The sequence below is a fragment of the Wolbachia endosymbiont of Nasonia oneida genome (genome assembly GCF_009012935.1).
Lineage (GTDB): Bacteria > Pseudomonadota > Alphaproteobacteria > Rickettsiales > Anaplasmataceae > Wolbachia > Wolbachia pipientis.
The window spans coordinates 20,326-77,996 of the sequence record NZ_QESS01000003.1 but is presented as its reverse complement, the minus strand read 5'-3'; the positions used below and the strand labels follow the sequence as shown (position 1 = coordinate 77,996).

At 35.0% G+C, this 57,671-nt stretch carries 47 protein-coding genes, 2 rRNA genes and 7 pseudogenes (1 of these 56 running past the window's edge); 22 read left to right on the top strand and 34 right to left on the bottom strand.

Annotated elements, in window-relative coordinates; translation table 11 throughout:
- Window positions 1-370: the 3' portion of a TerC family protein gene (locus DEF52_RS02285; RefSeq protein ID WP_151807742.1), read on the top strand. It extends 344 nt beyond the left edge of the window; the window shows 370 of its 714 coding nt (coding positions 345-714); its start codon lies off the left edge, out of view; its stop codon occupies window positions 368-370.
- A 192-nt stretch (window positions 371-562) separates the two neighbouring features.
- Here DEF52_RS02285 and guaA read toward each other — a convergent pair whose 3' ends face one another.
- The 3 genes from guaA to DEF52_RS02270 form a co-directional block, all read right to left on the bottom strand.
- Window positions 563-2,125: a glutamine-hydrolyzing GMP synthase gene (gene guaA, locus DEF52_RS02280; RefSeq protein WP_151807741.1), complete on the bottom strand. Its 1,563-nt coding sequence runs from the start codon at window positions 2,123-2,125 to the stop codon at window positions 563-565.
- A gap of 882 nt (window positions 2,126-3,007) precedes the next feature.
- Window positions 3,008-4,792: a ribonucleoside-diphosphate reductase subunit alpha gene (locus tag DEF52_RS02275; RefSeq protein ID WP_006280151.1), complete on the bottom strand. Its 1,785-nt coding sequence runs from the start codon at window positions 4,790-4,792 to the stop codon at window positions 3,008-3,010.
- A gap of 58 nt (window positions 4,793-4,850) precedes the next feature.
- Window positions 4,851-5,927, bottom strand: coding sequence for a methyltransferase domain-containing protein (locus DEF52_RS02270; protein WP_012673083.1), 1,077 nt, complete (start codon window positions 5,925-5,927; stop codon window positions 4,851-4,853).
- A 335-nt stretch (window positions 5,928-6,262) separates the two neighbouring features.
- On the opposite strand from DEF52_RS02270, the gene DEF52_RS02265 reads away from it, so the two are divergent.
- Both DEF52_RS02265 and rrf read left to right on the top strand, forming a co-directional pair.
- Window positions 6,263-9,028, top strand: a 23S ribosomal RNA gene (locus DEF52_RS02265).
- Between the two features lie 66 nt (window positions 9,029-9,094).
- A 5S ribosomal RNA gene (rrf, locus tag DEF52_RS02260) occupies window positions 9,095-9,201 on the top strand.
- 85 nt (window positions 9,202-9,286) lie between these two features.
- Here rrf and DEF52_RS02255 read toward each other — a convergent pair.
- The 3 genes and pseudogenes from DEF52_RS02255 to rpmH form a co-directional block, all read right to left on the bottom strand.
- The gene (locus tag DEF52_RS02255; RefSeq protein WP_077188558.1) at window positions 9,287-9,550 is read right to left on the bottom strand and encodes a hypothetical protein; all 264 of its coding nucleotides are present in this window, start codon (window positions 9,548-9,550) and stop codon (window positions 9,287-9,289) included.
- An 86-nt stretch (window positions 9,551-9,636) separates the two neighbouring features.
- Window positions 9,637-9,912, bottom strand: a pseudogene (gene rnpA / locus DEF52_RS06515) (ribonuclease P protein component); the annotation flags it as partial.
- Between the two features lie 67 nt (window positions 9,913-9,979).
- The gene (gene rpmH, locus DEF52_RS02245; RefSeq protein WP_006279898.1) at window positions 9,980-10,114 is read right to left on the bottom strand and encodes a 50S ribosomal protein L34; all 135 of its coding nucleotides are present in this window, start codon (window positions 10,112-10,114) and stop codon (window positions 9,980-9,982) included.
- A gap of 107 nt (window positions 10,115-10,221) precedes the next feature.
- Here rpmH and pstC point away from each other — a divergent pair, with 107 nt between their 5' ends.
- The 4 genes from pstC (at window position 10,222) to DEF52_RS02225 (ending at window position 13,802) form a co-directional block, all read left to right on the top strand.
- Window positions 10,222-11,310, top strand: coding sequence for a phosphate ABC transporter permease subunit PstC (gene pstC / locus DEF52_RS02240; protein WP_038199744.1), 1,089 nt, complete (start codon window positions 10,222-10,224; stop codon window positions 11,308-11,310).
- A gap of 101 nt (window positions 11,311-11,411) precedes the next feature.
- Window positions 11,412-12,839, top strand: coding sequence for a F0F1 ATP synthase subunit beta (gene atpD / locus DEF52_RS02235; protein WP_010962432.1), 1,428 nt, complete (start codon window positions 11,412-11,414; stop codon window positions 12,837-12,839).
- A gap of 12 nt (window positions 12,840-12,851) precedes the next feature.
- The gene (locus DEF52_RS02230) at window positions 12,852-13,196 is read left to right on the top strand and encodes a F0F1 ATP synthase subunit epsilon (RefSeq protein WP_006279902.1); all 345 of its coding nucleotides are present in this window, start codon (window positions 12,852-12,854) and stop codon (window positions 13,194-13,196) included.
- Window positions 13,197-13,583: 387 nt separating this feature from the next.
- Window positions 13,584-13,802, top strand: a complete 219-nt coding sequence (locus tag DEF52_RS02225; protein WP_010962434.1) for an ankyrin repeat domain-containing protein — start codon at window positions 13,584-13,586, stop codon at window positions 13,800-13,802.
- A 93-nt stretch (window positions 13,803-13,895) separates the two neighbouring features.
- Here the strand turns inward: DEF52_RS02225 and DEF52_RS07000 are convergent.
- A pseudogene (locus tag DEF52_RS07000) lies at window positions 13,896-14,891 on the bottom strand (IS3 family transposase).
- 105 nt (window positions 14,892-14,996) lie between these two features.
- Window positions 14,997-15,707 carry a class II aldolase/adducin family protein gene (locus tag DEF52_RS02210; protein ID WP_151807739.1) on the bottom strand — a complete coding sequence of 237 codons (711 nt, stop codon included), beginning with the start codon at window positions 15,705-15,707 and terminating at the stop codon, window positions 14,997-14,999.
- A 280-nt stretch (window positions 15,708-15,987) separates the two neighbouring features.
- Between DEF52_RS02210 and DEF52_RS02205 the strand changes: the two genes are divergently transcribed.
- Window positions 15,988-16,611 carry a DEAD/DEAH box helicase family protein gene (locus DEF52_RS02205; RefSeq protein WP_151807738.1) on the top strand — a complete coding sequence of 208 codons (624 nt, stop codon included), beginning with the start codon at window positions 15,988-15,990 and terminating at the stop codon, window positions 16,609-16,611.
- On the opposite strand, the gene tsaB is transcribed toward DEF52_RS02205, so the two are convergent.
- From tsaB to DEF52_RS02190, 3 genes are all read right to left on the bottom strand, one after another.
- Window positions 16,606-17,190 carry a tRNA (adenosine(37)-N6)-threonylcarbamoyltransferase complex dimerization subunit type 1 TsaB gene (tsaB, locus tag DEF52_RS02200; RefSeq protein WP_151807737.1) on the bottom strand — a complete coding sequence of 195 codons (585 nt, stop codon included), beginning with the start codon at window positions 17,188-17,190 and terminating at the stop codon, window positions 16,606-16,608. The two genes, DEF52_RS02205 and tsaB, sit on opposite strands and share 6 nt — an antisense overlap.
- Window positions 17,190-18,320 (bottom strand): cation:dicarboxylate symporter family transporter, encoded by a 1,131-nt coding sequence (locus tag DEF52_RS02195; protein WP_151807736.1) that lies wholly within the window; start codon window positions 18,318-18,320, stop codon window positions 17,190-17,192. The genes tsaB and DEF52_RS02195 overlap by 1 nt, the downstream gene beginning before the upstream one ends.
- A gap of 138 nt (window positions 18,321-18,458) precedes the next feature.
- Window positions 18,459-19,448: a ribonucleotide-diphosphate reductase subunit beta gene (locus DEF52_RS02190; RefSeq protein ID WP_006280119.1), complete on the bottom strand. Its 990-nt coding sequence runs from the start codon at window positions 19,446-19,448 to the stop codon at window positions 18,459-18,461.
- A 131-nt stretch (window positions 19,449-19,579) separates the two neighbouring features.
- Between DEF52_RS02190 and DEF52_RS02185 the strand changes: the two genes are divergently transcribed.
- Entirely contained in the window at window positions 19,580-19,918 is a 339-nt protein-coding gene (locus DEF52_RS02185) for an outer membrane protein assembly factor BamE (RefSeq protein ID WP_006279908.1), read from the top strand.
- Between the two features lie 131 nt (window positions 19,919-20,049).
- On the opposite strand, the gene DEF52_RS06505 is transcribed toward DEF52_RS02185, so the two are convergent.
- Both DEF52_RS06505 and DEF52_RS02175 read right to left on the bottom strand, forming a co-directional pair.
- Entirely contained in the window at window positions 20,050-20,202 is a 153-nt protein-coding gene (locus tag DEF52_RS06505; protein ID WP_237357331.1) for a hypothetical protein, read from the bottom strand.
- A 78-nt stretch (window positions 20,203-20,280) separates the two neighbouring features.
- The gene (locus DEF52_RS02175) at window positions 20,281-20,901 is read right to left on the bottom strand and encodes a hypothetical protein (RefSeq protein ID WP_006280120.1); all 621 of its coding nucleotides are present in this window, start codon (window positions 20,899-20,901) and stop codon (window positions 20,281-20,283) included.
- Window positions 20,902-21,073: 172 nt separating this feature from the next.
- Here DEF52_RS02175 and DEF52_RS06855 point away from each other — a divergent pair.
- The 3 genes and pseudogenes from DEF52_RS06855 to recO all read left to right on the top strand — a co-directional run bounded on the left by DEF52_RS06855 (window position 21,074) and on the right by recO (window position 23,026).
- Window positions 21,074-22,097 (top strand): annotated as a pseudogene (locus tag DEF52_RS06855) (PDDEXK nuclease domain-containing protein).
- Window positions 22,098-22,173: 76 nt separating this feature from the next.
- Window positions 22,174-22,320, top strand: a complete 147-nt coding sequence (locus DEF52_RS06235; protein WP_007548499.1) for a hypothetical protein — start codon at window positions 22,174-22,176, stop codon at window positions 22,318-22,320.
- Window positions 22,304-23,026 (top strand): DNA repair protein RecO, encoded by a 723-nt coding sequence (gene recO, locus DEF52_RS02165; protein ID WP_065094880.1) that lies wholly within the window; start codon window positions 22,304-22,306, stop codon window positions 23,024-23,026. Before DEF52_RS06235 ends, recO begins: the two co-directional genes overlap by 17 nt.
- Window positions 23,027-23,141: 115 nt before the next feature.
- Here the strand turns inward: recO and DEF52_RS02160 are convergent.
- The 14 genes and pseudogenes from DEF52_RS02160 to DEF52_RS06490 all read right to left on the bottom strand — a co-directional run bounded on the left by DEF52_RS02160 (window position 23,142) and on the right by DEF52_RS06490 (window position 42,591).
- Window positions 23,142-23,968 (bottom strand): IS5 family transposase gene (locus DEF52_RS02160; RefSeq protein WP_151807586.1). Its coding sequence is split into 2 segments (ribosomal slippage): window positions 23,142-23,581 and window positions 23,581-23,968, totalling 828 coding nucleotides; the frame shifts between segments, so codons are not numbered across the junction.
- Window positions 23,969-24,002: 34 nt separating this feature from the next.
- The gene (locus tag DEF52_RS02155) at window positions 24,003-24,266 is read right to left on the bottom strand and encodes a hypothetical protein (protein ID WP_151807735.1); all 264 of its coding nucleotides are present in this window, start codon (window positions 24,264-24,266) and stop codon (window positions 24,003-24,005) included.
- Between the two features lie 52 nt (window positions 24,267-24,318).
- On the bottom strand, window positions 24,319-25,701 hold the full coding sequence (locus DEF52_RS02150; RefSeq protein ID WP_151807734.1) for a PleD family two-component system response regulator: 1,383 nt from the start codon (window positions 25,699-25,701) through the stop codon (window positions 24,319-24,321).
- Window positions 25,673-25,969 carry a Sec-independent protein translocase subunit TatB gene (gene tatB / locus DEF52_RS02145; protein WP_151807733.1) on the bottom strand — a complete coding sequence of 99 codons (297 nt, stop codon included), beginning with the start codon at window positions 25,967-25,969 and terminating at the stop codon, window positions 25,673-25,675. The genes DEF52_RS02150 and tatB overlap by 29 nt, the downstream gene beginning before the upstream one ends.
- Before the next feature lie 4 nt (window positions 25,970-25,973).
- On the bottom strand, window positions 25,974-30,707 hold the full coding sequence (locus DEF52_RS02140) for an NAD-glutamate dehydrogenase (protein WP_151807732.1): 4,734 nt from the start codon (window positions 30,705-30,707) through the stop codon (window positions 25,974-25,976).
- Window positions 30,708-30,734: 27 nt separating this feature from the next.
- A complete protein-coding gene (clpB, locus tag DEF52_RS02135) occupies window positions 30,735-33,296 on the bottom strand; it encodes an ATP-dependent chaperone ClpB (protein WP_151807731.1) in 2,562 nt (853 codons plus the stop codon).
- Between the two features lie 969 nt (window positions 33,297-34,265).
- A pseudogene (locus tag DEF52_RS06805) lies at window positions 34,266-34,511 on the bottom strand (PD-(D/E)XK nuclease family transposase); the annotation flags it as partial.
- A gap of 62 nt (window positions 34,512-34,573) precedes the next feature.
- On the bottom strand, window positions 34,574-36,403 hold the full coding sequence (gene typA / locus DEF52_RS02120) for a translational GTPase TypA (RefSeq protein ID WP_151807730.1): 1,830 nt from the start codon (window positions 36,401-36,403) through the stop codon (window positions 34,574-34,576).
- A 97-nt stretch (window positions 36,404-36,500) separates the two neighbouring features.
- Window positions 36,501-37,097 carry an orotate phosphoribosyltransferase gene (gene pyrE, locus DEF52_RS02115; RefSeq protein ID WP_151807729.1) on the bottom strand — a complete coding sequence of 199 codons (597 nt, stop codon included), beginning with the start codon at window positions 37,095-37,097 and terminating at the stop codon, window positions 36,501-36,503.
- A 3-nt stretch (window positions 37,098-37,100) separates the two neighbouring features.
- Window positions 37,101-38,285: a dicarboxylate/amino acid:cation symporter gene (locus DEF52_RS02110; RefSeq protein WP_151807728.1), complete on the bottom strand. Its 1,185-nt coding sequence runs from the start codon at window positions 38,283-38,285 to the stop codon at window positions 37,101-37,103.
- A 198-nt stretch (window positions 38,286-38,483) separates the two neighbouring features.
- Window positions 38,484-39,809 (bottom strand): dihydroorotase, encoded by a 1,326-nt coding sequence (locus tag DEF52_RS02105; RefSeq protein ID WP_151807727.1) that lies wholly within the window; start codon window positions 39,807-39,809, stop codon window positions 38,484-38,486.
- Between the two features lie 129 nt (window positions 39,810-39,938).
- Entirely contained in the window at window positions 39,939-40,889 is a 951-nt protein-coding gene (locus DEF52_RS02100) for an IS481 family transposase (protein ID WP_151807726.1), read from the bottom strand.
- Window positions 40,811-42,178: a hypothetical protein gene (locus tag DEF52_RS02095; protein ID WP_237357329.1), complete on the bottom strand. Its 1,368-nt coding sequence runs from the start codon at window positions 42,176-42,178 to the stop codon at window positions 40,811-40,813. The genes DEF52_RS02100 and DEF52_RS02095 overlap by 79 nt, the downstream gene beginning before the upstream one ends.
- A 233-nt stretch (window positions 42,179-42,411) precedes the next feature.
- Window positions 42,412-42,591, bottom strand: a complete 180-nt coding sequence (locus DEF52_RS06490; protein WP_237357328.1) for a hypothetical protein — start codon at window positions 42,589-42,591, stop codon at window positions 42,412-42,414.
- On the opposite strand from DEF52_RS06490, the gene DEF52_RS02090 reads away from it, so the two are divergent.
- Window positions 42,512-44,572, top strand: coding sequence for a cytochrome c-type biogenesis CcmF C-terminal domain-containing protein (locus tag DEF52_RS02090; RefSeq protein ID WP_458695304.1), 2,061 nt, complete (start codon window positions 42,512-42,514; stop codon window positions 44,570-44,572). The genes DEF52_RS06490 and DEF52_RS02090 overlap by 80 nt on opposite strands.
- A 50-nt stretch (window positions 44,573-44,622) precedes the next feature.
- The gene (gene secF / locus DEF52_RS02085; protein ID WP_151807724.1) at window positions 44,623-45,498 is read left to right on the top strand and encodes a protein translocase subunit SecF; all 876 of its coding nucleotides are present in this window, start codon (window positions 44,623-44,625) and stop codon (window positions 45,496-45,498) included.
- 6 nt (window positions 45,499-45,504) lie between these two features.
- Here the strand turns inward: secF and DEF52_RS02080 are convergent, their stop codons facing one another.
- Window positions 45,505-46,020: a TIGR02281 family clan AA aspartic protease gene (locus DEF52_RS02080; RefSeq protein WP_006279648.1), complete on the bottom strand. Its 516-nt coding sequence runs from the start codon at window positions 46,018-46,020 to the stop codon at window positions 45,505-45,507.
- A gap of 134 nt (window positions 46,021-46,154) precedes the next feature.
- Here DEF52_RS02080 and yidC point away from each other — a divergent pair, with 134 nt between their 5' ends.
- From yidC to nusB, 3 genes are read left to right on the top strand one after another with little or no spacing between them, the layout of a single operon-like run.
- Window positions 46,155-47,864 (top strand): membrane protein insertase YidC, encoded by a 1,710-nt coding sequence (gene yidC / locus DEF52_RS02075; protein ID WP_151807723.1) that lies wholly within the window; start codon window positions 46,155-46,157, stop codon window positions 47,862-47,864.
- Entirely contained in the window at window positions 47,842-48,270 is a 429-nt protein-coding gene (locus tag DEF52_RS02070; protein WP_006279647.1) for a 6,7-dimethyl-8-ribityllumazine synthase, read from the top strand. Before yidC ends, DEF52_RS02070 begins: the two co-directional genes overlap by 23 nt.
- Window positions 48,270-48,752 (top strand): transcription antitermination factor NusB, encoded by a 483-nt coding sequence (nusB, locus tag DEF52_RS02065; protein WP_007549265.1) that lies wholly within the window; start codon window positions 48,270-48,272, stop codon window positions 48,750-48,752. The genes DEF52_RS02070 and nusB overlap by 1 nt, the downstream gene beginning before the upstream one ends.
- A gap of 56 nt (window positions 48,753-48,808) precedes the next feature.
- Here nusB and DEF52_RS06060 read toward each other — a convergent pair whose 3' ends face one another.
- Complete coding sequence (locus tag DEF52_RS06060; protein WP_153296794.1) at window positions 48,809-48,949, bottom strand: hypothetical protein; 141 nt, start codon at window positions 48,947-48,949, stop codon at window positions 48,809-48,811.
- A 33-nt stretch (window positions 48,950-48,982) separates the two neighbouring features.
- Here DEF52_RS06060 and DEF52_RS06995 point away from each other — a divergent pair.
- Window positions 48,983-49,931 (top strand): annotated as a pseudogene (locus DEF52_RS06995) (IS5 family transposase).
- Between the two features lie 229 nt (window positions 49,932-50,160).
- Here DEF52_RS06995 and DEF52_RS02050 read toward each other — a convergent pair.
- The 4 genes from DEF52_RS02050 to yihA all read right to left on the bottom strand — a co-directional run bounded on the left by DEF52_RS02050 (window position 50,161) and on the right by yihA (window position 53,242).
- Window positions 50,161-50,778: a hypothetical protein gene (locus DEF52_RS02050; RefSeq protein WP_237357325.1), complete on the bottom strand. Its 618-nt coding sequence runs from the start codon at window positions 50,776-50,778 to the stop codon at window positions 50,161-50,163.
- Window positions 50,779-50,856: 78 nt separating this feature from the next.
- Window positions 50,857-51,318 (bottom strand): dUTP diphosphatase, encoded by a 462-nt coding sequence (dut, locus tag DEF52_RS02045; RefSeq protein WP_006279458.1) that lies wholly within the window; start codon window positions 51,316-51,318, stop codon window positions 50,857-50,859.
- A gap of 414 nt (window positions 51,319-51,732) precedes the next feature.
- Window positions 51,733-52,644 (bottom strand): acetylglutamate kinase, encoded by a 912-nt coding sequence (argB, locus tag DEF52_RS02040; RefSeq protein WP_151807782.1) that lies wholly within the window; start codon window positions 52,642-52,644, stop codon window positions 51,733-51,735.
- A 4-nt stretch (window positions 52,645-52,648) separates the two neighbouring features.
- Entirely contained in the window at window positions 52,649-53,242 is a 594-nt protein-coding gene (gene yihA / locus DEF52_RS02035; RefSeq protein WP_151807719.1) for a ribosome biogenesis GTP-binding protein YihA/YsxC, read from the bottom strand.
- Between the two features lie 98 nt (window positions 53,243-53,340).
- On the opposite strand from yihA, the gene prfA reads away from it, so the two are divergent.
- The gene (prfA, locus tag DEF52_RS02030; RefSeq protein WP_151807718.1) at window positions 53,341-54,420 is read left to right on the top strand and encodes a peptide chain release factor 1; all 1,080 of its coding nucleotides are present in this window, start codon (window positions 53,341-53,343) and stop codon (window positions 54,418-54,420) included.
- A gap of 27 nt (window positions 54,421-54,447) precedes the next feature.
- Here the strand turns inward: prfA and DEF52_RS02025 are convergent, their stop codons facing one another.
- Entirely contained in the window at window positions 54,448-55,611 is a 1,164-nt protein-coding gene (locus DEF52_RS02025) for a multidrug effflux MFS transporter (protein ID WP_151807717.1), read from the bottom strand.
- A 16-nt stretch (window positions 55,612-55,627) separates the two neighbouring features.
- Here DEF52_RS02025 and DEF52_RS06990 point away from each other — a divergent pair.
- From DEF52_RS06990 to DEF52_RS06985, 3 genes and pseudogenes are all read left to right on the top strand, one after another.
- A pseudogene (locus DEF52_RS06990) lies at window positions 55,628-55,770 on the top strand (N-acetyltransferase); the annotation flags it as partial.
- A gap of 304 nt (window positions 55,771-56,074) precedes the next feature.
- The gene (locus DEF52_RS02015; protein ID WP_151807716.1) at window positions 56,075-57,004 is read left to right on the top strand and encodes an AEC family transporter; all 930 of its coding nucleotides are present in this window, start codon (window positions 56,075-56,077) and stop codon (window positions 57,002-57,004) included.
- A gap of 209 nt (window positions 57,005-57,213) precedes the next feature.
- Window positions 57,214-57,625: pseudogene (locus DEF52_RS06985) on the top strand (transposase); the annotation flags it as partial.
- Between the last annotated feature and the right edge of the window lie 46 nt (window positions 57,626-57,671).

The window sequence follows — 57,671 nt, the reverse complement described above, 5'->3', positions numbered from 1 at the left end:
ATTTTTTTTAGTTGTGCTACAAATTATATTAATAGATTTAGTTTTTTCGGTTGATTCGATATTAACTGCTATAGCACTAACTTATAACATGGTAATAATTGCTACAGCATTTACATTTTCCATGCTAGCAATGCTGTTTTTATCAAGTTATACCGCCCAGTTAATCAAATCTAACCCAGGGTTAAAAATAATCGCCATTTTATTTGTTTTACTTGTCGGTGTGTACCTCATACTTCATGGATTTCATGTAGAATTACCAAAAGAATATTTGTATTCTTCATTTATGTTTGCACTGCTTGTGGAAGTTATAAGCAAAATAAAGAAAATTAACCGTCATACCGCGATTCATTCGCGGTATCTCAGCCGCTAACAAGCAGCGGGATGACGAGGTTATCGTCATGTTGCCGCGAACTGTCATACCGCGATTCATTCGCGGTATCTCTAGATCCCGCTAACACGTAGCGGGATGACGAGGTTATCGTCATGTTGCCGCGAACCGTCATACCGCGATTCATTCGCGGTATCTCTAGATCCAGCTAACAAGCAGCGGGATCTTTTTGATTTACTCCCACTCAATAGTTGCGGGTGGTTTAGAAGTGATATCATAAACAACTCTATTTACTCCGGGAACATTATTAACAATTATACTGCCGACATTGCGTAAAAAATCCCAAAATACTAGCAAGTGTTGATCCTTATCTTCAAATGGAAATGCATCGGCTGTCATACCATCAGATGATGTTACAGCCCTTAAAGCACAAACATATCCATACGTACGACCATCTCCCATAACGCCTACAGTTTTTATTGGTAATAATACAGCAAAAGCTTGCCATATCTTATCATATAGATCGTAATTTTTCATCGTATTAATATATATTTCATCTACTTCTTGCAATATTTGCACCTTTTCTTTATCGACTTCACTTATAATCCTCACTGCAAGTCCGGGTCCAGGAAATGGATGTTGAAATATTATCTCGTCTGAAAGCCCAATTTCTTTTCCAAGTAGCCTTACCTCATCTTTAAAGAGGTAACGTAAAGGCTCCACTAACTTCAGATTCATCTTTTCTGGCAACCCACCAACATTATGGTGAGACTTAATTGTACTAGTGTTGTCTGAGGCATGCCCTGACTCAACTACATCAGAGTAGATGGTACCTTGCATCAAAAAATCCACATCACCTATTTTTTTTGCTTCTTCTTCAAACACTTCAATAAAAGTGTTACCGATAATTTTTCGCTTTTCTTCTGGATCAGTTATTCCCTTCAACCTACTCAAAAATAAATTTGATTTATCAACGTAATTTATCGGAATCTCTTTCAACATAGCGATGGTTTGGTTCTTGCGTAACAACCCAGTATCGATAAAAATACAGTTCAATTGTTTTCCTATAGCTTTATGTGTGAGAGCCGCTGCAACGCTTGAATCAACCCCACCACTTACTGCAGCGATTACTTTTTTCTCTCCTACTACATTTTTGATTTTTTCCTTTTGCTCCTCAATAAACGACTTCATTGTCCAGTCTCTTTTGCAATTTGCAATATCCAAGAAGTTAGAGAGCAATTTACTGCCATTTGTTGTGGGCTTAACCTCAGGATGGAACTGAGTACAGTAAATCTTCCGCTGTTCGTTGACAATCATTGCAATTGTTTGATTTATCACACCTGATGCGATAACAGTAAATCCCTGTGGTATAGTATCAACACTGTCCGCATGGTTCATTAATACATCCACTTCAGAATTAACATCCCAGGTATCCTTTACAATGGGGGATTCTTTTAGTATCTTGATTTTAGTTCTACCAAACTCCTGTTTGAAACTCTCTTTTACTTTTGCTCCAAAATAATGACAAATGAGTTGCTGTCCATAGCATATTCCAAGTATAGGAACGTTTGTTGCCTCATTAAGTTTTATAATTTCATGTACTACTCTACTTGTTTCAGAACAATCATCATTTACAGATTGTGGTCCTCCAGAGAGAATAAACCCATTGAATTTTGATATTGTTTCAAAACTGATGTTGCTTGGAAATATCTCACAATAAACACCCATTCCTCTTACTTGTCTTGCGATAAGCTGTGTAAACTGTGAACCAAAATCAATAATGGCAATTGCTGACAATTTGCTCCTCCATATTATTTAAAATGATATCTGATAATAAAGAAAATAATGGAGTAAGTAAACCAAGACCTGTTTAAAAGCTTTAACGCGTGGTACAAGTTAGCTATATAGCTAATTTTCCTACACCATACCGCTGCGGCGCTAACTAGTAGCGGAATGACAGCAATCTACGTCATACCGCCGCAGTATCTCAGCCGCTAACAAGTAGCGGGATTATCTTCATGCTGCCACGAACCGTCATACCACCGCGAACCGTCATACCGCGATTCATTCGCGGTATCTCGGCAATAGATCCCGCTAACAAGTAGCGGGATGACGATTGTCGTTTAGCCATAAATATTTAAGAAATTTACCAAATGAAAAAAAAGGCAAAAGAAGCCCCGTAGTTGGCTAATTACTTACATTATACTTTCAAGTATGGCGTTTTTTTATTCTAAACGCTTAATAACCGCAACTCAGCTGCTTTTAAATGCAACTAACCTTAGCTATAAATGTTTAAGAAATTTACCAAACAGAAAAAAAGGCAAAAGAAACCCTAGGGTAGCTAGTTATTCACTATCCATTTTTTAAGTTGGCGTTTTTTTATGTTTTAAACGCTTTATAAGCGCGTTTCAGCTTATGTAGGTAGAAGTTTGATAAAGACATAAGGTGCACATAGTGCAAAAAATTAAACATGAGACGCCAGATACGTGAGTTTTTTTGTCATTTAATCTGTACAGAGAAGATAAATAAATAGCTTCAATTTTATGATAAGAGGGCTGGCGGAGTTTGTCAAGAAAGTTTTTTCGTTTCTATTCCCAATAAAAGTGCGTTATATGGTTATGCAAGAAGTCTATTTACCCATTTGCTTAACTTTCTCTCTACTTTTTCTGAGTAAGGCCGCTATTGGCATGACAGACATTCATCGTAGTCAATATCTGTTTTTTGTTGCAATATTTCACTTTTTTTGAATATGTCATGCGAGACCTTATCGGCTCTCTGCATTGATTGTGATCTGCAGTAATATAAGCTCTTCAATCCTTTTTTCCAAGCAAGCATGTGTATTTTGTGCAAGTAACGTTTATGTACGTTGGCAGGTAAGAACAGATTTACTGATTGAGATTGACAAATATACGAAGTTCTATCACTTGCATGTTCTATAATCCATCTTTGGTCAAGCTCGTACGCTGTTTTAAATGTCAATTTTTCATGCTCACTAAGAAAATCTAAATGCTGAACGGAACCCTCGTTTGTTGAAATTGAAGACCATATTTTATCATTGTCTTGATTTTTTTCTGCTAATAGTTTTTGCAAGAATTTATTTCGCACTACAAATGAGCCTGTAAGTGTCTTTTGTATGAATACGTTTGCTGCATATGGTTCTATTCCAGGAGAGGTATTACCTGCAATAATGGAGATCGAAGCAGTAGGAGCAATAGCGAGTTTGTGTGTAAACCTTTCCATTAGATCAACTTCTTTGGCATCAGAACATGCTCCCTTTTCTTCTGCTAATTTTTTAGAAACTATATCTGCTTGCTCGCGTAAATACTTAAATATTTTTTTATTCCATTGTTGTGCTGTTACTGATTCAAAAGGAACCATTTTGCTTTGTAAAAATGAGTGAAAGCCCATCACACCAAGACCAATACTGCGTTCTCTGGCTGCAGAATATTTTGCTCGCTGCATTTCATTCGGTGCTTTATTTATGAAATCTTCCAATACATTATCAAGAAAGCGCATTATATCTTCTATGAAGAGTTTATTGTCTTTCCATTCTTCGTAGTACTCAAGGTTTACAGATGATAGACAACACACAGCAGTGCGTGACTTATTCAGGTGATCATAACCTGTGGTTAAAGTTATTTCACTGCATAGATTTGACATCTTGATGTCTAAGTTGAGCTTTTTGTAAGATTCTGGCTTATTGTTATTTGTTGCATCAAGGAAAATAATGTAAGGTTCTCCAGTTTCAACTCTTGCTGTTAATATTTTGATCCATATATCCCGCGCTTTTACAGTTGAAATAACCTTATTGTTGTGAGGGCTTATTAAATTCCATTCTTGATCATTCTCAACAGCCTGCATAAATTTATCTGTTACTATTACAGCATGATGTATATTTAACGCTTTGCGATTTGGGTCACCGCCTGTTGGCTTGCGTAAATCTAGAAACTCTTCTATCTCCGGATGAGATACAGGAAGGTAGACTGCTGAACTTCCTCGCCTTAGGGATCCCTGACTAATTGCAAGCGTTAGAGCATTTTGCACTACAATAAATGGAACAATTCCTGATGTTTTGCCGCTACCCTTTACGCTTTCGCCTATTGAGCGTAAATTTCCCCAATAACTACCTATGCCTCCTCCACGTGCAGCAAGCCAAACATTTTCGTTCCATAGATCAACTATTCCCTGCAAGCTGTCTTCGGTTTCATTAAGAAAGCAAGAGATAGGTAACCCTCTCTTAGTGCCACCATTGCTGAGTATTGGTGTTGAAGGCATGAACCACAAGTTGCTCATGTAGTCATAAAGACGCTGCGCATGTTCTTTATTATCAGAATAGTAATTAGCAATACGTGCAAAGAGGTCTTGATAACTTTCATTTTCTATTAAATACCTGTCTGATAGAACTGCTTTTCCAAAGTCGGTTAATTTGCTGTCCTTTGCGTAATTAATGGTAATGTTATTCATAAAGTTCCTTTTATTCTTTTATTATATATAGATACTTAAAAGTCATTTTGAGCGATTTTTAAGTTAGGTTTTTCGGATTTTCTTGTTGATGCTGTAATGCAAACAAGATACCGTCAACCTGACTGCCATATATTTTACAGTAACTCATATAACTTATTTGCATATTTATTTCTTTTGCAACATGTTGAACATAACTTTCTGAGTGACGAAAATAGTCTCCTTTATTTACAAAGTCAATACCTTCACCTTCCTTTCTTCTTATTAAACATACAATAACCCCTTTTTTGCTCGTAGATCTTTTTGCTAATTCCAATTCTTCTTGAAAGTCATGTAGATAATGTAGCACTTCAGCAAAGATAATTACATCATACTGCTGGTTTTTCTCTTGTTTAAGAAACTCTTTCATTTCCATATGTATTAATTCATTGTAAACAGGCTTACCTTTTATAAAGCATCCTCTTGCGATATTTAGCATTCTACTTGAAATGTCAATTCCTGTTATATGGTTTCCAATACTATTTATTTTCAAGAAATGACCACATATTCCAGTTCCACAACCAAGGTCGAGTATATTGAGCTCAGAAGTGGAGTTGTTGAAGATTTTTGTAATTATCATGTGTACAAGTTCATGCCCTCTATATTGTTTGGCAATCAACCAATGCTCAACAAAATATTCACCTGTGTAATCAAAATATTGTCTTATGAGGTTTTTTGGCAATTCTGTAATAGGCGCTGAGTTTGTCATTTTTTTTATATAGTAAGACGCCTCTTCGTGGTCATTATCTAATTTTAGTGCCCTTGTTAAATAATTATAAGCTTTGTTAGTATTCCCTACCGCAAAATGACACCTTCCGATGTTATACCAGACTATAGGTAAATGGGGGTAAAATATGCTAATTAACCAAAATCGTAACTTTGCATCTGATATGCTACCTTTATAAAAGTGATATAAACCGATTTCAATGTTGGTGTTTAACAGGTTCTTAGATTTTTTAAGAAGCACTGTCATTTCTTTATGAAGAGTATTATATTTATTCACAATGAAGTGTTTTACTTTCTTAATATTTAATACGCCAATGAGCTTAGACATACAATTTAAAGCAACGTTTTTTATAAAAGAGAGATTACTTTTCATACGTTAGAAATACTCCGAATGTTTATTATCATTTTTAGGCAATTGATTTTAACACATTTTATCTTACAAAATATCTTTTTTATTAATTTTTACTGTATATATAAGTTTACCACATATTTCTCAGATTATACTGTTTAGGATTGCTAGTATATTGTTGTTGATAATATAAGTAAATGTTTTGTGCAAAAAGGCGTTGACATATTATTTATTAGGTTATAACATATAAAAGATTAATTTAGTTTTTAGATGTTTGACAAGTTTTATGGTAGAGATTAATTTAATCTCAATTCAATTTTAATAATATTTAACTCTGCATATTCTGCATATAGTCGGATAAATAAATTATTAAGAGCACTTGATGGATGCCTTGGCGTTAAGAGGCGATGAAGGACGTGGCAGGCTGCGATAAGCTGTGGGGAATTGTCAACAAATTTTGATCCGCAGATTTCCGAATGGGGAAACCCAACTAGTTTAGCTAGTTATTACGTACTAACTATGTAAAGCAAACTTGGTGAACTGAAATATCTAAGTAGCCAAAGGAAAAGAAATCAACCGAGATTCTGTTAGTAGTGACGAGCGAAAGCGGAAAAGGCTAGTGATTTAAGAATAAGAATTAGAATACTCTGGAAATAGTAACCATAGAAGGTGATAGTCCTGTATAAGTAGAAAGTTTTTAAATCCTTGAGTAGAGCGGGGCACGTGAAATCCTGTTTGAATATGGGGGGACCATCCTCCAAGCCTAAATACTCCTTAACGACCGATAGTGAACAAGTACCGTGAGGGAAAGGTGAAAAGAACCCCGGGAGGGGAGTGAAATAGAATCTAAAATCAAGTGCTTACAAACAGTTGGAGCTCTATATCAATTTATTGATATTTAGAGTGACAGCGTACCTTTTGCATAATGGGTCAGCGAGTTAATCTATGAAGCAAGCTTAAGCCGTTAGGTGTAGGCGTAGCGAAAGCAAGTCTGAATAGGGCGTTTTAGTTTTATGGATTAGACCCGAAACCAAGTGATCTAGTCATGACCAGATTGAAGGTGTGGTAAAACACACTGGAGGATCGAACCAGTTAATGTTGCAACATTATTGGATGAGTTGTGATTAGGGGTGAAAGGCCAATCAAACTTGGAAATAGCTGGTTCTCCGCGAAATCTATTTAGGTAGAGCGTTGTATGTATGTTGTTGGGGGTAGAGCACTGGATAGACTAGGGGGATTCACCGTCTTACCAAATCTAACTAAACTCCGAATACCAACAATTAATTATACAGCAGGCACACTACGGGTGCTAAGTCCGTGGTGAAGAGGGAAACAACCCAGATCACTATCTAAGGTCCCAAAATTACAGCTAAGTGGGGAAGGAAGTAGAAAAACCATTACAGCTAGGAGGTTGGCTTGGAAGCAGCCATCCTTTAAAGAAAGCGTAACAGCTCACTTGTCTAAATAAGTTTTTCTGCGCCGAAAATGTACCGGGGCTAAAGCTGTATACCGAAGATGTGAGTGCTTATTGATTTCGATCAATAGGCGCGGTAGCGGAGCGTTCCGTAAGTCTGTGAAGGTGGTTTGTGAAAACTGCTGGAGATATCGGAAGTGAGAATGCTGACATAAGTAGCGTAAAAGAGTGTGAAAAACACTCTCACCAAAAATCTAAGGGTTCCTACGTTAAGTTAATCTGCGTAGGGTTAGTCGGTTCCTAAGGCGAGTCCGTAAAGGAGTAGTCGATGGCAATTAGGTTAATATTCCTAAACCTCTTAAGTGTGACGGGTTTCGTATTTGTATAGATCTTATTGGATTGATCTATGCTTAAAAGAAGCTCCAGGAAATAGCACTTATATTTATGAGGCCGTACCGCAAACCGACACTGGTGGATGAGTAGAGTATACTAAGGTGTTGAAAGAATGATGTTGAAGGAACTCGGCAAATTATACCTGTAACTTCGGAAGAAGGGTAACCTGCTTTTAGGCAACTATGAGTAGGTGGCACAAAATAGGGAGTAGCGACTGTTTACTAAAAACACAGGACTCTGCAAACACGTAAGTGGAAGTATAGGGTCTGACGCCTGCCCGGTGCTGGAAGGTTAATAGGAAGGGTGCAAGCTCCGAATTGAAGCCCCAGTAAACGGCGGCCGTAACACTGACGGTCCTAAGGTAGCGAAATTCCTTGTCGGGTAAGTTCCGACCCGCACGAATGGCGTAACGATTTCTCCACTGTCTCCAACATCACTTCAGCGAAATTGAATTCCCCGTGCAGATGCGGGGTACCCGCGGTTAGACGAAGAGACCCCGTGCACCTTTACTATAGCTTTACATTGCTATTAAAAGTGTGATGTGCAGGATAGGTGGGAGACTTTGAAGTTATGGCGCTAGCTATAATGGAGTCAACCTTGAGATACCACCCTTTACACTTTTGATATCTAACTATGTTTCATTATCTGGAACTAGGACATTGTATGGTGGGTAGTTTGACTGGGGCGGTCGCCTCCTAAAAAGTAACGGAGGCGTGCGAAGGTAAGCTAGAGCTGGTCGGAAATCAGCTTGATAGTATAATGGCATAAGCTTGCCTGACTGCGAGGCTGACAAGCCAAGCAGAGACGAAAGTCGGTCATAGTGATCCGGTGATTCTGTATGGAAGGGTCATCGCTCAACGGATAAAAGGTACGCCGGGGATAACAGGCTGATGGTGTTTGAGCGTTCATAGCGACGACACCGTTTGGCACCTCGATGTCGACTCATCACATCCTGGGGCTGAAGAAGGTCCCAAGGGTTCGGCTGTTCGCCGATTAAAGTGATACGTGAGTTGGGTTTAGAACGTCGTGAGACAGTTCGGTTTCTATCTGCCGTGGGTGAAGGAAATTTGAGAAGGTCTGACTCTAGTACGAGAGGACCGAGATGGATATACCTCTGGTGTACCAGCTGTTATGCCAATAGCATCGCTGGGTGGCTATGTATAGATGGGATAATTGCTGAAAGCATATAAGCAAGAAACCCTCTTCAAAAAGATTTCCCAATTAAGGCCGTGGAAGACTACCACGTTGATAGGCTAGGTGTGGAAGCATGGTAACATGTGAAGCTAACTAGTACTAATAGCCTGATTGATTTATTTGCTTTCTATATGTGTGTATGCAGTGTTAAATATTAAGTTAAAATTGTTAAGTTAGAAATTTTTATTGACTTGGTGGCTATAGCAAAAATGAACCACCCGATCTCATCTCGAACTCGGAAGTGAAACTTTTTAGCGCTGATGGTACTTGAAAAGGGAGAGTAGGTCGCCGCCAAGTTTATAAAAATTTCTTTGTTAATTAGACAGTAGGTATACTTATATTTTAACTTTCTTGTTTTGTTACTATTCTTTAAGTTTTTACTTTAACTACGATATCTTTTTTTTCTTATATGTTCTTGGTCATTTTCTACATTATTTAGCATTGTTCCTACTTCCCCTAATTGATTCCCTTTTGAAGGAGAATTACTGATTTCTGGTAATATTACATTACCTCCCACTTTTTTAAATAATTCTTCTTGTTGGCGAAATGCTGACCTCCAATCTGTTCCTGTTCCTTTAGGAAGAAATAAGAATTGATACATCTGACCAAAGCCTGTGTTATTTACCTCTTTTATATGCTCTACCATTCACCACACCCATTAACTATTTTTAAAAATTTTACCTATATTATCATAAAAAATATAGTTGTAAATATCTTAATTGAGATTTTTTTTTATTTTATCTTTTTTAAGCAAATAGTTAGATCTTTTTGTAAATTTTTATAACTTGCTTGCATAATGTTTCTATGAGTTAGTATTATGTAGTAGTGCCCTATATTACTTATATTTAAAATGCTAATTTTAGCAAGCATTCGTAGTTGCCTTTTTATTTTATTTCTTTTTGCTGCTTTTCCGGTTTTTTTACTGATAGCCAGACCTACTCTAATAGTATGAATGTACTTTTCAGGTTCTCTTTCTTTTATAGCGTACAGTGATATATAAAGCCCACGATAAAAAAGACTGTTGAGTGCTAACTTATTTTTGAAAGCAGAAGAAAAATCTTTTTTTTTATACTTACTATGCGCATAATTTGTTACACCCTAATGAACGGCGCCTATTAAGGATTTTTCTTCCAGCTCTTGTTGCCATACGTGAACGAAATCCGTGTCTGCGCTTTCTTATCAAATTTTTTGGTTGAAATGTTCTCTTCATTGTTTTTATATTAATATAATTATTTATTTTAAATTGTTTTACTTTATTGTCAAATAATGGTGAACTTGTATGACATTTTCGTAGAATAAAATTTGATGCATGGAAGAATGAATTCGGTGATAGTCATACCTGTCTTACTAATCCTTTTATTTTGTTTTAGTAGGTTTCAAGAAGTAAATAAGGTTAAATCTTATCTATATCTTAGTTGTGTATGGATGCTAACTTGGTTGTTAGTATTCTATAATAATTGTTTTGTAACTTTTATTTCTATAGCGTTACTTTTTTTCATGCTTGCTTTTATCTTTAAAAATAAAAGAAATAAGATAATAAAACTTTCGTTATTTGTGGCTTTGGCCATATCATTTTTTATCACTTTATTTATAATGCTGTCTATTTTTATTCAATCCATTAGTTTTTTTAATAAAGTAGCTATTTCAGAATTCTTGTTTTGCTTGAAATGGGGCCACAATGTAGTCACTATCAATGAAGAGAAGATAGGATGTTTTGGTATAGCGCCGCTTTTAGTTGGTACATTACTTATAACTATTATAGCAATGTTAGTTGTCGTTCCGCTTGGTTTATTTTCTGCAATATATATTAGTGAATATGCGAGTGAGAAAGTGCGTTATATTGTTAATACAACTTTGCAAGTTTTGTCTGCTATTCCTACGGTTGTATATGGATATTTCGCGGTTGTGTTTTTGTCTTTCTTTATAAAGCAGGTAGCAAATTTTTTTGGTTTAAGTATACACTCAGAAAGTGCCTTAGTTGCCGGTTTATCGATTGGGATAATGATTCTTCCTTTTATTATTTCTTTACTCGAAGATGCCATAAGATCTGTTCCAAAAAGCTTGCGTTATGGCTTCATGGCACTTGGTGCAACTCCAGCGGAAACTATATGGCATATAACAATACCTTATGCAATGCCTACAATTTTAAGTGCAATTTTATTGTCAATTTCAAGAGTGATAGGTGAAACAATGATTGTGCTAATGGCTGTGGGAATCAACGCAAATTTGACTTTTAACCCTCTTAATTCAGTTACTACCATTACCGTGCAGATCGCTACATTACTTACCGGAGATCAGGATTTCAATAGTGTACAAACTCTTGCTGCTTATGCGCTTAGTTTAGTATTGTTTATTATTACTTGGCTATTAAATGCATTTGCATTGTTTGTAATGAAGCGTAACTAGTAAGCGTTTTAATGTTGCAAAATTTCTATTAATAATATAAAATTTATTTTCTTTAGAAGTTCTTTTATGGAATTATAGTGTTAGGTGATAAAAATAAAGAGATGAATATAGGTAGAGCGATTAAGGTAACTCAAGCAGTTGTTGATATAAAATTTGAAGGTGAATTGCCTAAAATATTTAATGCTTTAAAAAGCAAACTAAAATATAAGGATAAGGAGCTGGTTTTAGAAGTTTCGCAGCATATAGGTGACAATATAGTTCGTTGTATTGCTATGGATAGCACAGATGGCATGTCAAGGGGGGATGAATTTGTTGATACAGGTGCACCAATATCGGTGCCAATTGGGCGTTCAACTTTAGGAAGGATTTTTAATGTTGTTGGAGAGCTTATAGATGAGTGTGGTCCACTGAAGGGAAAGTATAACTTAGAGCCTATACACAGAGCACCTCCAAGTTTTACTGAACAGAGAATACAGGAAGAAGTTTTAGTTACGGGAATAAAAGTTATAGATCTTCTTGCACCTTATCTTAAAGGAGGAAAAATTGGCTTATTTGGTGGAGCCGGTGTTGGTAAAACAGTCCTAATAATGGAATTAATTAATAATATAGCAAAAGCTCATAAAGGATTTTCTGTGTTTGCCGGGGTAGGGGAGAGAACGCGTGAAGGTAACGATCTTTATCACGAGATGATCACTTCAAATGTAATAAATATAAATGAGCATGAAAAATCTCAAGCTGTTTTGGTTTATGGTCAGATGAATGAGCCTCCTGGAGCAAGGGCTAGAGTTGCTTTAACAGCACTTACTATGGCAGAGTATTTTCGTGACCGTGAAAACCAAGATGTTCTATTTTTTGTGGATAATATCTTTAGATTTACACAAGCTGGTTCTGAAATTTCTGCTTTACTTGGAAGAATACCGTCAGCTGTTGGTTATCAGCCAACCCTTGCAACTGATATGGGTGCAATGCAAGAAAGAATAGCTTCAACAACTTCTGGCTCTATTACTTCTGTGCAAGCTATATATGTTCCTGCGGACGATTTAACTGATCCAGCCCCAGCAACTACATTCTCTCACCTTGATGCAACCACAGTGTTGTCAAGGCAAATAGCTGAAATGGGAATATACCCTGCTGTTGATCCACTTGATTCAACTTCTCAGTCTTTATCTGCTGAAATCATTGGTGAAGAACATTATAATGTAGCTTCTGAGGTGAAACGTATATTGCAAACTTATAAATCACTGCAAGATATTATCGCAATACTTGGTATGGATGAGCTATCTGATGAAGATAAAATTATTGTTGATAGGGCTCGTAAGATTCAGAAATTTCTTTCTCAACCTTTTCACGTTGCAGAAATATTTACTGGCATGCCTGGTAAATTTGTTTCACTTTCTGATACTGTTTCCAGTTTTAAAGGGATTGTTGAAGGCAAATATGATCACTTACCAGAGGCTGCTTTTTATATGGTGGGGAATATAGATGAAGCAATAAAAAAGGCTGAATTAATACAAGCTGAAGCTAAATAAAAGTTAAAGATTATGAATACTTTTAAAGTGCAATTTTTCTCTCCTGATGATCAAATTTCATTCAGTGGAGTGGTTTCTCTTTCAGTAACTGGGCTCGAAGGGGAGCTTATGATTTTAGCTCACCATGCTCCTTACTTAATTTATTTATTGCCTGGTATGATTACTGTTAAAATGAGTAACCAAACAGAAAAGAAGGTTGTAATTGATAGTGGCGTATTAGAAGTTGCAAATAATAATTGTAGCATTATAACAAGTCAAATTCAGGTTTTTGATCGTGCAATTCATGATGAGAAATCGTTTAAAAATAAGAGAATTAGTATATATTTAAGTTATCTTGATGAGAAGTTTCTTTCTTAGTTATTTTAGGCAAAAAGTCAATTATCATTCAAGTGGCTATAAGATTTTTGCTCAGGGGGCTCTTTTTTGTCATTCCAGAAACCCCGGGGTGTCATCCCAGTGTCGGGGTACTTTAGGTGTATGATCCCAGAGTGTGATGGTATGGGACCATACACCTAATCAAATAAAAATTAAAGAAGGAGAGTTGGTTGTAACGGTTGGAGATAACGACTTTGTTTTACCTGGAATTTACGTTGGATAAACTACAAAAAATAACAGGTAAAAATCAACGTAAATTTAAGATAAATCGATTTTATTAGTATTATCAAATCAAAATCTGTTTTTAATTAATCAATAATACTTTTTTACATATTTTCATCCCCTTTCATGGATTTTTTAATTTTATAGATGATATCTAATATTATTAGAAGCATTGTAAAATATCTTATGAGAAAAGTTATAAAATATATTAGCATTATTGGTATTGCATGTTTAGTATTGTTATTTTTTATATCTAATGTGGAAACACGCGTAAAAACACAGGAAGAACAATTATTCCTAGCTGTAGAAGATGGTAATGCACAAGAAGTAAAACTATTACTCAAAAATGGTGCAGACCCAAATTGACCTTACCCAGAAAAAGTAGAGAGAAAGTTAAGACGTTTTTATCATGAGAATAAATTGTACAGGAATGCAATAGTTAATAGTAGAATGTCTACGTTATTTGTTACAAAAGATTTCTATGTATTCAAATATGGCAGTTCTGGTTTGTTGAGCGAGAAGTATCAATAAGCAGCTCCCTTTTAAGTGAACTTTTCTGCAACAGAGTTATCGTAACAACAGCCCTTATGGCTCATGCTGGAAATGATGTTTTTTGTATTCAATAGAAATTAGTAATTTTGAGAGGTATACTGTGACCCTTGATCGCTATGTAACAGCAGATTTTTATCGGGTTTGCGTTTATCAACGGCCATTAATAAAGAGTTCATAACCAATTGTTTATTTATTGCACTACTCATTAACTACCATACGTGAGAATTATTGCTGCCAAATATAGCCATCCCTCCTTGGTTTTGATGTAAGTAATCCCATACTTTATTTGGTTGATCAACAATAAAGTTTTGATCTAGTATATTGGGAGCTACAGCTCTATTATCTGTTTGTTGTTTTTTAATTTTAAACTTTCTTCTCAGTATAGCCCTGATGTCATTTTTCTGCATAATACTTTGCACCGTTTTCAAATTGCAACTTTTACCCAAAGCCTTCAATTCAGCATGAATTTTAGGAGCTCCATATCTGCATTTAGAAGCTTGATGTATTTTTTGAATATCTGCTAGAAGCCCTTCTTTTGCTAATTCTTTACTGCTTTTTTCCTTAGCAACCAATACCACCAGTACAAAACTCTACATAGTTCCTGTGTTTTATAGCAATTTCTATATAAAAGAATACTTTACTCTTTTTCTTTGCCCAGGGCTTTTTTTAAGATGTCTCTTTCTCTTGTTAGTTCTTTTTTTAAATCAAATCTTTCTTTGTTATAAGGAGCCTTTGCCTGGAAATGCGTATGCTCCAGACATTTTTCCATCATATTTTCTTACTTAACATACTGCCATCTATACCTAGATCTTTTGCTATTTTTGTACTTGCTTGACCTGTTTCTTTAACCAGCTTAACAGCTTCTAATTTGAATTCTGCTGTATATTCTCTTCTATTTGTCATATTTTGAAAAAACGTTTTATTTTACTCCAAAAACGTCTTAACTTTCTCTCTACTTTTTCTGGGTAAGGTCACTACTTGGATGACAGATAGTAGTGCGAAAGTCTCTTACAACTTACTTTTAATTAGTCTAACCCATGCGTGCCAATCCCTCTCACCAAGATTGCTTTCAAAAGATAGGAGATCCTTTACAGCTTTTGAGCAAATTTCTTCACTTGGAATTGATAACTCCTTATTCATTGCTAACGTTAAACATTGAGTTTTGCATGCTTGTTCTAAATGATACGAGTAAAACATTGCTTCTTGTATAGTCCGACCACACGTTATAGATCCATGATTACGCATTAACATGACAAAATTTTCTTTCAGATCAGCTATTAACCTCTTTCCTTCTGTATCGCTAAGTGCTAGGGAATTATAATTATGGTAAGAGATTTTATTGTAAAAGTGCAGTGCCCATTGACTTATAGGAAGCAGCCCATCTTTGAGAGAAGAAACCGCTACAATAGAAGGTGTATGCAAGTGAAAAATTGCTTGAATATCTTTCCTTGCTTGATAAACAAAACCATGAATTATATAGCCAGTTCTATTATATTGATATTCTTTGCCTTCAATTACATCTCCATCAAATGATACTTTCATTAACGAACGTTCATCTACTTCATCAAAACGCATACCAAACGGATAAATATAAAACGACTTTTGATCTTCAGAACGCACTGAAAGGTGAGTATATGTATGATCATCGAACTTAAGGTAGGACAAAATCTGATAGGCATAGACTAGATCCCTTTTTACTCTGCTCTTTATTAACAACACAATCCTCTGTTAGAATCTTCTGAAGGTTTATACGCGAAAAGAGACTTGTAGTAAACTAATAAGTCTATGCCACTCTGTCTTGCTTTCTGAATACCAAACACTTTTGTGTTGTAGCTTGCTTAAAAATAGTTATCGTTATTATAGAGTTTATATACAGAATTTATGTTTTTAAATTACATAATATCTTAACTACAAAAATAATTTTCTATATAATATTTCATATGTTTTAAAGCTTCATTTTTATGTTATTATAAATGTAAGTTTCAAGATTGAAAATAATATGGTAAATATTAACACAAAAAAACAGCCAGCAGGATTTTTCATATATCTCTCTGGTCTTTCGGGAAGTGGTAAACTTTCCACAGCAATAGAATTATCTAATATGATAAACGCATTAATTGTAAATAGTAAGTTCTATAACAATGTTCAAGCTTGCTCTATATACGATGGTGTCTTTGAACGTGATCAAATACCTAAAGAAGTTCAAGATAGAATATATGGCATTATGCAAATTATGCTTCAGGTAATAGAAAATTATCCGATTCACTCAAAAAATTACATATTTATTGATGAGTTGATGGAAAATAATGACCAGAACATGAGGATGTATGATTCAATAGTAAGGCTTAGTAAAAAAATGAACACAGAAATCCTTCCTGTGGTACTTAGGTGTGATCTACCGACATTACAAAAGCGTATTGCATTAAAAAGGCAAAGAAAAAATAGGAGGGTGATTAATGTAAATAGCGTTATAGAGAAATTGAGGACTAACGATTCATTTATACCACCGAGTACCATAGAGATAGAAAATTCAAATATGAGTATAAAAGAAGTAGCTCAAGAGATAGTAAACCAGATGCACAAGCTTAGCCAAATTGCGTGTATGCAAAAGAATAATCTATAGCAATTTCATATACTGAGGCTCATTTAAATATAGAGCTTCAACTTCATTTAATTTTTGCTTGTTCTTCAGTCTATAATGAACTAATAGTCCTGCATGGCTAGCATTTAAATTGCAATCCATATGTGTACTGCTTGTAGCGTGACCAGGGTCACATGCTGCAGTTGGGCCAGACAGCGGCAATAAATTGAAATCAAATAACTGCGTATAAAACCCTTGAGCATTTTTGATTATAGCTCTGATATTTTTTTTGCTATTTGTACAAAGCAAAGATATTGCATAGGCTTGAACTTCCAGCGCACTAACTCCATATAACGGCTTATTTGTAGCAAGATTTATACCTTGTGCTGCTGATATACCAACTCTAATTCCAGTGAAACTTCCTGGTCCAACTACTACCGCTAAATGGTCTATTTTATCGTAGTTATAATTGTGCTTATTAAATAAAGTATTTAAAGTTTTAAAAAATGATTCTGCATGACTATTGCTGGCGGAATTGCGCTCTACAAAACAATTACCATCATAATCAACTATTGCTATTGAACTACCAATACCTACAGTATCAATCGCTAAAATAGACATTACTTAAGCTTATCATAGAGTTTTGCAAACATCATAGTAAAGGCACCATTACCCATAACATTTGCTGAAGTGATTATTGGATCAAACACTATATACAATGCTGTAATTAACGAAAGCATTTCTGGAGAGAATTTGAGATATTTCTCAAGAATAGGTAGCATTACCATAATTCCTCCTGCCGGCACTGCCACGATAGCAAACTTAAATAACAAAAAATAGAGAAGAAAAGTTACATAATCTATTGTGAACAATGAATAACCGGAGGCAATTATCATTGATAATATTATGATGAAAAAGCAATCACCTACTAAATGAAAGCTAGCAGTTATTGGTACAACAGACGATGCTATGTCAGGTTGCTTTACATTTTTTTTGCTTCCTTCAAGAGTAAGCGGCATAGTTGCATTACTAGACATTGTGCTCATTGCAGTAATAAATGCCGGTATCATATTGCCTATACTAGCTATCCAGCTTGTAACCTTGAATGAATTTGCTGCTCCATATAAGAGGAAAACATAAAGGTAGGTTGCAGATGCTATAATAATGAAAATTATTGAGTAATCCTTAAATATTATAGATAAAACTTGATCATGCTGCATTTTTAAAGCAAGCCCAAGTACAAATATTGGAATAATCGGCGTCAAAAACGTTTTCAAAATAAAGAGAGTTAAATCTAACATTTTGTTCGAAAGCTCTTTGCTTTTCTTGGGTAGCAATGTGGACACTACTATGCTGGATACAAATCCACAAGCAAGGGCATAAAAATTAGAAAGGAGTAGCGGCAGCCTAAACGACCATAAAGGAACAATTGTTTCTTCATACGTTATATCTTGTATTGAATAAGTGTTTTGTATGATAAAATGCCCAACAGAATAAGCTATTAAACTTGAAGCCAGATTCGATAAGAAGATCATTATAATAAGTAATAATATAAACTTTATAGCTGACTGCTTAAGATTGTTAACACTGCTAAAGATTAACGCAAAAATAACAAAAGGCATTATAAATAGCAAAACCTCTTTTATACTAAGGCTCACTGAGTACAAGAAGGTTTTTATTTCCATTGGAACTAAATGACCAAAGAATGCAGCTGAAGTGATGACCGTGAGTAAGATTAGTAGTTGTAGCACGTTCTTATATACCAATGTTCTATGGACATATATATGGTAAGTTAGTTGTTAAGTAAAGCAAAACTGCCTAAACTGCACAGCAAATGGTGTAATGAAAGTAGCTGACACTGGAATGACAAAGAAGAGTGAAATTAGCACTCACTTATTATTCGTGTCGTTTTCAGTAAAAGCCTCCTCCCATGTGCCTTGAGTTGCTGCACGGCTATACTCTGTTACTCTATTTTCAAAGAAATTCGTATGTTCCACGCCATTTAGTATTTCATCAAGCCACGGAATAGGATTATCATTGACATCATATATGGACTCAAGACCTAATTGCATTAACCGTCTGTTTGCTACGTAGCGTATGTAATTGCGCACTTCTTCTGCGGATAGTCCTTCAACATCTCCTAAATCAAAGGCAAGCTTTATGAATTCGTCCTCAAGTTCAACGATGGTGCGACATGCAGAATATAATTCCTCTTTAAACTCGTTGTCCCAAATTTCATTATTCTCTTTAATAAATGTATTAAATAACATGATAATTGAATTGGTGTGCAAAGTTTCATCACGGGCTGACCAGGCGATTATCTGCCCCATTCCTTTCATTTTTCCAAAACGTTGGAAATTGAGCAAAATTGCAAATGATGCAAATAACTGCAACCCTTCAGTGAATGCACCAAACACTGCTAGAGTTTTAGCTACATGTTTTTTATCGTGTTTTTTGCTTTCCTCGAATTCCAACATATATTCATATTTCTTTCTCATAGCATCATACTTTAAAAATGCTTGATACTCACTTTCTGGCATGCCAATTGTGTCTAAAAGATAAGAATAAGCTGCAATGTGTATGGTTTCCATATTGGAAAAGCTTGCAAGCATCATGCATATTTCTGTTGGCTTAAATATATTTGAATAATGCCTCATGTAGCAGTTATTTACTTCAATGTCTGCCTGAGTAAAAAATCTAAAGATCTGGGTTAGTAGATTTTTTTCTACACTTGAAAGTTTAGTTTTCCAATCCTTCACGTCATCAGCGAGCGGAACTTCTTCAGGTATCCAATGGATTCTTTGTTGCTGCAGCCACGCATCATACGCCCAAGGGTAATTAAAAGGTTTGTATATTGGATCTGCTTCTAACAATGACATAAGACACCTATTATTTTCTAAAGTAAATATTATATTAAGTGATATTGAGAATCAGTCAATTTAACTTTTTTGAAATTTGACGGCAGATAATTTATTAGTGTATTATAGCTTCAAGTAATTTATCAACAGAAATGCGAGTATTAATATCTTTTATTTTATTATTTACAGTGAGCTGCACTCACACTATTCACAATCACGGAGCTCCTGGCATTAGTGTTGAATTGTGGAGCAAGATAAAAGTAGGTGACGATAAAGAAAAAGTGGTTCACACTTTAGGATCACCAACATTAGTATCAAAGTTCGATGACAATGTTTGGTACTATGTCTCATATAAAATTAAACAAGCCAATTTTTTAGGAAAAAGGAAGTATAGTAGTAAGTCTCTGCAAATTTCATTCGACCAGGACGGTAAAGTTGAAGATACAAAAGAAACTGACATCTTAGAGAGATCTTTGGCTGTTTCTGATTGAAAGTTTGCTCAGATCTTCCTACGTCATACCGCGGTTCATTCCATAACTGTACGAACATTGAGATTTGGGCCTACCAGAAGGGTGTCATGAAAGTAGCTGACACTAGTTCCTTTATGACGGCAGTGCCCAGACTACTTGGATCCAGGAAACTTAATTGCAAGTAATGCATTGGGTTTGGTAAGTATGGGTTTTGCGTTATAGAATGAAGCACTTTTGGTGAATTTGTAAAGAAAACTGGATCCCAGTGTCAAGCACTGGGATGACACCATTTGTTGTAAACTCACTTTTACTCTATGGTTATACTACCTTGCTGCTATCCTGAACGGATACAGTGGGCTTATTAAATTATAGAATTACTTTAGCTATAGAATAAAATCTAGTGTTACTTCACGCCAAATGTGGTGGTGCTGAGTAGGCAAGCCGGTCAATGGGCTACATTTATATACTGCACGCATTGCATTATCTGCTATCGACCTGAAAAGTGGATTATTTCGATAGGAATCACTGTCTGCTACATCCGCCATAATTATCTCGCCTTGACTGGATAACAATAAGTTAATTTTTATATTAAAATTTTCTTTGTAAGCTATGCTTTCAGGAATGCTCCAGCATTTTGTGAGCTTTTCTCTTATAGAGTTAATAATTTCTGTTACAACTAATTCATCCTTTTTGCTCTCAACGCTTTTTTCGTTTCCTATTTCATTTTTTGCCCCTCTAACATCCCTTCTTAGTTTTTTCTCTACACTTTTTTTTCTTTTTGGAATTGGAATGAATTCTTTACCCTCGTTAATAATGACTTCTTCTTGCATTTCGATAATTTGCCTCGGTTGTGCTACAACAGTGTGCTCAACTATTTCTTTTTTCCTTTGTGGTATAGGAACAGCTAACGTATCATTCGTTTGGGCTTTTGTTGAAGATAACGAAAAAAGCAAAAAACAACATAAAGACAAAAAAAGAATATAATTCGAATAGAAAAAACGCATATGTTAAGCAGCTTGTTTTACTGGTTTAAAGCTAATATTGCACGTAAAGTCAATATATTTTAGTTGATGGACGAGTTTGAAGTCAATAAGGAATCCCTTCAAAGCTGAAGGCAAGCGAAAGATTGTCTTCTCGACAGACAAAGGAATTGTATAATGGATTAAAAGGAACCGTATGACAAAAATTATAGCAAAAGAATATACAGAATTTTTAGAGCAATTGAAGGATCATATTGCAACAAACCGTTATAAAGCAGCACTTGCAGTAAATAGTAAGCTTATTTTGCTTTACCACCATATTGGTACAGAGGTCCTAAAACGCCAAAAAGAACATACCTGGGGAGCTAAGGTAATTGATCAATTAAGTAAGGATTTGAGAAGTACATTTCCAGAAATGAAAGGCTTTAGCATGAGAAATCTGAAGTATATGCGTAAGTTTGCCGAAGAATATCCTGATGTTGAATTTGTGCAGGAGCCTCTTGCACAATTAACTTGGTATCACAATATCACTCTTTTGGAAAAAATAGAAAGTCATGAAATAAGATTATTTTATGTAAAAAAAGCTATTGAACATACGTAACATTATGGTGATGCAGATAGAACTTGGCCTTCATAAACGGCAAGGTAAAGCAATTACAAATTTTAAAGAAAAACTGCCTTATCCAACATCAGATCTAGCAAATCAAACTCTTAAGGATCCGTATATTTTTGATTTTTTAAGTATAGGTAAGGATGCTCATGAAAGAGAAGTAGAAAAAGGACTCGTAGGGCATATGGAAAAATTTCTGTTAGAACTCGGTGAAGGATTTGCATTTGTTGGTAGACAATTTCATTTAGATGTTGGTAATAAAGACTTTTATATTGATTTATTATTCTATCATTTAAAGTTACGTTGCTTCGTAGTGATTGAACTAAAAGATAAGGATTTTAAGCCGGAATATGCTGGTAAAATGAATTTTTATCTTTCTGCAGTTGATGATTTACTGAAGCACTCGACAGATCAACCTTCTATAGGGTTAATCTTATGTAAATCTAAAGACGATGTACTTGCTAAATATACACTCCGAGACATGAACAAGCCAATAGGGCTAGCAGAATATCGAATAACTGAAAATCTACCAGAGAACATAAAAACAGCTTTACCGACGATAGAAGAATTAGAAGCTGAATTATCCAAAATTTCAGACGAGGAAAAGTAATGTTACTAAAATCATTCAAACAATTATTTAGCAAACCAAAAGCTCAGTATGAAATGCATCAGGCTCAGGAAGAAGAGTGGCAGCCAATAACTTACTCTCTCATAGCCTTGAAACTTTGGAAGCAAACAGTAACGGAGTAAGTGATTTTTATGGATTACACGCTCTAGGTGCACTATCCTATATATCATACGGTCAATACACTCTAAATGAGATGGAAAGATGAAGGCATCATTATAGCTGCTAAAAAATACGGCGATAAAAACTTAATTCTTTCTCTGTTTACAAAAAATCATGGAAAGCGCAGGGGATTAACTAAGCTAACAAACAATAGCAATTATAAGTTTCAGATAAGTAATCTATTACATGCAGAATGGAGTGCTAAGTTACCTGAAAATCTAGGTTTTTTTAAGTGCGAATTAATCGAATCTCCATTCCATCATTTCTTTCAAGATAGGTTAAAAAGCATTACTATTGTTTCTTTCTCCTCTATTTTAGAAAAAGTGCTTCCAGAAAGTGAACCCTGTGCCATGCTGTATGACAATTTTCGATATTTCATCGATGTAATTAAACACAACAATCAGTCTTGGCAAAGCCATTATCTTAACTTAGAGCTTCTGCTTCTTACGCAATTGGGATTCAAGTTAGACTTATCCAAATGCGCTGTAACAGGTGTTAAGGAAAATCTGCAATTTATTTCTCCAAAAACTGGTAGAGCAGTGTCAAAAAAAGTAGGAGATTATTATGCAGATAAACTCCTACCTTTTCCACAAATGTTGCATGATGTATACAATAATACCCTACAAAACAGCTACTCATTCCAAGAATTTCAGTTAGGACTGAAAGTCACAGGATATTTTTTAAATAAGTATCTATTTTTGCAGTTAAATGTGAAATTTCCAGAGCTGAGAAACCTCATGTTGTCGCTTTAATCTTAGTTATCATTTTTTTGAAATCATTTCAGAAATCTATAGCTAACCCAAGCAACACGTCATACCGCGATTCATTCCATAGCTGTACAAACATTCATTAGACCTCTTTCGAAACTCATATAGACAGCTCAAAATTGTGAATTCCTGCTATAAAATTGAATCTCAAGCCAAAACGTTTTCTCCGATTGCGGTATCTGTCTGCAATAATTTTGAATCTTTTTAACAGACCAATTACATTCTCAACTACTACTCTTTTGCTTGCTAGCTCCCGATTTTCTACCTTTTTTTCCTTAATTAAGGGACTCTTTTTCATCCTTCTGTGTGGCAACTCGACATTTTTGTGAATTTTCTGAAAACCTCTATAGCCAGCATCGGCTAAAACTTTTATACCTTCTGATACATGCACTTTTGACTCCTTGAAAAGCCGAAAGTCATGCTTTCTCCCGTTTGAAAATGACGTACAAATAATTTTCTTGCTCTTCTTTTCTGCAATTATTTGGGTTTTTAGCGTATGTTTTTTCTTCTTTCCTGAATAAAATCTTTTCTGCTTTTTTTTGGTCTCTCTACAGGTGTTTCCGTTGCATCAATCACCAGAATCTCATATTCCACGTCGCTTTTTAGGAGTTCTTTTCGTCCTGGCAATGCGAAATCTGGGTGTTGTATTAGAGTATCCTCTACCCATTTTACAGTTTTATATGCCGTACTTTCACTTACTCCATAACTTTGACTTATGTGAAAATATGTACGGTATTCTCGTAAGTATTCTAATACCATGAGCAGCATATTCTCCTCGTTTAGCTTATTTTTCCTTCCTCCTTTGGCTTTCTTTTTTTTATTCTCTTCACATAAAATCCCTACCATTTTGTTAAATGTTGATCTCTTTACTCCTGTTAGTCGACGAAACTCCCCTTTATCGAGCTCTTTCACTATTTCATACTTCATTTCTCCTTACCTCAAAATTACTATTTTTACTACTTTATCCTAGTTTCGAAAGAAGTCTATTTTTGAAGGTAAATTGCACAGCAAATGGTGTCATTCCAGTGCTTGACACTGGAATCCAGAAATTTTGCTTATAACTGAGTTGATGAGCTAAAGGTAGTTGTCTTACGCTAAAACAAACGTTTTTAATTAAGTTGCATAGAAGCTGGATCCCAGTGTCTGGGCACTGGGATGACATCCCACTGGTGGGAATTGCTCCCAAACTACAACGTTCGTACAGTTGTGCGCGGTATCTCAGCATAGATTCCGCTAACGAGTAGCGGAATGACGGTTGTCGGTAAACTTAAGCCACTTTAGCTATAGCCAGTAACCACTCTATTTCTACCACTGTTTTTTGCTTTATATAAATATTTGTCGGCACGTACTATAAATTTTTTAATATCATCAAAGTCAGATCCTTGCATTTCTGCAATTCCAATGCTCACAGTTACATTATGGGTTGTATTTTTATCCGCAAGTACAAAAGGTTCTTTAGCAATAATTTTTCGTATTCTCTCCGCAATAGTATACGCATCTGATACATTGGTATCTGGCATTACAACAACAAACTCCTCACCACCAAACCTAGCTAGTAAATCTGTCACTCTGATATTTTCAGAAATTCTTTTCTGTATTTGCTTTAAAAGTTCATCTCCAGCACTATGCCCAAAACTGTCATTCACTATCTTAAAATAGTCTATATCAAGTATCATAAGAGACAACCTTCTATCCTTTTCCACAGAGTCCTTAACAATGTTTCTTAAGTGTGCATCAAAATATCTTCTATTATAACAGTTAGTTAATGGGTCCTTTATAGACATTTCCGCATTATTAAATAAATTCATTCTCAAGGCATCTTGATATCTTTTGCGTTTCACTTGCGAATTAACCCTTGCTATTAACTCACCCTCATCCAAAGGTACTGTTAAATAATCATTAGCACCTACATCAAGTGCTTTTACTAAATTGTTTTTATCATAATCCTCAGAAAGAATTAGAATTGGTGTATAACGTGTTTCCACCTTACTACGAAACCCAGAACACAAACGCAAGCCGTCAGTTTTTGAAAACTGCATATCAGAAATGATCAAGTCGTAATTATCCTTAATACCAACCTTTAATGCCTCTATTGGATCACTCAGTATTTTAATTGACCTAAAGCGTTGCTTTAGTACATTATATATTTGCTCTGCTTGATGAACATCCTCATCTACAACAAGTATGTTAGCATCAAAAATCTGATTAGAATAATCCATAATACTGTTTCCTGCGACTCCACCAATCTCAGCGTTGGTTTCTCCTCTTAAACGCAATTCATCTATAATCATTTTTAAGCGCGTGAGAGACTTAATTCGTGCAGATAAAGCAGTTTCGTTTATTGGTTTAGTCAGAAAATCATCCGCGCCAGCATTAATACCTTGCACTCTATCATGAGTGTCATGCAGTGCAGTTACCATAATTATTGGAATATGGGTTGTCAAGGGATCACTTTTTAGCTCCTTACAAACTTGAAAGCCATTCATCTTTGGCATCATGATATCAAGTAATATAATATCAGGCTGTTGCTTTGCTACTAAATCTATAGCTTCTTCACCATCATGAGCTACGATAACCGTATAGTACTCTGCTTTTAGTCGAGCTTCTAAAAGCTTGACATTAGATAGTACATCATCTACTACCAGAATCTTCGCTGTCATTATCTTTAGATGTATTATCTATATCGTAAGTAGGATAAAGCTTACCATTTTTACCAACTATGTAATTTACTTTCTCAGTATTACACTCTTTATATAAGTCTTCAATTCCGGCATCCTTCAATAACCTTTTGGCTTTTGACTTTGCAATTATAAAATACCTATATATAGTCTTAATAAAATCAATAAATACAGGTACCTTATTTTTATCAAGAACAATTATGCTCACTAAAGCTACAACTAAAATTTCTGAAAGACCTATATTGAACATTTTCCTATGAAGCAAGTACTTTAATCCTTCTGATTATAAATATTAATTTGCTTAAATCAAGTTTAGAAGCAACCATCTCATCTAAAAAACTATTATAACGTTCTATGTAGTCCTTATCATTACAAGCCCAGGTTTGAACCTTATCTTCGGGGTTATCAGTAGCTTTTATGACTTTAACAGCTAGCTTGTGATGGTAATTGCTTAAATCGTCTAATAAATCATTAACTAAGCTGCGATCCCAATAAGAAGAGCGGCTTTTCATCTTGATGGCAATTGTTCTAATCAGATCGAATCTTAACAGCGACTTTAACTCAAAGTATATTTTACCAGCATCAAGAATGGACAAAGATGTCTGTTCAGCAACAGATATAATATCCAGTGCATAAGTAAGAACGCACAGGTCAGCAATTTTTTTTGCTAGATCTTTATCTATATTAAGTTCCACTAAAGAAGTGTATCCATGATTATAGACCTTTAACAGGTGTTCATCTAAAACATCATGGCCTAAAGTTTCAATTGCATCTTTAAATTTTGTAACATCATCCAATTCTACAAAGCTAAGATTTTTTACTAACCAAAACGATACTCTGCCAATAAATTTCTGCACATTTCTCACTATTTGCAAGTATGAGTTAATATCAATTTTTCCATCCAATTCATCAATTTTCTGCCACAGGTTATTTAAATCATATAGGTGGTTAACAACGATATATATGTTAACTGCTTCGTGTACCTTAATTCCAGTATTCTCAACTAAATTATTAATAAATATACAGCCCATCCTATTTACAACATCATTTGCAATGCAAGTGGAGATAATTTCTCTACGAAGTTGGTGTTTTAATATGAAATCCTTAAACTCTGTTAACATCTTTTTAGGAAAATAACCTAGCAAGTAGTCATTAGATATAAGATCTTTTTCAGGCAGATCGGAATGTATAATTTTATTTTTTATTGCTGTTCTAGCATAAGATATTAGAATAGAAAGCTGAGGAGAACTGAAACCTTCTGCACCGGTTAACATCCTTGCTACCTCTTCGTCAGCTGGAAGAAATTCTACGCTTCGGTTTAACAGCCCAGATTTTTCTAAACTGAGCAGTAACCTGTGGTCCTGCTCCAATCTCTCTTTAGCTTGCAAACACTCAAGAAGTAATGCTTTTGTTTCAATTCTGTTGTGGTTCTCAAGCACCTTGGATGCAACTTCATCCACCATACTTGCCAGTATTTCATTCCTTTTTTCTAAAGAAATACCCCCTGCTTTCATAGCTGAAACAAATGCAATCTTAATGTTAACTTCAAGATCCGAACATATCACTCCGGCTGAATTATCAACAAAATCTGTATTGATATATCCACCTCTTTCAGCATATTCTATTCTTCCAAGCTGTGTGCATCCCAAATTTCCGCCTTCTATAAACATAGAAGCTCTAATATCCTTACCGTTTACTCTTAATTCATCGTTTGCTTTGTCACCGACCATGCTATGACTTTCACTCTTTGCCTTAACAAACGTGCCGATTCCTCCGTTCCATATGAAGTCCACTTTTGCTTTCAACAGATATCTAATTAAGTCGCTTGGAGATAACGTATCTTCTGTTATACCAAAGCATTTTTTCATTTCTTGAGAAATGTTTACTTGCTTGCTGCTACGCTCAAATACCCCGCCACCCTGAGAAATCAAATCTTTGTTATAATCCATCCAAGTTGAAAATGGTAATTCAAAAAGACGCTTACGCTCTGTGAAACTCTTTCCTGCATCAGGATTTGGATCAATAAAAATATGCATATGGTTAAATGCGCCGATTAAATGTATATTTTTTGAAAGCAGCATACCGTTTCCAAATAGATCGCCAGCCATATCTCCAATCCCAATTACAGTTACATCTTGGTAAATATCCTTATTCATTTTCCAAAAATGCCTCTGTGCTGCAATCCATGCACCTCTTGCTGTGATACCCATCTTTTTGTGGTCATAACCTGCTGATCCACCAGATGCAAATGCATCACCAAGCCAAAAATTATACTCAGAGGCTATTTGGTTGGCATAATCAGAAAATGAAGCAGTGCCTTTATCTGCCGCAACCACCAAGTATGGATCGTCTTCATCATACCTAATCACATTCTCTGGTGGAATTATTTTACCATCAACCACGTTATCAGTAATATCAAGCATTCCTCTGATAAAACTCTTATAGCACTCAACACTTTTCTCTCTTAAAATATTCTTATCTTTATAAGCTTGCTTTATTACAAACCCACCCTTTGCACCAACAGGGACAATAACCGCATTTTTTGTCATCTGAGCTTTCATGAGCCCCAAAACTTCAGTGCGAAAATCTTCCGTCCTATCCGACCACCTTAAGCCACCACGGGCTAATTTCCCTCCTCTTAGATGTATTCCCTCAAAAAGGTTTGAATAAATATACAATTCACGATACGGACGAGGATCAGGTAAACCATTTATTTTACTTGAGTCAAATTTTGTAGATAAATATGGTTTATCGTCTTGATAATAACTGGTCCTTAAAATAGCCATTATCAAGTTAAATATCGAGCGCAAAACGTAATCATGTGAAACATTGCTGATCTCTTTTAGAAGTTCCTCAATTTTTTCTCTGACAATGTCCGTAGTTTCTGCTCTATCAATGTCTATGTTAGGATCAAATCTTGCATGAAATAGTTGTATCAAATACTTTACTATTTTTGGATGCTCTGAGACTACCTTTTGGATATATTCTGGATTGTAGTTAAATGACGTCTGCTTTAGATAGGCACTTAGCGCTCTAATCAGAAGCACTTCCTTCCACTTGAGCCCAGCAATAATGATCAAACTATTGAAATAGTCATTTTTAATTTCCTTGCTAAACACTTTCGCAAGTGTTATTTCAAATTGCTCTTTTAGAGTAATGTTGTCTATTAATTCATCGACTCTTGACAACACAAAATGGTGTATCCATATTCCACCGTTAATTTCTATGTAATAGCCATTATGAGATAGAATTTTAGCTCCCAAATTCTTAGTGATCCTTAATATCTTCGATAATTCAAGGCCTCCATTGTTTGGAGTATAAACCTTTAATTGATAATTAAGATTATCACGAGTAAGTCTTAAATCGACCTCGCTAACTCCTTTCTTCCTCACTATCTCCAATTTTTTCATATCGTAATATGCGTCATGAGGTTCGAAACTCTCTTGATAGCTTATTGGAAATGCCTTGCAATAACGGATGAATATATCCTCAACAGTGCTAAAAGTATTGTATAAATTGTCTATAAAACGATCTTCCCACTTTTCTGTAATGTTTCTTAATTTGTTTTCGATACGCAAAACTTCATCATCAAGAACGCTAGCATTTTTGGTCTTTAGCACTACATGCAATTTCATCAAATCATATTCATTGATAATGTGATTGTTATAAATATCTGAACTTCCTGCACTTGTCTCATCCTTCAATATGTCACGTATCTTGAACATTAGCCTAGCGCTAGCATAACGCATCGGTATCAGCACTATGCAACTAATAAAATCCCCGACTCTTCTTAAAAATAATCTGACCCTTGGCCTAATCGCAAGAGACATGATCGAAATGCAAATTTTAAATAATTCGTCTTCATTTGATTGGAATAATTCATCACAAGAGAACACTTGCAAAATAGAAATCAAAGCTTTATTGTTGTGGCCCCCGGTTACAAATCCTGCATTTTTTTCTATAACTTTAACTTTATCTTTTATTATTGGAATAGTTCGAATATCTTGGACCTCCGCTACAGAAGTAAATAGCCCGAAAAAACGCCGTTCCTTTACTACATTACCCTGGTCATCAAATTCTTTTACTCCTATACAATTCATGTATGTACGCCGATGGACTATTGAGATTAGATCTGATCTCAATATGTATAGGGAATCAAGGTTTGCAGAAGGAATCAACGTACTTTGACCTACTCTCATCAGGCCAAGGTCCTTTTTGCCATCACAGACGAGTTTTTCATCTTTACCAGCAATATATTCTTGATAACCTAGAAATACAAAATTATTATTCTTTAACCAAACTAGAAAATCTTTTTGCTCTTGATTTCGGTCTGGTGTCATTCCAGTGCGTGACACTGGAATCCACGTGTCCTTTTCCTGGATCCCAGTATCAAGTACTGGGATGACAGAAAGACTTGCCTCATCAAGTTTCTTAAGCATTAAGTGCCAATCTTTCACAACACAATTAACTGCTTTCAGCGTTTTTTGTAGAGATTCTTTTAATGTATCAACAAAACTGTCACTTATACCTTTGATAATTACATATATAACTGACTCTTTTATTCCATTACTTTCTTCCAAAGGGTAAATCTCATCTATTAGGCCATCTTTTCTTTTAATGTTAATTATGCTGTTGCTGTAATAGCATATGGTTAAATCGTGCGACTTAATAGTTGTAATAACGGAGTCAACCAAAAATGGCATATCATCGTTTGTTATCTTAATCGTGGTAAAATCGCCTTCTATTCCTGGTATATCATCTATATTACTTACTACTAACTTACTTTCATCTTTCTCTTTTTGAGAAACAAAATTGTAAGCATCGTTTACAATATATAGCAAAAACTTATCATTGGCTTTTAGGTCGCTTTTATAAACAAAACTATAAAAATACTTAATAAATTTTTTAATTTTTTCTTTATCTTGCTGATTTTCTTGATCAGCTAACTTAAATAAAGACTCAGTGTCAACATTATGATCTATACACATTTTTTTTAACAAAAATACACAGTGAACTTAAACCTTTTTAACTAAGATTTCATTATCAAGAGCGTACACTATTAGTTCATCATTTTCTACTACTTTCCCCGATAAAACTAATTTAGCTAAATTATTTTGAATACACTCTTGTATCACCCTTTTTAGGGGCCTTGCTCCATATTCAGGGTCATAGCCAGTTTGTGCTATTAGTTCTTTAGCTTCCTGCGACAAACTTATACTCAGTTTACGCTTAGCAAGTGTTTTTTGTAAATAAGAAAATTGAACATCTATAATTTTATAGATGTCATTTCTGGTTAAACTGTGAAATATAATAATTTCATCCAGTCTGTTTAAAAATTCTGGACGAAATGTTGATTTAATTATCTGCATTACCTCATCTTTTACAGACTCAGCAATCCCCTTTAGCATTATCTCAGCACCAAGATTAGAAGTTAAAATCAGTATGGTATTGCGAAAATCAATCAATTTGCCATGACTATCAGTGAGTCTCCCCTCATCCAAGATTTGCAGCAATAGATTAAATATATCTGGATTTGCCTTTTCTATCTCATCAAATAAGATTACCTGATATGGTCTTCTCCTCACTGCTTCAGTTAATCTGCCACCTTGTTCATAGCCAACATACCCTGGAGGCGCGCCAATTAACTTTGAAACAGAATGTTTTTCCATATATTCTGACATATCAAAACGCAGAAGCGCTGATTGATCGTCAAACAGAAATTCAGCTAAGGCTTTCGCAAGTTCAGTTTTACCAACTCCAGTTGGACCTAAAAATAAAAATGAACCAAAAGGCCTGTTGGTATCTTGCACCCCAGAGCGGGAGCGCCTAACTGCATTACTTATCGCTTCTATTGCATCTTTCTGCCCTATTACTCTTCTTCCTATTTCATTCTCCATGTTAAGGAGTTTTTCCTTTTCACTATGCATCATATTATCAACTGGAATTCCCGTCCACTTTGAAACAATGTTTGCAATATCATCTCCAGTCACTTCTTTCTTTAAGAAACTATCAGTAACCTTTTCCTGATTTTTTAATTCATTCTCAAGCTGAGGGATCACACCATACATCAGCTCTCCTGCTTTTCCTAAATTTCCACTCCGCTGAGCCAATTCCAGCTCTTTTCTAGCGTTATCTAATTTTTCGGCTGTTTCTTGTATTCTAGCTATTTTATTCTTTTCCATCTGCCATTTGCTGTTCAAGTCAGCAAATTTACTGTTTAGATTTTCGATCTCTTCATTTATCTTTTTTAAACGCTGTTTAGAATTTTCATCACTTTCTTTTTTTAAAGCCTCTGCTTCAATCTTTAGCTGTATAACCTTTCTCTCAAGTTCATCAATAACTTCAGGCTTGCTATCCATTTCAATTCTCACCCTACTTGCTGCTTCATCAATCAAATCAATTGCTTTATCAGGTAAAAACCTATCTGTTATATATCTATTGGACAACGTTGCAGCAGCAATTATTGCACCGTCTGTAATTCTTATACCATGATGCACCTCATATCTTTCCTTCAAACCCCTGAGTATTGAAATGGTATCAGTTTCAGTTAGTTGAGAAATAAACACAGGCTGAAAACGCCTTGCAAGTGCAGGATCTTTTTCTATATGCTGACGATATTCATCTAAAGTTGTGGCTCCTATACAGCGAATTTCTCCACGCGCAAGAGCAGGCTTCAGCAGATTCGAGGCATCCATTGCACCACTTGTTGCTCCTGCTCCAACTAAAGTGTGCAATTCATCGATGAATAATATAATTTTTCCCTCCGCTCTCGAAATCTCATTAATCACTGCTTTTAACCTTTCCTCAAACTCTCCTCTAAACTTAGTGCCAGCAATTAGTGCTCCAAGATCCAAAGCTAAGACCTTTGCATCATGCAAACCAAGTGGCACATCGTTTGCAACAATTCTATTTGCAAGCCCCTCAACTATTGCAGTTTTTCCAACACCAGGTTCACCGATCAGCACTGGATTATTTTTTGTCCGCCTCAGTGATACCTGCATAGTTCTTCTGATCTCTTCATCACGACCAATTACAGGATCAAGCTTTCCTTGCATAGCAAGCTCTGTAACATCTTTTGTATATTTCTTTGCCGCGTTTAATTTTTCCTCACTGTTTGGCGAGTCTGCACTGCTGCCTTGTCTCATTTCTGCAATAACTGAGTTCAGTTTTTGTAGAGTCACACCATTCTCTGCCAGAATTTTGCCTACAGTATCATCTTTTTGTGCAGTGAGGCCCTGTAGTAAACGCTCAACAGCAACAAATGAATCTTTATTTCTTCTTGCAATACCAATTGAATCTTCAAAAACTTTTGCTATTTCTCTTGAAAGTTGAAGGCCACCACTTCCTGGACCTTCAATTACTGGCAACTTTTTTATTGCGCTATCCACAGCATCAGAAATACTTTGCACACTTCCACCACAAGCGTTTATCAAATCCTGAACTAAACCTGATTCATCTTCAAGCATCACTTTTAGTAAATGCTCAGGCATAAAAATCTGATGCCCAGCTCCCAACGCTTTCATTTGAGCACTTTGAATTAGACTTTTTGCTTTTTCGGTAAATTTATTTAAGTCCATAACACCAGTTAAATTCGTATTTGCTGATGTATATAACAACTGATTTCATAAATTTAAACCTAAAGTTGTTTATTGTTAGGTATGAAATTTAAAACTTTCTTAAAAAAGGAACTATCATAGTAACCATACAAATATCTTGTATCTCAAGACCTTTGGTTTTTGTTGCTGAAAATGGTTGTATTATTTAAGTTATTAACAATATACAATACTAAGTTAATGTAATTTATTTGGAGATGACAGGAAAATTTATTGTAACTTTATATTCTAAATAGAATAAAGTTCTTTTGTTAGTATTGTCCTTTTTGTAAAAAATATTCCTAATTTCTTCATCATTTCTGTGGGTAAGGTCATCTGCTTCTCTACCTCAAGTGGTTAACAAAGTTTCTTGTCACGAGGGACCAAATGGAAATCTGCTCGTTTTCACGCGAATTAATGTTACAAATTCTATACATTTCGTTACAAAATGGCATTCGCTTTCTCCATTATCCTTTACCTGCATTTTCATCAGCGTTCCTTGCGGTTTGCTTGCCATATAGGCGGAAATACAGGCTTACCCTGTTCCTTCTGTCATACAACAGTGGGTTAGGTGACTTCTCTATACCGGTGATTTGCGTACATCCAGAAATGAAAAATGTCACATTACCTTTTGGTCGGAGCTTATCAGCATCTTTAGCTCTTTAATCGTTACGATACTTATGAAGCTTCACTTACGTTCACCATACCACTAAGCCTAGCTCTCCAACCACATGATGCTTGTAGTTTATGCTCCTTTCACGATTGAGCATCTTCTTTTTCAAGAGGAGGTTCATTGTCCGCATCGCTTGGCACCAACCGGTTACCCGATTCGCACTGATGCGTAGACTCAGATGGCAAAACATCTGGTTTAATAAGTTTTAGAACTCTTTTAGTTTCTTTCTGAAGGAATTCCTCTCCTTTTAAACAATATGACCGAAGACTTTCAGGTCGCACCATTTCAATAATTAGCTGGGTTCCAGCAGAATCAGTACAGAAAACATCAACAATACTTTGTTTTTTAGAGGCAATCTCAGCATCCATGATAGTGCTGAGAAATTCTATTTCTTCTATTTCATCTTTGCCAGCGAAGCCCAATATATCATTGAGAAAGTGAATGAGAATATCTTTATTTTTCTCAGTGCCAAATATTCTCTTGAACGCGAAATTGTTTTTTGGATCGAGAAATTTCGAAAAGGCCATAATTAAATACAATTAGGAGACGAATAATTATACACTATTTTTCGCAAATGTTCAACCTCTGATTACTCCTTATTCTTTGCCCTTCCTGCACGCTTACGTTCATTTGGATCAAGGAATTTCTTGCGTAAACGTATAGATTTTGGAGTTACTTCCACCAATTCATCATCATCTATATACGCTATCATATCCTCCAGTGTCATTATCTTTGGTGGAGTGAGCTTTATAGCTTCATCACTACCTGAAGCTCTTACGTTTGTTAATTGCTTACCCTTTAACACATTTATCTCCAAATCATTGTCACGGCTATGCTGGCCGACAACCATGCCACAATATACCTTATCCTGTGGCTTAATAAACATAATTCCCCTGTCTTGCAAATTGAAAATTGCATATGCCACAGCCTCACCCTTATCTGTAGAAATTAAAACTCCATTGCGCCTTCCAGAAATTGGACCTCTATGTGGAGCATAACTGTGAAATAAACGGTTAATTATGCCTGTGCCACGAGAATCAGTTAAAAACTCTCCTTGATAACCGATTAATCCTCTTGATGGCACTAAAAACGTTAATCTTGTCCTGCCATTACCAGAAGGTCTCATGTCAGTTACTTCACCTTTACGGAAGCTGAGTTTTTCCATGATGATTCCACTATATTCATCATCTACATCAATTACTACTTCCTCTATAGGTTCAAGTTTTTTACCGCCTTCTTCTTTAAATAACACACGAGGGCGTGATACCGAAAGCTCAAAACCCTCCCTTCTCATATTTTCAATTAACACTCCAAGCTGCAACTCACCGCGTCCGCCTACTTCAAACGCTTCACCGCTTGGTGCCAAAGTCACAGTAATTGCAACATTTGTTTCTGCTTCCGCATATAAACGATCCTTTATAGCAGTTGAAGTAAGCTTTGTACCTTCTTGCCCAGCAAAAGGTGAATCATTAACGCTCAGAGTAATCGCCATTGTCGGCGGATCAACTGGAGTTGAGCTTACTGCAGTTGTAACTTCTGGTGCTGCTATAGTATCTGAAACCGAAGCTTCCTCAAGTCCTGCAATTGCAATTATGTCTCCCGCCACAGCTTGTTCTACTGGAATACGTTTCAAGCCAGAAAATGAGAGCAACTTAGTTAATCTTCCTCGTTCAATTACTTTACCATCGAGGTCAAGCACCTTAAGATCTGAATTGACTTTTGCAACGCCCTGATAAACCTTTCCTGTCAATATTCTGCCAAGAAACTTATCAGACTCAAGTAGAGTGACTAACATAGCAAAAGGGGCATTTTGATCATAAACAGAAGGTTTTATATAATCTATAACCGTTGAAAATAATGGGCTTAAATCTTTTCTTTCATCGGAAAGCTCCTTAGCACACCAACCATTTCTACCTGAAGCATACAACACTGGAAAATCTAGCTGCTCGTTAGTTGCATCAAGGTTAAAAAATAACTCATATATTTCATTTAGTACTTCATCAATTCTGCTGTCTGGTCGATCAACCTTATTGATTATCACAATTGGCTTCAAATTTGCTTTTAGTGCTTTTGAGAGCACAAATTTTGTTTGTGGCATTGGACCTTCTGCAGCATCAACCAGCAGCAACACACCATCTGCCATGCACAATACCCTTTCCACTTCCCCACCAAAGTCCGCGTGCCCTGGCGTATCAATAATATTGATCTTTTCATCGCCCCACATTATTGATGTGCACTTTGCAAGTATTGTAATTCCGCGCTCACGTTCTTGGTCGCCACTATCCATAACTCGCTCTTGAACTTCTTGATTCTCGCGGAACGTACCACTTTGTTTTAACATGTTATCAAGCAAAGTAGTTTTACCGTGGTCAACGTGTGCGATTATTGCTATATTACGGATCGATTTAAATTCGTTCATTTTCTATCATTTCAAAATTAATTTAGTAATAAGTATACATAAAATACACTTAGAGTAAATAACTAAAGCTGTGCTGTGCTTCCAAGATATTATAGGATTACTTTGTTAAATATTCTCTACTCCCAGGTTTTTTTATGGGTAGTTGTTTTAATTCACTTGGAAGTTCTTCCTCGCTGTAGTTTTTGATGTTCAGTTCAATCAAAGATATGACAGGAAAAGGCAGTTTCGTTTCACTATTTCTCTTTATCAAAGAAGCTTCAGCAACAACTTTACCTCCTTCCCCTTCTGCACATTCCACTGCTTCAAGCGAAGATTTACCTGTGGTTATCACATCCTCAATAAGTAATATTTTTTCACCTTTTTTAATTTCAAATCCACGGCGTAATTCAAACTTGCCATTAACGCGCTCGCAAAACATTGTCTTTATTCCAAGCTGCCTGCCAATCTCATAACCCACAATTATTCCACCAATTGCAGGAGATAATATTAAATCTATGGAGCTATTTAATTCTTTTTTTATTTTATCTGCTAATAATGCGCAAACTTTCATGGCTCTGCTTGGATTTTCAAAAATCTTCGCACACTGTATGTATGTGTCACTATGCAGCCCGGATGATAAAACAAAATGCCCATGCAAAATTGCTTCTGCTTCTTTAAATTCTTTTATTATTAGGTTATTTTCGTCTAATATCATTTTTTAAGTTTCACTATTACATTCTTTATTAATTATCTGAGTGATACAAACATCAGACCACACATTTATTGCAGTTTCAAACATATCGATGATTGTATAAATAGGCAAAATCAGTCCCATAATATGCAGAGGAACATTCATCGACATGAGATAACTGGTTGCCATAAAATAGCACCCCATCGGCACTCCAGCGTTACCAATTGCAGCCCCTGTAGCTAAAAAAATCCATATCAACATTTCGCTTAAGGAAAATACGTATCCGTTCATTTCTGCAACAAACATTACAGTGATTAGTATAAATGCAGCACATGCATTCATATTAATTGTTGTGCATATTGGTAAAATAAAAGACGACAATTTCTTTGGCACCTTTAGCTTGTTCTGCACACATTCTATAGTTGTTGGCAATGTTGCACTGGATGATTTAGAAAAAAACGCAAGTGTGAGTGCTGGCATAACCCCTTTCAGCGTTTGAATTGGTGATATGCCTTTATACCACATAAATAGCGGTAAAATCAGAAATGCCTGCACAAAATTTGCAGACATTATGCAAACAAAATACCATAAAAGATTGTAGAACTCGCTACCACCTTTTAATTCATGCAAAAAACATGTGATAAAGGACCACACAGCAAGCGGAATGAATTTTAGTAACCCCTGAGCAATTTTAAGTAGCGTATCAAAAAGTGCAGAGAATATTTGATGTAATATATCCTGCTTTTCTTTTGAAAGTGAAATAATAGCTCCGCCCATCAAAAAAGCGATTAATATACTACCAATCATATTATTTTCAAGAAAAACTTGCACAAAATTCGAAGGAATGAGTGATTTTAAATATGAAAAATAACTGTGGTTATTGCTGTTAACACTCCCTATTGTATTACTTATGAAATTTTTTCTTGCTGGATCTATTAACAAATAAAACGATAATGCAACAAACGCAGCTATAATAGTTGTAAGCAGAGTATAAAATAGTGTTTTCTTAACTAAGACTTTGATTTCAATTGAGTCTTTGAGCCCAGAAATTGTGGAAACTATGGATAAAAAAACCAGAGGTAAGCTTATTAATTTGAGCAAGCTGATAAAGATATCACTAAATAGCTTTGCTATTTCAAATATGATTTCATTGTTTAGGTAGTAAGCAACTATTGCAAGCAGTATAGAAAAAAGTATTGCAAACTTGTGCATTGAAAATAAAACTTCAAAGTAACATTATACAATAATTTTGCTGTTTTGGAATCAGATTGATAGACAAAATAACTTTACAGATTAGGGAAAGATAAGAGGATGTGTTTATTCGGAGACAGTGTAAGATTTCTTAATTTAAATTTAGGTGCACTTAGCCCATTCTGGTGATAACAAATTGGAATAGATAAGATATGATAACTAACTCTTCTGCGAGTATATAGTTTTGCCGGACACAACAGTACGTACTACGTGTCCTTTTACTTTGCGACCATCGAAAGGAGAATTCTTTGATTTACTAGCAAAGTTGTCAGTTTTAATTTCCCATTCATGATTGAGGTCAACTAAAATTAAGTCTGCAGCAAGGTTTTTTTGTATACGACCACGTGGTATGTGTATTATATCTGCAGGCTTATATGTCAATTTTGCAAGCACATCAAGTAGACCCATTTGCCCACTGTGATAGAGTTCAAGTGAAAGGGGCAGCATTGTTTCAAGACCAACAATACCAAATGCAGCATTTTCAAGTGGTAGATCTTTAGAACTACGATCATGCGGAGCGTGATCAGTTGCAATGCAATCAATCACACCTGTCTTTAAACCTTCAACCATAGCTAAACGATCTTCTTCAGTGCGAAGCGGCGGATTCATTTTTGCAATTGCTCCATGTTGTTTTACTATATCTTCAGTCAAAGTGAAGTGATGAGGGGTTACTTCGCACGTAACATTTAATCCCAAATCTTTTGCACGTTTAATAGCATCAAGTGAATCTTTTGAAGAGACATGTAGAATATGGTAGTGCACATTTTCCATATCCTTCATTAGCAGTATATCACGATTTACCATAACCGATTCTGACGCACTCAAGATCCCCTTTACTCCCAATTCTTCAGAAATTTTACCTTCGTTGATTGCGCCACCAGCAGATAAATTTAAATCTTCTGCATGTTGAGCAATAGGAACATTCAGCATACTTGAATAAAGCAGCGCCTGTCTCATAATCATTGGGTTCATAACTGGCATGCCATCATCGGTGAACCCAACCGCACCTGCTTCCTTTAAAAGTGCCATTTCAGTCAGGTGTTCTTCCGAAGTGGTGATTTTAGCGTAAAATTCAACGTTTACATGTGAAGTTTCAAGTGCTCTATATTTCAAATATTTAGCCAAAATAACGCTATCAATTGCTGGAACAGTGTTTGGCTGACAAACTACAGTTGTAACTCCCCCCGCAGCTGCAGATTTGCTGCCTGTATATATAGTTTCTTTATGTTCCTGGCCTGGTTCACGAAAATGTACGTGAATGTCAATAAGGCCTGGCATTAGAACAAGCCCTTTACAGTCTATTGTTTCATCAACTCCACTTGTTGAAAATAATGATTTACCAAAGTCAACAATTTTATCCCCTTCAGTCAATAATGAACCTTTTATATCAAGTTTAGTTTCCGGGTCGATAATACGAGCATTAGTATACGCAATTTTATAGCCTTCCTTTTGCCCTGTTTGCAACAAATCCCAAGTTTGAGTCATTATATTTGAGTATCGATTATAAAATAAATTTAAAGTTTTTTTAATAAAACACAACCAAATTAAAACACAGACTAAGAGCTGTCTTGAATTAAAGTGCTTTCATTATCCTAAAGATTTGGTTCTTATAACCTAGTTGTATGGTCCCAGAGTGTGATGGTGTGGATTTAGTATAAATAATTCTGGAGACTGTGTCCACTGATAACATATAAATTCATAAGGAGTAAGACCCTTAAGAGTTTTGAGTCTCTTTGCATAATTATAAGCCATAACAAAGTTATAAAGGTGTTCTTTAAGTTGCTGGTGCGATTGATAGTAATACTTCTTAACTGTAGCATCCTTTAAAGTTTTATTCATACGCTCAACTTGCCCATTCGTCCAAGGATGGCTAACTTTTGTCAAACGATGTTCAATAACATTCTCTTCGCAAACTCTATCAAATATATGTTGGAAAGCATACTTATGACGCTTCTGGTTTGTAAATTGTATACCGTTATCTGTCAAAATAGTATGGATTTTATACGGTAAAATTCTAATCAAATTACGTAAGAACTCAGCAGCTATGGGTTTTGTAGCACTGTTACACAACTCAACATAGGTAAATTTGGATGTCCTATCAATAGCAACAAACAAATGTAATTTGCCCTCCTCAGTTCTAACTTCAGCAATATCAATATGAAAGTAACCGATAGGATATTGTTTGAATTTCTTTTTTGACTTAACTTCTCCATCAACAGCTGGTAATCTGCTAATGTTGTGTCTTTGTAAACAACGATGCAAGCTAGAGCGAGTCAAATGCGGAATTGTAGACTGCAGAGCGTAAAGGCAATCATCTAGTGGCAGTAGTGTATACTTGCGAAATGTAACTATTATAGCTTCCTCTTCTAGCGTTAAAACAGTTGATCTTGGATGCTTTGGACCCATATCAGCATCTTTCGTAAATGAACGTTTTCTCCACTTAATAATAGTTTTTGGATTAAGGTTATAATGCTTGGAGAGTTTTGCTATGCTCTCTTTTCTATTTTGTATTGCTCTACGAATCGTCTGTGTTGTTTTGGCGCACCCATGTAATATCTGTCCCATAATGACTCCTTAAATGATGATGATAGTATACCATCACTCTCTGGGACCATACACCTAGTTAGCTCAGTTTTAACGTTAATGTGTGAAGCTCTGAGTTCTGTTGAAGGATTTTCCAGCTGAATATCTAGCTCATTCTGTATGTTCGATAAACAAATTAAAGCTGAATTAAAAATTTCATCACACTGCTTTGCTTCATGTATATCATCAATTATTTCCTCGAATTCTTCCACATCATCCATTTCTTGCGGCGCACTTTTTAATATCGCTTTTATTTGGTTTAAGTTTTGACGAATTTTCTCCTGATATCCAACAATTCTCTCTTGATATATATCAATCATTTTTTGACATGCGTTGCCTCTAAATGGATGTTCTTTTTTCTCTTTTATGTAAGAATTTTGAAAGTCTTTACAGTTAAGGATTGCTTCTCTATGTTTTTTTATGTCATTAATTGCGCTGATTATCGACTTATCTATTTTCTTTAAATTTTCTTCCCGTTCTTCTCTTTTAATTATACTTTTGGATTCATTTTTTATCTGGTTCATTTTGTCATACAGGTTTCTGCATCCTTTGTAAGATGCCATTGGTTGTAACATTCCTTCTTTTACACCTTTATTGTAAAAATTCTTCAACTCATCACTTGATAGTATTGTTATAGCATCTTCCCTTTTACCTTGTGATTTAGGATACTTTTTATTCAATAAACTAACATGATTTAACAAGAAATCTCTAACTAGCCCTTCTTTTTTTACTTCGGATAATCTTTCTAGTGTTTCTATATATTTCAGAGTTTCCGCAAAGAGCTGTCCACCAGAGGGAGCAAATCCTTGAAGTGATTTACTCTGTGCTTTACAAAAATCGGTTTGTAAAAAATCTTCAGCTTGTTTTTTTATTACTGAAAGTTCATTAAAGGCTTTTTCTGGATTGATTTTTCTCAAAATACTAATAGCTTTTCTAATTGCTTTTTCTCTCTTTTTATTATCTTGCTTTTCATTTAATATGAGATGTTCAGTTTTGGTAAAAGCATTACCTTGATCACTCTTTGCAATGTTACAAACGATGTTTTTTACAACTTCTTCGGTTGCTGCATAATCTATTTCTTTTGCAAAGCAGTCAACAAATGATTGCCAAACTTTTTTATTAACAAGTTTACTTGTCTTATTTTCAAAATCTTCTATATCTTTGAATCCTAAAATAGTATAGAGATTTTTTTCGATTATTGGTTCGGCATGTTGTTTTGCCACTTTACCTTTTATATTGAATGGAAATTTACTAATCTTAGTTGTACCCACAATGTTACCTCAATATTAACGCTATCTATAAAAGTATAAAGATTTAATATTTAATTTTTAATTAATACTAGCACAGCTAACTATGGGAGCATTATGCTATAGCTGACCCAAGAAAGATTTCCCTACGTCATACCGCGATTCATTCGCGGTATAGATTCCGCTAACGAGTAGCGGAATGACGAATTTGTTGTTTTTCAAATTGTAGGTAAACCTAAGCCACTTTAGCTATAGCATCAATAGTAAGCGTCAATTAACACTTTAACTTCTAACTTGTCATCAGTAATATTGTTTATATAAAAACTATAATTTTTTATGCCTGAACTTGGGAATATATTGCTATTGCTAGCCTGCTTATTGTCTTTGACATATTTGTTTTTACCGCTTAGTTCTTGTCGGTTTATTACCACTGCCATATTTTTTTGTGTATCAACATCAATGGCTATTTTGATCTACTGCCACATTACAAATGATTTTTCACTTGAAAACGTATACTACCACTCACACACAACAAAACCTTTGATCTACAAGATTTGTGGTGTTTGGGGAAATAAAGAAGGATCTATGTTGCTTTGGACCTTAGTGCTCACCATGTATTTATTACTAATGGATATTTATATACCTTCTGTCATCCCAGTGCTTGACTACTTGGATCCAGACAATTTAATTGCAAATGAGTACATCAAATGGCAGTATAATAAAAACTGGATTCCAGTGTCAAGCACTGGAATGACACCAGAACGAACTAATGGTAGTAAATTAAAAAAAATATCTCTTATCACCCAAGGCTTGATTTGCTTTTGTTTTTTACTGTTCACTTTACTTGAATCCAGCCCCTTCACTAAAATGCCAGGCATTGAAACAGATGGACTGGGTTTTAATCCGATATTGCAAGATATAGGCCTTGCTATTCATCCACCGATATTATATTTGGGGTACCTTGGGTTTAGCGTTCCTTTTTCGCTCTCTATAGCTGGATTAATTGCAAAAGTTGAAGGAAATGTTTGGGCTAAAATTGTCAGGCCTTGGGTACTTATTTCTTGGTCGCTGCTCACTTTGGGCATCAGCTTGGGTAGCTGGTGGGCATATCGCGAACTTGGGTGGGGTGGATTTTGGTTTTGGGATCCAGTGGAAAACGTTTCTTTGATGCCGTGGCTAATTGCAGTAGCGCTGACACATTTGTTGCTCGTGGTACGGAATTTCAATGTTTTAAAGAACTTTGCTATTTTACTTACGCTTACAACTTTTATATTGAGTGTGACTGGAACATTTCTAGTCCGCTCAGGAATACTCACCTCAGTGCACACGTTTGCAGATGACCCAAGGTATGGACTGTATATATTAGCTCTACTTGGTGTAATTACAGTCAGTAGCTTAGTAATATTTGTAGTATTTACGAGAAAAAATCACACGTCTGCGATGTCATTCCAATGCTTGACACTGGAATCTGAAAAGAAACCTGCTACTCAAATGACAGAGGGTAGAAGATTCTTTTCACGCCTTACGATGATGCTGATGAACAATCTATTATTTATCACTGCCTTTTTCATTGTGTTCGTTGGCACTTTATACCCTACAGTGCTCGAATATTTAACCGGTGAATTAATTTCAGTTGGAGCACCATATTACAATTCTTTATTTAACCCTATTGCACTGGCTATTCTAGCCCTCACGATAATTGGGCAATACTGCAGTTGGCAGGGAAATAGTCTATTGCCAATATTCCGTGAATATAGATTTTCATTTTGTAGTGCTGCAGCTATTTTGCCGTTTATCTTTCACATGGAGCTAATAATTGTGCTATCAATTACTATCTCCATAGCATTATTAATCTTTGTTTTAGAAGCATACAGTAAAAGAATTCGTTTATTTAAGAGCGAATCAATTTTATTAGCAAGAAGAGTTTCTAAATCCTACTATGCAATGATGGCAGCTCATGCTGGAGTGGCAATTCTAGTGCTTGGTATAGCATATTCGGTTGGTTGGCAGGAGAAAAAAGAAAATTACTTAAAAATAGGGGATAGCATAACAGTCAATAAATTTAAAGTTACTTTACGAAATATTGAGCTAATAAAAGAAAAAAATTTCCATGCAGTGAGGGGTACAATGGATATCAGGAATTTGCTGAATAATAAGATATTAGGTGAGATAACCCCTGAATATAGATTTTACCTTGTGGAAGGTCAGAAAAATGTTGAAAGCAGTATCTACCACAATTTGCTTTCTGATATTTATGTTGTAATTGGAGAGATTGATAAGAGTAAGAGCAAAATTGCAGCTAAAGTGCACTATAAACCTGGAATGTCTATAATCTGGCTTGGATCCTTTCTTATTGCTTTTGGTTCGCTCCTTGCTGCTTTTCCTTTTAGTGGACGAACGAGACTAATCACAAAATAAACTAGTGAATTTTTTGAAAAGTATATAAAATTCAAGTTTAAGTAAATAGCATGGCACTTAGACTCATTCCAGATAACCTTAATATCAAGTTTAGTAAATATAGGGATTTGACTGCACTCGTTAGCATTATTCTTATCATCTTTTCAATGCTCATTGTTGTACTGCGTGGAGTGAACTTAGGCATAGACTTTGCAGGCGGAATTTTGATAGAGATAAAATCTTCAGATGAGAATCACTCTATTCTCGATGCATTAAAAGAAAATGGTTTTACAGTGCAGAGTTCAAAAGCGGGTGATAATTTAGTCATGCGTTTTAAAGATGAAGGAGATGAAGATAAAATCAAAAAGATAAAAAGCATACTAGAAGAAAAGCTGGGGAGCTCAATAAGTTATCGTAAAATAGACTATGTTGGCCCACAAATAAGCTCAACACAAATATTTGAAGGAATGTTATCCATGTTGATCGCGATTGTTGGAATATTTTTTTACGTTTGGTTTAGATTTAATTGGCAATGTGGATTCAGTGGAATAACAGCACTGATTCATGACGTGATTTTAACTGTTGGTTTTATTAGCCTAACTGGCATTGAGTTTAATATTTCATCAGTTGCAGCTCTTCTCACTGTCATTGGTTATTCAATCAATAACTCAGTAATTATATACGATCGGATTCGAGAGTATTGCAAGAGTGGTAAAAGTGGGCGGATGAGTGAGATAGTAGATGCAAGTGTCAACGCTACATTATTTCGCACTATATTAACCTCGGGTACAACCCTTCTTGCTGCTCTTCCTTTGGCATTAATCTGCACAGATGCAGTGAAAGACTTCAGCTTGATCATTTTTTTTGGTATTTTGATTGGCACTTGTTCTGCAATATTTATTTCTGCTCCTATATTGACCTACAGAGCTTTGATAAGTAGATTGTAGAAGTGTTTAGTCGCGGTATAATATCAACTTATTATCTCTTATAGTGAAATGAAAATACCTTAAAAAGCTCATTCCAAGTAGTGAATGAGACATAGAATGAGTGTTAACGCTTGCCTGTACATCATTAATCAAAAAATTTCCTATTTTAACTTGAGGTATTTGAACCACTCCAGCTTTTATTTGACCTTTCGCAGTTTCATATATTTTAAAATCCTGAACATTTTGTAAGTTAATACCAACATGTAATGCGTCTTTTTGTGATAGAACAATATCGGTTGCTCCAGTATCAAGCAAAAACGTTATATTGCGATCATTGACTTGAGCCTGAATATAAAAGTGTCCATCATATGACTTCGTAAATTCAATACTTCCACTATTCTGACCGCTATTTTGAATTCTTCCTTTATATGGTAAAAAAGTACTGAGAAATCTGTCGCTTAGTTTGTCCCTTTGTGAATCAATAAGCATTGCAGTAGTGGCTATTATTAGCAACCAAATAACTAGATTTTTCACCGCGTTCATATTGTTAAAATTTGAAGCTATTAAAATAAATTTTAAAGATCAGCGTTAAAAGTTATTATTAAAAATAAGTAAATTTCATTGTTTTAGTACAATATTTAGTATACACTTTAAGAAGATATGTTTGATTTAATTTCATGTCAGAAGCAAAAAGTTTAATTTTGGCAGCTATCCTTTCCATGTTAATCATGGTGTCTTGGCGTATTATTTATGATAATTTTTTTAGTACAAACCAAAATCAGCCATTGATTGAAAATATTGAACATATCGAATCTTTTAACGACCTTGCTCCTATAATACACCAAAATCGTTCTGAAATTATTAATTCTACTCGAGAACAGAGGGTTAGTTTAACCAATAACATGATTAAAGGATCAATTTCTCTGAAAGGTGCAAGGTTTGATGACTTAATTTTAACTAATTACCACTTAGAACCGAATTCTTCTTCTCCACAAGTGGTGTTACTGTCACCTGCAGAATCAAAAGATGTATATTTCGCAGAATTTGGGTGGCTCGATCCGAATAACAAGATTAAAGTTCCAGATTCTAAGGCAGTTTGGCAAGCAGAGAAACTCAATCAAAAAGAGGTCAATTTATCTTGGGACAATGAGAATGGCATTTTATTTAGAATGAAAATTAACCTCGACGATAATTACATGTTTAAAGTTGAGCAAGTTGTTGAAAATAATACAAAGGATAATGTAGTTTTGGTTCCTTATGGTAAAATTAACCGTAAACGTGACAATATCAACGAATCTTATTGGATATCCCATGAAGGAGTACTGGGTGCATTTGATAATAAACTAGAGGAGTGGACATATAAGGATATTTCCAAAAAACATTTAATAAAAGCAAGCACGAGTGAAAAAAATTGGTTTGGTTTTGCTGATAAATACTGGCTCACAGCCATCATACCTGAAAAATCTGATAAAATAAATGTAAGCATTAAACACACAAACGTTAATAATACTGATAAATTCCAAGTAGATTTTGTCAAACCTTACAAGAGCATACTTCCTGGTGCAAGCGTTTCTAATGTGAATTATTTTTTTGCTGGAGCAAAAAAGTTGAATTTACTGGATTCTTATAAGGACACTCTCAATATACCCCTGTTTGATAAAGCTGTAGATTTTGGTGTTCTTTACTTTATAACTAAACCAGTGTTTTTACTGCTTGAATATTTTAACTTCGTTTTAAAAAATTTTGGCTTAGCAATATTATTGCTGACTTTAGTAATCAAACTTTTGATGCTTCCCTTATCTACTAGATCATATATTTCGATGTTTAAGGTAAAAAGCCTGCAGCCTGAAGTAACTCGTATAAAAGAACTATATAAAAATGATAGTTTAAAGCAGCATAAAGAAATAATTGTATTATACAAGAAAAATAATGTAAATCCAATGTCAAGCATTCTTCCTATGCTAATACAAATACCGGTATTTTTTGCTTTATATAAAGTATTATTTGTTACTATAGAGATGAGGCATGCTCCTTTTTTTTTATGGATTAAGGATCTTTCAGCTCCTGACCCAACGAACATCTTTACATTATTTGGGTTGTTTAATTATAACTTTCCTATTTCTATAGGCATTTTACCTATAATTTTCGGTGCCACCATGATAATTCAGCAGAAGCTAAGTGAGAAAGATCAAACCAGTAAAGATGATATTCAAGTAAATGTTATGAAGTTTTTACCTTACATTTCTGTCTTTATTTTTTCTTCTTTTCCTGCCGGCCTGGTAATATATTGGATATTTAGTAATATTATAACTCTAATTCAACAGTCATTAATAAAGTTGTTTTTAACAAAAAAAGTGGTAGTAAATGTCGAGAATACTAATAGTTAATTCGATTTATTATACTGAAATAGCGAACCTTTTGCTTGAAGGTGCAATTGATAAATTAAAAGGCAGTAATGCCAGTTACGATGTAGTTGAGGTTCCTGGTACATTTGAGATACCAGCTACAATTCTTTTTGCAGTCAAGAGTGGGCATACTAATTATGATGGTTATTTAGCTCTTGGGTGCGTAATTCGCGGTGAAACCGATCATTATCAATATGTTTGTAAAGGAGTAATTGAAGGCTTAAATGAGGTTGTTATGCATTATGCAATACCCCTTGGTATGGGTGTAATTACCGCTGACAGCAAAGATAAAGCACTAGTTAGAGCTGATAAAAACAAAAAGAACGTTGGTGGCCATGCAGCCTCAACTGTTTTGCGTATGATAGATTTACACAATAAATTAAAATAATGGAGGAAAAACCAGTAGATAAAAAGTGGCGCATAAAAAGAAGCACGGCAAGATTTCTTGCTGTACAAATTGCTTATTCAAATATTTTCGTAGGTTACAACAAAAGCACTTTTAAACTGGAAAATTGTGAGCTTAAGGACTACATAAATAAGTTGAAAGATATATTTGAATGTGAAGAATTTGAACATCAGTTCTTAGAAAACTTGTTATATAAGGTTATAAAAAGCAGTGAAGAATATGATAAAATAATAGAGTCTTATTTACACCCAAGTTGGTCCCTTTCACGGTTAAATCTTATAAGCTTATCTATTTTGCGTGTTGCAATATGTGAGTTAGCTAATTGTGATACGCCAGTTCCAGTTGTCATTAATGAATATACTAACATTGCATCTGATTTACTTGATAAACCAAGCGAAATTGGTTTTATTAATGGGTTATTGGATAAGGCAAAAGATGCAGTTAAATTAAATAAAAATCCTTAGCAATTATAGCCAGCAAGCACAAGGTGTCATCCGAGTAGCTGCTGTATGAACATTGTCTACCAGATCCCAGTGCTTGACACTGGAATCCAGCTTTTAATCGAAAATGTTGTATAGTACACAATCAAATTTTCTGGATCCCAGTGGGCTTTATTGCATCGCTCAAGTGAAAAGAACTGGCAGTTACTGACAAAATTCATTATAAATAACCATTTAACTGTTGAAGAAAAAATATGCCACAAAAAATGAGAGTCAGTAACTGCCATGAATATAACAAATTTCTCCAAGAAAGAGGAAGCATTTTTTGTTATATCAATGACGCCATAGAAAATTGGTACGAGAATTGTCCAAAAATGCAGGGCGGCAACTATATTTATAGTGATAAAGTTGTGATTTTGGTGCATATAATCGTCAGTTTCTTTAGAATTGGTTTAAGACAAACAGTCGGGTTTATAAAAGGGTATTTGCAACAAATAGGAAGAGATTTGGCAGTTATCAGCTATTCACAAGCATCAAGAAGGTTTAAGAAACTTAATATTAAGATAAATGATTGCAGAATTGATAAAAATAATATGGAAGATATCGAAATTGCTATAGACAGTACAGGAATTAGTATATACAACAACACACAGCAAGGAAAATAGCACTGACAGAAAATATCGTGGCTATGAGCAAACGAGAAAATTGCACGTAATGTTGAATATAAACAACAAAAAAGCCATAGCTGTAAAATACAGTAACGGTGTCTACTCTGATCACTATGGAGCTTGTGATTTGCTAAAAGAAGTTGATTTTCAGCATGCCATAAAAGCACTATATGCAGATAGAGCATGTGATAGGCACAAGTTTTATAAGTTGTGTAACGAATATGATATAAAGACAAAAATTCCACCAATAAACAATGCGGCAGAACATCCAGAAATAGATTATATGTCTGACAGGAATGCTGCTATTAGGTTAATAAAATTATACGGTGAAGATGGCATGAAAGAATGGAAAAAAGAAGTAAATTATGGGAAAAGATCTTATATTGAAGGGTTTTTCTCAAGATTAAAGCAAATATTCGGATTTAGTTTTAGGAATAAATCTGAGATAAATCGAGAAAAAGAACTGCTAATCAAATGCTATTTGCTTAATAAATTCACTGATATTGGTATGGCTAAATTTGAGATAGTTACATGAATTTACCATAAATCACCATCTCATAAAGTGTGATGCAACAAAGCCATCCCAGTGTCAGCTACTTGGATGACAAGAAAGGGAACACTGGAATTTTTGTTTCAGCATTAGCCATGCATCTAAACAGATACGTTGCCTTGAGAATCGCAACATCCATGCAGTTATGCGCGTAACACTGAAAATCAAAAAAACAAAGAGGCAGACTTAATCTACCTCTTTTATACTTAGCTGTCTAGTCTGGTACTTTTCCTTTAGCAGCTTGTTCAACAATAGGTGAGCCTAAATAAGTGTTAACCTCTTTAGCACCATCTTTGTCTAAACCTAATGTTTTACTCCACTTTGTTTCATTTACTGCCTCGAACTTACCTTCATCGTTTTTCTCTTTTAGTGAATCTATCTTGAAGAGTAAAGTATTGCCTAGCGTCTTGGTAAGCTGATCAATATCAACAATAATACGGTAGTTCTTGCCTTCTAAGCTGAAGTCTATATAATGTTTATCCTTTTCTACCTTACCTTCTTCATCTTTAACTTGGTTATTTCTTACAATTTCCCTAAATGCGTCTTCTGTTACTAGCAACCCATCCTTAATAACCTTCAGAGCTTTCAACTCAGATATTTCGTTATTTTTGCTGATAGCATATATTGCTAAATAAGTCAGCGCAGCAGCAACAAATGCTAAAACGCCCATTCCAAGTGGTGTAGCTGCAAAAGCTGCTAGCTTGCAAGTTGAAGGCCTCCAAAGCGGTGTTGAAAGTATTGCTAATCCACCTATAACGTATATAGCAGTAAATGCAACAAATACAGTGTTTGCTTTGTGGAGCTGGCCACAATGATTTTTGAAAGTTAGCATAAACGACTTCATTTAATAAAATATTAATATGCTTAAATTGTGTATAAAAAAATTGTCATAGTCAAGCTTTTCCGTAAGTTACCTGCCACTTGAGCCAAAGCCCCCTGCATTGCGACCGGTTTCTTCTGCGCAGAATTCTTCTCTGTCATCCCAAATTACCTGAGATACAGGAGAGATAAGGATTTGTGCGATTCTATCTCCTCTTTTTATTTCGTATGGCTGATTACTTAGATTAATTAGACAAATTTTAACTTCACCTCGATAATCAGAGTCTATAGTGCCCGGAGAATTTAAGACAGTGATTCCATGTTTTGCAGCAAGACCAGAACGTGGGCGGATTTGCCCCTCAAAACCGTTTGGTATTGCAATCACAATTCCAGTTGGAACAAGTAATCTTTCAAGTGGATTTAAAACAGCAGAATCATTCAATGCAGCATAAAGATCCATGCCAGCACTCTGCGTAGTTGCATAACATGGAAGAGACAAGTCTTCTCCGTGTGATAATCTTTTTATTTCTACTTTAATTTTACTTCTTTGCACTCCAATTTACCATCTATGAAGACTCAATTATAGCATGTAAATTGTATCTGCAAAAGTGATAAATGTAAATGCTGTCATTCCAGCGCGTGACGCTAGGCCATAAAATTCCTTGACAAGTTCAGTGCTCCTTTTTTTGTCATCCCAGTGCCTCTATGATGTCATTCCAGTCTGGAATCTAGTCCTTATTATGCAGCCACTTGGTTGAAATTAAGTCTTCTGGATCCCAGTGTCTGGGCACTGGGATGACATCATAAGGGCGCTGGGATGACACCCTGACAACCGTCATCCCGCTACTTGTTAGCGGGATCTAGAGATACCGCGAATGAATCGCGGTATGACGTAGATTGCTGTCATTCCAGTGTCAGCTACTTGAATGACACCCTCTTGGTATTCGTGTAGTTGCAAGCAGTATAGCTATAAATCACTCACAATCGATATGCTTGAATTACTCTCAGTAAATAAATCAAGCATAATGTTAGATATTCTACCATCAACTATGTGAACAACTCCAGCACATTCCTCCGCCATTTTAACGTATGCCATAAGCCTTTCAATAAATTTTTCCCCTTTAATTTTCCCACAATCAATCGATGCATTTAAATTTTTAACAGATATCTTCCTGCCACCAATTTTATCTATTTCTTCATCTGTGTCACTCAAGATTATCATTTTAGATGCAGAAACTGCGATTGCGATTGCGCTTGCAGTGCTATCGGCATCAATATGATATGTTTCCCCATCTTTTCCATGACCAATTGGTGCAATAACTGGTATAAAATCTGATTCTTCAATAAAAAATAATATATCAGGATTGATTTCAGTGGGTCTACCGATGAACCCCATGTCTAATATCTTTTCGATATTATTTGATCTATCTTCTCTAAGCGTAGCGGTTATTTTTTCGGCTTTAATTAAGTTACCATCTTTTCCACATAATCCAATAGCTGAACCACCAGCAGAATTTATATGCTGAACAATTTTTTTATTAACTGAGCCACACAGTGCCATTTCAATGATTTTCATAGTGTCTCTGTCTGTAAGTCTGATACCATTCACAAATTTACTGTCCATACCCAGCACTTTTAACACCGAGTTAATTTCATATTCTCCGTCATGAATTATTACCGGATTTATACCAAGCTGCTTCAACAAGACAACATTATGCACAAAAGTGTTAAATAGTGTTTCATCTAAGATTATTGTACCACCGCATTTAATGACAAAAGTCTCGCCTACAAAGCTAGGTATATTAGATAGCACTTCAAATAATATTTCTGCTTTTTGTTCAAATGATACCTCACCCTTTAAGAATTCACTACTCTTCATTTTTTTATCTTGTAAACTTGAAAAACTCATCTCTTACCTTGGTTATTTTATGCTTAACACGGATGCTCATTTGATGAATTGACACATTCTCATTATTAATCCATCTTTGAATATCTTCTATAACAGCACCTAAGCTTTTTTGACTTACTTTATCTATTTTTGTTAGCACAACGTTAAAGTTAATGTTATTATATATTAACCAATAAATGAAGTCTTTGTCTATTTCTTTTAATCCTACCTTGCTATCTATCAACACAAACACTCTTCTTAGATTTCTTCTTTGAATTAGATAATACTCAATTAAGTTTAAATATTGTATAATTTCCTCCTTACCTGCATGAGAATAACCATACCCTGGTAGGTCAACAAGCCTGAACTTATCATTGTACATAGAGTAAAAATTTATTTGTCTAGTGCATCCAGGTTTAGAGGAAACTCTGGCAGCTTTTTTGCTGTTTATCAGTAAGTTAATCAGACTGGATTTTCCTACATTTGATCTACCAGCAAACGCAATCTCTGGAGCCGACTCATTTGGTAATGATTTTATGTCCGAAGCTCCAAATATGAAATTGCAGTTTGATGTTATCTGTTTTGCCATTATATTCAACTAGAAGGTAGTAGGTATATTATAGTGTTATTGCTTGATATAAGAAATTTTTTATTTCAGTATATATTACTTAGCTAGATCTGTGCTATATGGATATGGAAAATAATTTACAAGACTTAAAGAAAAAATTTAATGATATAGAGAGGAATTTGGAAAATCCTACCAATTTAAGTCAAAAAGAATTCATTACCCTTTCAAAGGAATACTCTGAGCTCAGGCCAATAATCAAGATAATTTATGAATATAACACGCTGAAAGAGGAAATTTCAGACTTAGAAGAAATAATGAAAGATGAAAACAGCGAAGGTGATATAAAAGAGTTAGCAAAAGAAGAATTTTTCGAAAAGCACAAGGTATTATTACCAAAAATAAAAGCAAAATTAAAGTTAGCATTATTGCCCAAAGATGAAGATGACTCAAGAAATGCAATATTAGAAATTAGAGCAGGTACAGGCGGAGAAGAAGCAGCATTATTTGCAGCAATGTTATTTCGTATGTATCAAAAATATGCAGAAAGAAGAAATTGGAAGTTCGAGCCAATAAGCATTTCTAATACAGGTATAGGTGGCTATAAGGAAGCTTCTGCACTCATTAATGGAACAGAAGTTTTTGCAAGGTTGAAATTTGAATCAGGGGTGCACAGAGTACAGAGAGTGCCAGAAACTGAATCCTCAGGAAGGTTGCATACCTCTGCCGCTACTGTTGCGATATTACCTGAAGTAGAAGAAGTTGACTTTAAAATAGAAGAAAAAGACTTACGAATAGATGTTTATAGATCCAGTGGTCCTGGAGGGCAATCAGTGAATACAACTGACAGCGCAGTAAGGGTCACCCACTTGCCAACAGGGATAGTTGTGATACAGCAAGATGAAAAATCGCAGCATAAAAATAAAGCTAAAGCGCTCAAAGTATTGAGGGCAAGGCTATACGAAATTGAAAGACAAAAAAAAGAAATGGAAAGGTCAACAATGAGGAAAAGTCAGATTGGCTCTGGGGATCGTTCCGAGCGCATAAGAACATATAATTTTCCACAATCAAGAATAACAGACCACAGAATTAATCTAACTTCACATCGGCTAGAGCAGATCATAAAAGAAGGTGAACTAGATGAATTTATTGAGGCACTAATCTCACGTAATGAAGCAGAAAGATTGGCCGGGGAAAGTTAGCAGCCTACAATGGAATATCTTTATTAATTACATAGGATCTTTTAAACGCAATAGATAGACAGTAAAAACAAGTTCTAGTACTATCGCGGATAAAACAAGAACAGCTACACTAATTGTTTGACCATTGTAAATGTAGCTTGTTAAGCCGATAAAAATAGCCATGATAAAAGCTCTAATGAACGAGACTGCAGAAGAAGCTGTGCCTTTAATTTCAGGGAAAACATTTATTGATGCATTAAAAATCACTGGCTGGAAAATTGCACAACCGATAGAAAAAATAATCATAGACAGTGTTACTAAGTAGAAAGAGTGGGGTACAATTATACTGAATATTACAAGCAATAGAGACCCAATAGCACCCACGCTCGTACCAGAAATTACACACTTTATTGCTCCAAGTTTCTGCAAGATTTTGCCAGCAAATAGACTGATGAGTGAGAAGCACCCAACTATTGCACCTTGATGTAGTGCATAAATAGTGCTAGATAAACCAAAAGTCTTCATATACAGAAAAGGTCCACAAGTAATGAATGACATATAAGCGGCAGAAAAGAGGCTTGACATCAAAGACAACGTAACAAACCTCGGATTAGATAGTAGTTTTCTGTAATCTTTCATCATTTTTTTCAAACTGAAAGTATCACGGTCCTTTTTTGTTTCTGGTAACGCTAAAAGCAGCAAAACCCAAGAGATCAAACAAATTACCGCAACACTTGCATAATTGCCACGCCATCCTACAATTTCATTGATGAAACTGCCTAACACTGGCGCAATTGCCATGACAACTGTTAGAACAGAATTCATGATTCCAATAAATTTCACCGCTTCGTCACCTTTATAGCTGTCTGCAACGATTGCAAACACAACTACAGATGTGCTGACACCAATGCCCTGAACAAAGCGAGAGATTAAAAGCCAAAAAATCGACGGTGCAAAAACACAACCAACAGCGCCGATTAATAACAAAGTGTTACCTATGATCATAATTCTCCTTCTGCCGTAGCATTCAGACAATGGACCGAAAAACAACCCTCCTATGCAAAAGCCTAAAAAATTATAAGCAATAGTTAATTGAATTGTTCCTTCTGATACGTTAAAATAGTGCACCATATCAGGAAAACTAGGTACGGAAATGTCAATTTCAATGAACTTGGCAATTAGAGACAGGATTAATAGAAAGGGTAGTAACATTTGAGATTTTCAATTAATGAATAAAAATATCACATTTAAAGCGTTGAAAGAAGAACATTTTTTACTGTTATTAAAATGGTTAGAAACACCTCACGTAAAGAGGTGGTGGATAAATTGGACACCAGAGTTAATTGAGAAAAATATGACAACTATGTTAAAGCTCTTACTCTCTGTCCTAACTTTACTTATTTCCTCTTACTTTTTCAACAGTCCGTCTAAATTACTACAAGCAGTTTAATTTTTAGTAAATATGTCATTATTTAAAAATATGCAAGAAGCTTTATAGAAACTTAACATAATTTTATCATAAAAATGTCATTCTTAAGTCCTATGTAAAAACAAATTTTGGCACTAATTTAATTAACTATGAGCTGGATAAATTGGAAAATAAATTTTGTTTACTTTTACAATACCTTAAGATCTAATATCACTTTATCAGTCAAAAGTATCACAATAGGCTAGTATGTTCCTTACTCTTTTCCTAAAAATATTACCTATTTATATTACAATGTTTATTGGTTATTTAGCAGGAAAATGTCTTAAAATTGATAGAAACACTCTATCTCAAATACTCTTTTATATAGCTAATCCAATAGTGATTTTATATGGAGTCTCTCATACAGAAGTTAATTTAAAAGTAATTTCTCTGCCGATTTTGATATGGTTTATAGGTAGCACTATGTCCTTATCAGTGTATTATCTTTCTTCTTTTTTATTTAAGGATAACACGAGAAACATATTAGCATTTAGTTCGGGCAGCACAAGTATGGGTTATTTTGGCCTGCCGATTGCCATGGCTTTATTTGATGAAGATTCAGTATCTGTATATGTTGTTTGTTATATAGGAATGGCGCTATTTGAAAACAGCTTAGGATTTTACATAGCTGCAAATGGTATTTATACCGCAAAAGAATGCATATTAAAGTTGTTCAAACTTCCTTCGCTTTATGCGATGGTTCTGGGCTTCTTTTTAAGTATATACGATATACAAATACCTACTTTTTTAACAGATGTTATGATGAATATTAGAAGTACATTTGTCACATTAGGAATGGTGCTACTTGGAGTGAGCATTGCGAATATTGCAAGCTTTAAAATAGATTGGAAGCTTGCTTTGATCACTATTACAGCAAAGTACGTATTCTGGCCACTGTTTGTTTTAGGAATTGTCCTTTTAGACAAGCATGTTATAGGTATATACGATGAGAGCATATATAAAGCACTGATGTTGATGGCTATTATTCCAGTTTCTGGGTCCAGTATAATACTTGCTAATATTTTGAATTATCAACCAGATAAAGCTACTCTGTTGCTTCTAATCAGTACTGCAGTGGGACTGTTTTATGTTCCACTAATAATATCATTATTTTTTACTAAACTTGTTCCTTTTTGATCAAAAAATTAAGCGCTTGCACAACCATTATTTGGGTAACAACACAAGACATTGATAAAACTTGAATTTATAGCTAAAGCAACTTCTACAATTTGGTAACCCGTCATCCCGCTACTAGTTAGCGCCGCGGCGGTAAATTGACCTTACCCAGAAAAAGTAGAGAGAAAGTTAAGACGTTTTTGGAGTAAAATAAAACGTTTTTTCAAAATATGACAAATAGAAGAGAATATACAGCAGAATTCAAATTAGAAGCTGTTAAGCTGGTTAAAGAAACAGGTCAAGCAAGTACAAAAATAGCAAAAGATCTAGGTATAGATGGCAGTATGTTAAGTAAGAAAATATGATGGAAAAATGTCTGGAGCATACGCATTTCCAGGCAAAGGCTCCTTATAACAAAGAAAGATTTGATCTAAAAAAAGAACTAACAAGAGAAAGAGACATCTTAAAAAAAGCCCTGGGCAAAGAAAAAGAGTAAAGTATTCTTTTATATAGAAATTGCTATAAAACACAGGAACTATGTAGAGTTTTGTACTGGTGGTATTGGTTGCTAAGGAAAAAAGCAGTAAAGAATTAGCAAAAGAAGGGCTTCTAGCAGATATTCAAAAAATACATCAAGCTTCTATAGCATTTCTCCTAATAGTCCGAATAGGGTAAGATATGTGGGTAA

Bases quoted from the DNA above. Each gene is read 5' to 3' on its own strand.
- DEF52_RS02105 (WP_151807727.1), bottom strand. From the start codon at position 39,809: ATGACTCAAACTTGGGATTTGTTGCAAACAGGGCAAAAGGAAGGCTAT.
- DEF52_RS02070 (WP_006279647.1), top strand. From the start codon at position 47,842: ATGTCGAGAATACTAATAGTTAATTCGATTTATTATACTGAAATAGCG.
- DEF52_RS02255 (WP_077188558.1), bottom strand. From the start codon at position 9,550: ATGGTAGAGCATATAAAAGAGGTAAATAACACAGGCTTTGGTCAGATG.
- DEF52_RS02155 (WP_151807735.1), bottom strand. From the start codon at position 24,266: ATGCTGAGATACCGCGCACAACTGTACGAACGTTGTAGTTTGGGAGCA.
- DEF52_RS02275 (WP_006280151.1), bottom strand. From the start codon at position 4,792: ATGAATAACATTACCATTAATTACGCAAAGGACAGCAAATTAACCGAC.
- recO (WP_065094880.1), top strand. From the start codon at position 22,304: ATGAGATGGAAAGATGAAGGCATCATTATAGCTGCTAAAAAATACGGC.
- DEF52_RS02175 (WP_006280120.1), bottom strand. From the start codon at position 20,901: ATGCGTTTTTTCTATTCGAATTATATTCTTTTTTTGTCTTTATGTTGT.
- tsaB (WP_151807737.1), bottom strand. From the start codon at position 17,190: ATGTCTATTTTAGCGATTGATACTGTAGGTATTGGTAGTTCAATAGCA.
- clpB (WP_151807731.1), bottom strand. From the start codon at position 33,296: ATGGACTTAAATAAATTTACCGAAAAAGCAAAAAGTCTAATTCAAAGT.
- DEF52_RS02140 (WP_151807732.1), bottom strand. From the start codon at position 30,707: ATGTGTATAGATCATAATGTTGACACTGAGTCTTTATTTAAGTTAGCT.
- atpD (WP_010962432.1), top strand. From the start codon at position 11,412: ATGAATATAGGTAGAGCGATTAAGGTAACTCAAGCAGTTGTTGATATA.
- DEF52_RS02190 (WP_006280119.1), bottom strand. From the start codon at position 19,448: ATGTCATTGTTAGAAGCAGATCCAATATACAAACCTTTTAATTACCCT.
- DEF52_RS06060 (WP_153296794.1), bottom strand. From the start codon at position 48,949: ATGAATTTTGTCAGTAACTGCCAGTTCTTTTCACTTGAGCGATGCAAT.
- DEF52_RS02270 (WP_012673083.1), bottom strand. From the start codon at position 5,927: ATGAAAAGTAATCTCTCTTTTATAAAAAACGTTGCTTTAAATTGTATG.
- rpmH (WP_006279898.1), bottom strand. From the start codon at position 10,114: ATGAAGAGAACATTTCAACCAAAAAATTTGATAAGAAAGCGCAGACAC.
- DEF52_RS02205 (WP_151807738.1), top strand. From the start codon at position 15,988: ATGGTAAATATTAACACAAAAAAACAGCCAGCAGGATTTTTCATATAT.
- DEF52_RS06490 (WP_237357328.1), bottom strand. From the start codon at position 42,591: ATGGCAGTGGTAATAAACCGACAAGAACTAAGCGGTAAAAACAAATAT.
- DEF52_RS02080 (WP_006279648.1), bottom strand. From the start codon at position 46,020: ATGAACGCGGTGAAAAATCTAGTTATTTGGTTGCTAATAATAGCCACT.
- secF (WP_151807724.1), top strand. From the start codon at position 44,623: ATGGCACTTAGACTCATTCCAGATAACCTTAATATCAAGTTTAGTAAA.
- pyrE (WP_151807729.1), bottom strand. From the start codon at position 37,097: ATGATATTAGACGAAAATAACCTAATAATAAAAGAATTTAAAGAAGCA.
- DEF52_RS02225 (WP_010962434.1), top strand. From the start codon at position 13,584: ATGATATCTAATATTATTAGAAGCATTGTAAAATATCTTATGAGAAAA.
- DEF52_RS02015 (WP_151807716.1), top strand. From the start codon at position 56,075: ATGTTCCTTACTCTTTTCCTAAAAATATTACCTATTTATATTACAATG.
- argB (WP_151807782.1), bottom strand. From the start codon at position 52,644: ATGAAGAGTAGTGAATTCTTAAAGGGTGAGGTATCATTTGAACAAAAA.
- nusB (WP_007549265.1), top strand. From the start codon at position 48,270: ATGGAGGAAAAACCAGTAGATAAAAAGTGGCGCATAAAAAGAAGCACG.
- DEF52_RS02050 (WP_237357325.1), bottom strand. From the start codon at position 50,778: ATGCTAACTTTCAAAAATCATTGTGGCCAGCTCCACAAAGCAAACACT.
- yihA (WP_151807719.1), bottom strand. From the start codon at position 53,242: ATGGCAAAACAGATAACATCAAACTGCAATTTCATATTTGGAGCTTCG.
- pstC (WP_038199744.1), top strand. From the start codon at position 10,222: ATGAATTCGGTGATAGTCATACCTGTCTTACTAATCCTTTTATTTTGT.
- DEF52_RS02230 (WP_006279902.1), top strand. From the start codon at position 12,852: ATGAATACTTTTAAAGTGCAATTTTTCTCTCCTGATGATCAAATTTCA.
- prfA (WP_151807718.1), top strand. From the start codon at position 53,341: ATGGATATGGAAAATAATTTACAAGACTTAAAGAAAAAATTTAATGAT.
- tatB (WP_151807733.1), bottom strand. From the start codon at position 25,969: ATGTTCAATATAGGTCTTTCAGAAATTTTAGTTGTAGCTTTAGTGAGC.
- DEF52_RS02110 (WP_151807728.1), bottom strand. From the start codon at position 38,285: ATGCACAAGTTTGCAATACTTTTTTCTATACTGCTTGCAATAGTTGCT.
- typA (WP_151807730.1), bottom strand. From the start codon at position 36,403: ATGAACGAATTTAAATCGATCCGTAATATAGCAATAATCGCACACGTT.
- yidC (WP_151807723.1), top strand. From the start codon at position 46,155: ATGTCAGAAGCAAAAAGTTTAATTTTGGCAGCTATCCTTTCCATGTTA.
- DEF52_RS02100 (WP_151807726.1), bottom strand. From the start codon at position 40,889: ATGGGACAGATATTACATGGGTGCGCCAAAACAACACAGACGATTCGT.
- DEF52_RS02150 (WP_151807734.1), bottom strand. From the start codon at position 25,701: ATGACAGCGAAGATTCTGGTAGTAGATGATGTACTATCTAATGTCAAG.
- DEF52_RS02025 (WP_151807717.1), bottom strand. From the start codon at position 55,611: ATGTTACTACCCTTTCTATTAATCCTGTCTCTAATTGCCAAGTTCATT.
- DEF52_RS02185 (WP_006279908.1), top strand. From the start codon at position 19,580: ATGCGAGTATTAATATCTTTTATTTTATTATTTACAGTGAGCTGCACT.